The organism is Methylotenera sp. (genome assembly GCF_029946165.1).
Lineage (GTDB): Bacteria > Pseudomonadota > Gammaproteobacteria > Burkholderiales > Methylophilaceae > Methylotenera.
In genome coordinates this window covers 115,343-173,013 of the sequence record NZ_JAQSDZ010000018.1, presented here as the reverse complement: position 1 = coordinate 173,013, position 57,671 = coordinate 115,343, and the positions used below count along the sequence as shown (strand labels likewise).

General features: G+C 43.6%; 56 protein-coding genes and 1 other RNA gene (2 of these 57 running past the window's edge). 41 read left to right on the top strand and 16 right to left on the bottom strand.

Annotated features, from left to right (window positions below):
• The 5 genes from PSV17_RS10415 to PSV17_RS10395 all read left to right on the top strand — a co-directional run.
• Nucleotides 1-22: the end of a formate dehydrogenase subunit gamma gene (locus tag PSV17_RS10415; protein ID WP_300482305.1), read on the top strand. The gene continues 458 nt to the left of window position 1, outside the view; 22 of the gene's 480 nt are visible here — the last part of the coding sequence; its start codon lies off the left edge, out of view; the stop codon is at nt 20-22.
• Nucleotide 23: 1 nt separating this feature from the next.
• A complete protein-coding gene (locus tag PSV17_RS10410; RefSeq protein ID WP_300482303.1) occupies nt 24-1,601 on the top strand; it encodes an NADH-quinone oxidoreductase subunit NuoF in 1,578 nt (525 codons plus the stop codon).
• A 21-nt stretch (nt 1,602-1,622) separates the two neighbouring features.
• Entirely contained in the window at nt 1,623-4,526 is a 2,904-nt protein-coding gene (gene fdhF / locus PSV17_RS10405; RefSeq protein ID WP_300482301.1) for a formate dehydrogenase subunit alpha, read from the top strand.
• Between the two features lie 104 nt (nt 4,527-4,630).
• Nucleotides 4,631-5,443 carry a formate dehydrogenase accessory sulfurtransferase FdhD gene (gene fdhD, locus PSV17_RS10400; RefSeq protein WP_300482299.1) on the top strand — a complete coding sequence of 271 codons (813 nt, stop codon included), beginning with the start codon at nt 4,631-4,633 and terminating at the stop codon, nt 5,441-5,443.
• A 20-nt stretch (nt 5,444-5,463) separates the two neighbouring features.
• Nucleotides 5,464-5,682, top strand: coding sequence for a formate dehydrogenase subunit delta (locus PSV17_RS10395; protein ID WP_300482296.1), 219 nt, complete (start codon nt 5,464-5,466; stop codon nt 5,680-5,682).
• 27 nt (nt 5,683-5,709) lie between these two features.
• Here the strand turns inward: PSV17_RS10395 and PSV17_RS10390 are convergent, their stop codons facing one another.
• From PSV17_RS10390 to trxA, 4 genes are all read right to left on the bottom strand, one after another.
• Nucleotides 5,710-7,326, bottom strand: a complete 1,617-nt coding sequence (locus tag PSV17_RS10390; RefSeq protein WP_366910581.1) for a glycosyl transferase — start codon at nt 7,324-7,326, stop codon at nt 5,710-5,712.
• Between the two features lie 219 nt (nt 7,327-7,545).
• Nucleotides 7,546-7,788 (bottom strand): type B 50S ribosomal protein L31, encoded by a 243-nt coding sequence (locus PSV17_RS10385; RefSeq protein WP_300482291.1) that lies wholly within the window; start codon nt 7,786-7,788, stop codon nt 7,546-7,548.
• A gap of 164 nt (nt 7,789-7,952) precedes the next feature.
• Nucleotides 7,953-9,212, bottom strand: coding sequence for a transcription termination factor Rho (rho, locus tag PSV17_RS10380; RefSeq protein ID WP_013149112.1), 1,260 nt, complete (start codon nt 9,210-9,212; stop codon nt 7,953-7,955).
• A gap of 138 nt (nt 9,213-9,350) precedes the next feature.
• On the bottom strand, nt 9,351-9,677 hold the full coding sequence (gene trxA / locus PSV17_RS10375) for a thioredoxin TrxA (RefSeq protein ID WP_013149111.1): 327 nt from the start codon (nt 9,675-9,677) through the stop codon (nt 9,351-9,353).
• Nucleotides 9,678-9,994: 317 nt separating this feature from the next.
• On the opposite strand from trxA, the gene PSV17_RS10370 reads away from it, so the two are divergent.
• Nucleotides 9,995-10,474, top strand: coding sequence for a TlpA disulfide reductase family protein (locus PSV17_RS10370; RefSeq protein WP_300482289.1), 480 nt, complete (start codon nt 9,995-9,997; stop codon nt 10,472-10,474).
• Between the two features lie 30 nt (nt 10,475-10,504).
• On the opposite strand, the gene PSV17_RS10365 is transcribed toward PSV17_RS10370, so the two are convergent.
• The 3 genes from PSV17_RS10365 to PSV17_RS10355 form a co-directional block, all read right to left on the bottom strand.
• Nucleotides 10,505-10,822 carry a DUF3579 domain-containing protein gene (locus tag PSV17_RS10365; protein WP_300387094.1) on the bottom strand — a complete coding sequence of 106 codons (318 nt, stop codon included), beginning with the start codon at nt 10,820-10,822 and terminating at the stop codon, nt 10,505-10,507.
• A 129-nt stretch (nt 10,823-10,951) separates the two neighbouring features.
• On the bottom strand, nt 10,952-11,539 hold the full coding sequence (locus tag PSV17_RS10360; protein ID WP_300482287.1) for a BON domain-containing protein: 588 nt from the start codon (nt 11,537-11,539) through the stop codon (nt 10,952-10,954).
• A gap of 146 nt (nt 11,540-11,685) precedes the next feature.
• The gene (locus PSV17_RS10355) at nt 11,686-12,039 is read right to left on the bottom strand and encodes a YraN family protein (RefSeq protein WP_300482284.1); all 354 of its coding nucleotides are present in this window, start codon (nt 12,037-12,039) and stop codon (nt 11,686-11,688) included.
• A 67-nt stretch (nt 12,040-12,106) separates the two neighbouring features.
• Here PSV17_RS10355 and rsmI point away from each other — a divergent pair, with 67 nt between their 5' ends.
• The 3 genes from rsmI (at nt 12,107) to PSV17_RS10340 (ending at nt 14,914) form a co-directional block, all read left to right on the top strand.
• The gene (rsmI, locus tag PSV17_RS10350) at nt 12,107-12,964 is read left to right on the top strand and encodes a 16S rRNA (cytidine(1402)-2'-O)-methyltransferase (protein WP_300482281.1); all 858 of its coding nucleotides are present in this window, start codon (nt 12,107-12,109) and stop codon (nt 12,962-12,964) included.
• Nucleotides 12,965-12,991: 27 nt separating this feature from the next.
• The gene (pyrC, locus tag PSV17_RS10345; RefSeq protein WP_300482279.1) at nt 12,992-14,050 is read left to right on the top strand and encodes a dihydroorotase; all 1,059 of its coding nucleotides are present in this window, start codon (nt 12,992-12,994) and stop codon (nt 14,048-14,050) included.
• Between the two features lie 717 nt (nt 14,051-14,767).
• Nucleotides 14,768-14,914 (top strand): hypothetical protein, encoded by a 147-nt coding sequence (locus tag PSV17_RS10340; RefSeq protein WP_300482278.1) that lies wholly within the window; start codon nt 14,768-14,770, stop codon nt 14,912-14,914.
• A 104-nt stretch (nt 14,915-15,018) separates the two neighbouring features.
• Here PSV17_RS10340 and ung read toward each other — a convergent pair whose 3' ends face one another.
• Nucleotides 15,019-15,714, bottom strand: a complete 696-nt coding sequence (gene ung, locus PSV17_RS10335) for a uracil-DNA glycosylase (RefSeq protein WP_300482277.1) — start codon at nt 15,712-15,714, stop codon at nt 15,019-15,021.
• Between the two features lie 89 nt (nt 15,715-15,803).
• On the opposite strand from ung, the gene rnpB reads away from it, so the two are divergent.
• The 21 genes from rnpB to PSV17_RS10230 all read left to right on the top strand — a co-directional run bounded on the left by rnpB (nt 15,804) and on the right by PSV17_RS10230 (nt 39,926).
• Nucleotides 15,804-16,159, top strand: an RNA gene (gene rnpB / locus PSV17_RS10330) — RNase P RNA component class A.
• 511 nt (nt 16,160-16,670) lie between these two features.
• The gene (gene mraZ, locus PSV17_RS10325; RefSeq protein WP_300387077.1) at nt 16,671-17,117 is read left to right on the top strand and encodes a division/cell wall cluster transcriptional repressor MraZ; all 447 of its coding nucleotides are present in this window, start codon (nt 16,671-16,673) and stop codon (nt 17,115-17,117) included.
• A 110-nt stretch (nt 17,118-17,227) separates the two neighbouring features.
• Nucleotides 17,228-18,175: a 16S rRNA (cytosine(1402)-N(4))-methyltransferase RsmH gene (gene rsmH, locus PSV17_RS10320; protein WP_300482330.1), complete on the top strand. Its 948-nt coding sequence runs from the start codon at nt 17,228-17,230 to the stop codon at nt 18,173-18,175.
• On the top strand, nt 18,172-18,528 hold the full coding sequence (gene ftsL, locus PSV17_RS10315; protein WP_300482274.1) for a cell division protein FtsL: 357 nt from the start codon (nt 18,172-18,174) through the stop codon (nt 18,526-18,528). Before rsmH ends, ftsL begins: the two co-directional genes overlap by 4 nt.
• Nucleotides 18,528-20,288 carry a penicillin-binding protein 2 gene (locus tag PSV17_RS10310; RefSeq protein ID WP_300482271.1) on the top strand — a complete coding sequence of 587 codons (1,761 nt, stop codon included), beginning with the start codon at nt 18,528-18,530 and terminating at the stop codon, nt 20,286-20,288. The genes ftsL and PSV17_RS10310 overlap by 1 nt, the downstream gene beginning before the upstream one ends.
• A complete protein-coding gene (locus PSV17_RS10305; RefSeq protein WP_300482269.1) occupies nt 20,285-21,757 on the top strand; it encodes a UDP-N-acetylmuramoyl-L-alanyl-D-glutamate--2,6-diaminopimelate ligase in 1,473 nt (490 codons plus the stop codon). The genes PSV17_RS10310 and PSV17_RS10305 overlap by 4 nt, the downstream gene beginning before the upstream one ends.
• Complete coding sequence (gene murF, locus PSV17_RS10300; RefSeq protein ID WP_300482267.1) at nt 21,754-23,160, top strand: UDP-N-acetylmuramoyl-tripeptide--D-alanyl-D-alanine ligase; 1,407 nt, start codon at nt 21,754-21,756, stop codon at nt 23,158-23,160. The genes PSV17_RS10305 and murF overlap by 4 nt, the downstream gene beginning before the upstream one ends.
• Entirely contained in the window at nt 23,161-24,264 is a 1,104-nt protein-coding gene (mraY, locus tag PSV17_RS10295) for a phospho-N-acetylmuramoyl-pentapeptide-transferase (RefSeq protein ID WP_300482265.1), read from the top strand.
• 26 nt (nt 24,265-24,290) lie between these two features.
• Entirely contained in the window at nt 24,291-25,673 is a 1,383-nt protein-coding gene (murD, locus tag PSV17_RS10290; protein ID WP_300482263.1) for a UDP-N-acetylmuramoyl-L-alanine--D-glutamate ligase, read from the top strand.
• Nucleotides 25,670-26,833: a putative lipid II flippase FtsW gene (gene ftsW, locus PSV17_RS10285; protein ID WP_300482260.1), complete on the top strand. Its 1,164-nt coding sequence runs from the start codon at nt 25,670-25,672 to the stop codon at nt 26,831-26,833. The genes murD and ftsW overlap by 4 nt, the downstream gene beginning before the upstream one ends.
• Nucleotides 26,830-27,897, top strand: a complete 1,068-nt coding sequence (murG, locus tag PSV17_RS10280) for an undecaprenyldiphospho-muramoylpentapeptide beta-N-acetylglucosaminyltransferase (RefSeq protein ID WP_300482258.1) — start codon at nt 26,830-26,832, stop codon at nt 27,895-27,897. Before ftsW ends, murG begins: the two co-directional genes overlap by 4 nt.
• Nucleotides 27,898-27,906: 9 nt before the next feature.
• On the top strand, nt 27,907-29,325 hold the full coding sequence (gene murC / locus PSV17_RS10275; RefSeq protein ID WP_300482256.1) for a UDP-N-acetylmuramate--L-alanine ligase: 1,419 nt from the start codon (nt 27,907-27,909) through the stop codon (nt 29,323-29,325).
• 4 nt (nt 29,326-29,329) lie between these two features.
• Nucleotides 29,330-30,220 carry a UDP-N-acetylmuramate dehydrogenase gene (gene murB, locus PSV17_RS10270; protein WP_300482254.1) on the top strand — a complete coding sequence of 297 codons (891 nt, stop codon included), beginning with the start codon at nt 29,330-29,332 and terminating at the stop codon, nt 30,218-30,220.
• 3 nt (nt 30,221-30,223) lie between these two features.
• Nucleotides 30,224-31,162: a D-alanine--D-alanine ligase gene (locus PSV17_RS10265; RefSeq protein WP_300482252.1), complete on the top strand. Its 939-nt coding sequence runs from the start codon at nt 30,224-30,226 to the stop codon at nt 31,160-31,162.
• Complete coding sequence (locus PSV17_RS10260) at nt 31,152-32,003, top strand: cell division protein FtsQ/DivIB (RefSeq protein ID WP_300482250.1); 852 nt, start codon at nt 31,152-31,154, stop codon at nt 32,001-32,003. Before PSV17_RS10265 ends, PSV17_RS10260 begins: the two co-directional genes overlap by 11 nt.
• 28 nt (nt 32,004-32,031) lie before the next feature.
• The gene (gene ftsA / locus PSV17_RS10255; protein WP_300482248.1) at nt 32,032-33,270 is read left to right on the top strand and encodes a cell division protein FtsA; all 1,239 of its coding nucleotides are present in this window, start codon (nt 32,032-32,034) and stop codon (nt 33,268-33,270) included.
• Between the two features lie 89 nt (nt 33,271-33,359).
• Nucleotides 33,360-34,532, top strand: a complete 1,173-nt coding sequence (gene ftsZ / locus PSV17_RS10250; RefSeq protein WP_300482246.1) for a cell division protein FtsZ — start codon at nt 33,360-33,362, stop codon at nt 34,530-34,532.
• Nucleotides 34,533-34,741: 209 nt separating this feature from the next.
• Entirely contained in the window at nt 34,742-35,671 is a 930-nt protein-coding gene (gene lpxC / locus PSV17_RS10245; RefSeq protein WP_300482243.1) for a UDP-3-O-acyl-N-acetylglucosamine deacetylase, read from the top strand.
• A gap of 68 nt (nt 35,672-35,739) precedes the next feature.
• Nucleotides 35,740-37,695 (top strand): transglycosylase SLT domain-containing protein, encoded by a 1,956-nt coding sequence (locus PSV17_RS10240; RefSeq protein ID WP_300482241.1) that lies wholly within the window; start codon nt 35,740-35,742, stop codon nt 37,693-37,695.
• A 47-nt stretch (nt 37,696-37,742) separates the two neighbouring features.
• Entirely contained in the window at nt 37,743-38,705 is a 963-nt protein-coding gene (locus tag PSV17_RS10235; RefSeq protein ID WP_300482239.1) for a complex I NDUFA9 subunit family protein, read from the top strand.
• Nucleotides 38,706-38,717: 12 nt separating this feature from the next.
• Nucleotides 38,718-39,926 (top strand): multifunctional CCA addition/repair protein, encoded by a 1,209-nt coding sequence (locus PSV17_RS10230; protein ID WP_300482236.1) that lies wholly within the window; start codon nt 38,718-38,720, stop codon nt 39,924-39,926.
• Nucleotides 39,927-39,938: 12 nt separating this feature from the next.
• Here the strand turns inward: PSV17_RS10230 and PSV17_RS10225 are convergent, their stop codons facing one another.
• The 6 genes from PSV17_RS10225 to PSV17_RS10200 form a co-directional block, all read right to left on the bottom strand.
• Nucleotides 39,939-40,160: a DUF2788 domain-containing protein gene (locus PSV17_RS10225; RefSeq protein WP_300482235.1), complete on the bottom strand. Its 222-nt coding sequence runs from the start codon at nt 40,158-40,160 to the stop codon at nt 39,939-39,941.
• 42 nt (nt 40,161-40,202) lie between these two features.
• On the bottom strand, nt 40,203-40,766 hold the full coding sequence (gene slmA, locus PSV17_RS10220) for a nucleoid occlusion factor SlmA (protein ID WP_300482234.1): 564 nt from the start codon (nt 40,764-40,766) through the stop codon (nt 40,203-40,205).
• A 99-nt stretch (nt 40,767-40,865) separates the two neighbouring features.
• Nucleotides 40,866-41,510, bottom strand: coding sequence for a pyrimidine 5'-nucleotidase (locus PSV17_RS10215; RefSeq protein WP_300482231.1), 645 nt, complete (start codon nt 41,508-41,510; stop codon nt 40,866-40,868).
• 1 nt (nt 41,511) lies between these two features.
• Nucleotides 41,512-42,396, bottom strand: a complete 885-nt coding sequence (gene argB / locus PSV17_RS10210; protein WP_300482230.1) for an acetylglutamate kinase — start codon at nt 42,394-42,396, stop codon at nt 41,512-41,514.
• A 60-nt stretch (nt 42,397-42,456) separates the two neighbouring features.
• Nucleotides 42,457-44,067 carry an amino-acid N-acetyltransferase gene (gene argA, locus PSV17_RS10205; RefSeq protein WP_300482229.1) on the bottom strand — a complete coding sequence of 537 codons (1,611 nt, stop codon included), beginning with the start codon at nt 44,065-44,067 and terminating at the stop codon, nt 42,457-42,459.
• A gap of 130 nt (nt 44,068-44,197) precedes the next feature.
• Nucleotides 44,198-44,944, bottom strand: coding sequence for a 16S rRNA (uracil(1498)-N(3))-methyltransferase (locus tag PSV17_RS10200; RefSeq protein WP_300482226.1), 747 nt, complete (start codon nt 44,942-44,944; stop codon nt 44,198-44,200).
• Nucleotides 44,945-45,038: 94 nt separating this feature from the next.
• Here PSV17_RS10200 and PSV17_RS10195 point away from each other — a divergent pair, with 94 nt between their 5' ends.
• Nucleotides 45,039-45,593 (top strand): thioredoxin family protein, encoded by a 555-nt coding sequence (locus PSV17_RS10195; protein ID WP_300482224.1) that lies wholly within the window; start codon nt 45,039-45,041, stop codon nt 45,591-45,593.
• A complete protein-coding gene (locus PSV17_RS10190; protein WP_300482221.1) occupies nt 45,590-46,609 on the top strand; it encodes a Gfo/Idh/MocA family oxidoreductase in 1,020 nt (339 codons plus the stop codon). The genes PSV17_RS10195 and PSV17_RS10190 overlap by 4 nt, the downstream gene beginning before the upstream one ends.
• A 40-nt stretch (nt 46,610-46,649) precedes the next feature.
• On the opposite strand, the gene PSV17_RS10185 is transcribed toward PSV17_RS10190, so the two are convergent.
• Nucleotides 46,650-47,510, bottom strand: a complete 861-nt coding sequence (locus PSV17_RS10185; protein ID WP_300482219.1) for a DNA ligase — start codon at nt 47,508-47,510, stop codon at nt 46,650-46,652.
• 242 nt (nt 47,511-47,752) lie between these two features.
• Between PSV17_RS10185 and PSV17_RS10180 the strand changes: the two genes are divergently transcribed.
• The 9 genes from PSV17_RS10180 to ppa all read left to right on the top strand — a co-directional run bounded on the left by PSV17_RS10180 (nt 47,753) and on the right by ppa (nt 56,903).
• Nucleotides 47,753-48,229 carry an EF-hand domain-containing protein gene (locus tag PSV17_RS10180; protein WP_300482217.1) on the top strand — a complete coding sequence of 159 codons (477 nt, stop codon included), beginning with the start codon at nt 47,753-47,755 and terminating at the stop codon, nt 48,227-48,229.
• Nucleotides 48,230-48,603: 374 nt separating this feature from the next.
• Nucleotides 48,604-50,586, top strand: a complete 1,983-nt coding sequence (gene tkt, locus PSV17_RS10175; RefSeq protein ID WP_300482215.1) for a transketolase — start codon at nt 48,604-48,606, stop codon at nt 50,584-50,586.
• 171 nt (nt 50,587-50,757) lie between these two features.
• On the top strand, nt 50,758-51,756 hold the full coding sequence (gap, locus tag PSV17_RS10170) for a type I glyceraldehyde-3-phosphate dehydrogenase (RefSeq protein ID WP_300482214.1): 999 nt from the start codon (nt 50,758-50,760) through the stop codon (nt 51,754-51,756).
• An 80-nt stretch (nt 51,757-51,836) separates the two neighbouring features.
• Nucleotides 51,837-52,073: a hypothetical protein gene (locus tag PSV17_RS10165; RefSeq protein WP_300482212.1), complete on the top strand. Its 237-nt coding sequence runs from the start codon at nt 51,837-51,839 to the stop codon at nt 52,071-52,073.
• Between the two features lie 68 nt (nt 52,074-52,141).
• Complete coding sequence (locus PSV17_RS10160; RefSeq protein ID WP_300482210.1) at nt 52,142-53,323, top strand: phosphoglycerate kinase; 1,182 nt, start codon at nt 52,142-52,144, stop codon at nt 53,321-53,323.
• A 99-nt stretch (nt 53,324-53,422) separates the two neighbouring features.
• A complete protein-coding gene (gene pyk / locus PSV17_RS10155; protein ID WP_300482208.1) occupies nt 53,423-54,862 on the top strand; it encodes a pyruvate kinase in 1,440 nt (479 codons plus the stop codon).
• 189 nt (nt 54,863-55,051) lie between these two features.
• On the top strand, nt 55,052-55,954 hold the full coding sequence (locus PSV17_RS10150) for a phosphoribosylaminoimidazolesuccinocarboxamide synthase (RefSeq protein ID WP_300482206.1): 903 nt from the start codon (nt 55,052-55,054) through the stop codon (nt 55,952-55,954).
• 18 nt (nt 55,955-55,972) lie between these two features.
• Nucleotides 55,973-56,254, top strand: coding sequence for a DUF1232 domain-containing protein (locus tag PSV17_RS10145; protein ID WP_300482205.1), 282 nt, complete (start codon nt 55,973-55,975; stop codon nt 56,252-56,254).
• 100 nt (nt 56,255-56,354) lie between these two features.
• Nucleotides 56,355-56,903 (top strand): inorganic diphosphatase, encoded by a 549-nt coding sequence (ppa, locus tag PSV17_RS10140; protein WP_300482202.1) that lies wholly within the window; start codon nt 56,355-56,357, stop codon nt 56,901-56,903.
• A gap of 110 nt (nt 56,904-57,013) precedes the next feature.
• Here the strand turns inward: ppa and PSV17_RS10135 are convergent, their stop codons facing one another.
• Nucleotides 57,014-57,671 carry the 3' portion of a VIT family protein gene (locus PSV17_RS10135; RefSeq protein WP_300482201.1) on the bottom strand. Its footprint extends 35 nt past the window's final position, so the window shows 658 of its 693 coding nt (coding positions 36-693); the start codon falls outside the window, past its right edge — the gene reads right to left on this strand; its stop codon occupies nt 57,014-57,016.

Below are 57,671 nucleotides of genomic sequence, written 5' to 3'. Positions count from 1 at the left end.
GATTGCAGAGGCAAAGGCTTAAAATGACAACAAAAGTATATATTCCCCGCGACTCAAGCGCACTTTCAATGGGCGCTGAAAAGGTTGCTGCTGCAATAGCGCTGGAAGCAAACAAACGCGGTTTAGAAATAACAATTATCCGTAATGGCTCTCGTGGACTTTATTGGCTAGAAACAATGGTAGAAGTAGCCACAGACCAAGGTCGAGTTGCTTATGGCCCCGTTAAGGTCAATGACGTCTCTTCATTATTTGATGCGGATTTTTTAAACGCTCTATCGTTAAATGCAAAGACTCACCCTTTAAGCTTAGGTTTAACCGAAGAGATTGATTGGTTAAAAAAACAACAGCGCTTAACATTTGCGCGCGTGGGCATTACCGACCCAGTTTCTTTAGATGATTACATTGCGCACGATGGCTATAAAGGTCTTAAGAAAGCGCTTACGCTATCAGGCGCTGAAATTGTTAAAGCAGTCACAGATTCAGGCCTGCGTGGTCGCGGTGGTGCGGCTTTCCCAACGGGCATTAAATGGAATACCGTTTTAGGCTGCAAATCAGATCAAAAATACATTGTTTGCAATGCTGATGAGGGCGACTCAGGTACTTTCTCAGACCGTATGATTATGGAAGATGACCCGTTTGTGCTGATTGAAGGCATGACGATTGCGGGTATTGCCGTAGGTGCAACACAAGGTTACATTTATCTGCGTAGTGAGTACCCACATGCGCTTAAAGCTTTGAATGAAGCGATTGCTAAGGCAGAGGCTGCTGGTTATCTAGGCGAAAATATTTGTGGTTCAACACATACTTTTAACTTAGAAGTTCGTCGCGCAGCTGGTGCGTATGTGTGTGGTGAAGAAACTTCATTACTTGAAAGCTTAGAAGGTAAACGTGGTCTAGTACGATTTAAACCACCACTACCAGCGATTGAAGGTTTGTTTGGCAAACCAACTGTTGTGAATAATGTCATATCATTGGCGACTGTGCCGATTATTTTAGATATGGGTGCGCAATTTTACGCAGATTACGGCATGGGTCGCTCACGTGGTACTTTGCCAATTCAGTTGGCGGGTAATTTAAAACATGGCGGGCTTGTAGAACTTGCCTTTGGCATTACTCTGCGGGAACTGCTTTACGATTATGGTGGTGGTTCAGCGACTGGTAAGCCGATTCGCGCCGTGCAAGTCGGCGGGCCATTAGGTGCATTTCTACCAGAAAGCCAATTCGACACCCCCTTAGATTACGAAGCGTTTAGCAGTATTTGGGCGGTGGTCGGTCATGGCGGTATTGTCGCATTTGATGATACGGTTGATATGGCTAAAATGGCACGTTACGCATTTGAATTCTGCGCGATTGAGTCATGCGGAAAATGTACGCCTTGTCGCATAGGTGCAGTCCGTGGTGCCGAAGTAATGGATAAAATCATTGCAGGCACAGACACGGTTAAAAACATAAAATTAGTGCGCGATCTGAGCGATACGATGTTGAATGGTTCGCTATGCGCACTGGGCGGCATGACGCCATATCCAGTGTTGAGCGCAATGAACCACTTTGCAGAAGATTTTGAATCAAGACAAGCTATTAAGGCTAACGCCACAACTTAAGTTGTGTGCAGGAGACAAACCATGGACGACATTAAATATAGCAGTACACATCATCAACATGAGCATAGCCGCACTAATTACGATGATCAATTAGATTATGGTACGCCTGCGAGTAATTCAGACGTTCAAGTAACGTTGATGATTGATGACAGAGAAATCACAGTGCCAGAAGGCACGTCAATTATGCGTGCGTCGATTATGGCGGGCATTAACGTGCCGAAACTCTGTGCTACAGATTCCTTAGAGCCTTTTGGTTCATGCCGTTTGTGTGTGGTAGAGATTGAAGGCCGTCGTGGTTATCCCGCTTCATGTACCACGCCTGTGGCAGAGGGTTTAAAAGTACACACGCAAACGCCAAAACTGGCAGATATTCGTCGCGGTACGATGGAATTGTATATTTCAGACCATCCGCTAGATTGCTTAACATGCGCGACTAACGGTGATTGCGAATTGCAAGATATGGCTGGCGCAGTTGGGCTGCGTGAAGTGCGTTATGGTTACGAAGGTGAAAACCATCTGAAAGCCGCAAAAGATGAAAGTAATCCATATTTCACCTTTGATCCAAGTAAATGTATCGTTTGCTCACGTTGCGTACGCGCTTGCGAAGAAACGCAAGGTACGTTTGCGTTAACAATCTCAGGTCGTGGCTTTGAATCAAAAGTAGCCGCTGGCGTGACTGATTTTATGAACTCAGAATGTGTGTCTTGTGGTGCTTGTGTACAAGCTTGCCCCACGGCAACATTGATTGAAAAAACGGTGATTGATCACGGTGTGCCTGAACACAGCGTAACAACAACCTGTGCTTATTGCGGCGTTGGTTGTTCATTTGATGCTGAAATGAAAGGCGAAGAAGTTATTCGCATGGTGCCGAATAAAAATGGTGGTGCAAACCACGGACATTCATGCGTAAAAGGTCGTTTTGCATGGGGTTATGCAACACATAAAGACCGCATCACTACGCCAATGATACGTAAAAGTATTCACGATGAATGGCAACAAGTGAGCTGGGATGAAGCATTTAGTTATGCCGCAAGTGAAATTACCCGTATTCAAGCGAAGTATGGCAAAGCCTCTGTGGGCGGAATCACATCGTCACGCTGTACCAATGAAGAAGTTTATGTCGTGCAGAAATTAGTACGTGCCGTATTCGGTGTCAACAACGTTGATACTTGCGCTCGTGTTTGTCATAGCCCAACAGGCTATGGTTTAAAACAAACAATAGGTGAATCAGCTGGTACGCAAACCTTTGACTCTGTTATGCAGTCAGATGTAATTTTTGTGATTGGTGCTAATCCTACCGATGGTCACCCAGTGTTTGCTTCACAAATGAAACGTCGTTTACGCGAAGGTGCAAAACTGATTATTGCCGACCCGCGTGCGATTGATTTGGTGAATTCTCCTCACGTTAAAGCAGACCATCACCTTAAATTACAACCTGGTACTAACGTGGCATTAATTTCTGCTATTGCCCACGTGATTGTAACTGAAGGCTTGGTCAATGAGGCATTTGTAAAAGAGCGTTGCGAGTGGGATTCATTTGTAGAATGGCGCGATTTTGTTGCACTTCCACAAAACTCACCTGAAGTATTAGGTTTAGCAATGGGCGTGCCAGCTGAGGAATTACGTGCAGCGGCAAGGTTATATGCCACTGGTGGCAATGCAGCTATATATTATGGCTTGGGCGTTACCGAGCATAGCCAAGGTTCTACCATGGTGATGGGTATTGCCAACTTGGCAATGGCAACCGCTAACATTGGCCGCGAAGGCGTGGGCGTTAATCCATTACGAGGTCAAAATAACGTGCAAGGTTCATGCGACATGGGTTCTATGCCGCACGAATATCCAGGTTATCGTCATGTGTCAGATGAAGCTACTCGTACGCTATTTGAAGGTGCTTGGGGTCGACCACTAAGTAATGATCCTGGTTTACGTATCCCCAATATGCTAGATAATGCGATAGAAGGCAGCTTTAAAGCGATTTACTGCGTTGGTGAAGATATTGTGCAGTCTGACCCTAATACACAACATGTAACGCATGCGCTAGAGAATATGGAATGCGTCATCGTGCAAGATTTATTCTTGAATGAGACTGCAATGTTTGCGCACGTATTCTTCCCAGGTGCATCGTTCTTAGAAAAGAGCGGTACGTTTACCAATGCAGAGCGCCGTATTTCGCCCGTGCGCCGCGTGATGACACCAAAGAATGGTATGGAAGATTGGGAAGTGACGGCTAAGTTCTCAAATGCGCTGGGCTATCCTATGGAGTACAAGCATGCCTCTGAAATTATGGATGAAGTGGCAAGCTTAACCCCAACATTTAAAGGCGTGAGCTTCCAAAAACTAGACGAGTTGGGCAGCATTCAATGGCCATGTAACGACGAGATGCCAACTGGTACGCCAACCATGCATATCGACGAGTTTGTGCGTGGTAAAGGTAAATTCTTCGTGACGCAATATGTGGCGACCACTGAAAAAGTAACGCCTAAATTCCCACTGATTTTAACAACTGGTCGTATCCTTTCCCAATACAACGTAGGCGCACAAACACGCCGTACTAAAAACGTGGCTTGGCACAGCGAAGATATTGTGGAAATTCATCCGCATGATGCAGCAGAACGCGGCATTAGCGAAGGTGATTGGGTAGGTATCGCTAGCCGTGCAGGTGAAACTGTATTACGTGTAAAAATTACCGAGCGTGTGCAACCTGGCGTGATTTACACCACGTTCCACCATCCAGAGTCTGGTGCAAACGTAATTACGACTGATAACTCAGATTGGGCAACGAACTGTCCTGAGTTCAAGGTCACAGCGGTACAAGTGACGCGCGTGAATCAACTTTCTGACTGGCAGCAACATTACCAAACCTTTAGTGAAGCACAGTTGGCGTTTGCTGGTCAGGATTTAGAAGCTGCAAAAATTGACTAATTTCAATCTGCATTCAAACCGATACGTTGTTGCACCTCCTTGCCGTGCCTATTGCACTGTGCAGCAATACGCCGTCTCGATTTGATTGCAACTTGAAATAAACCATGCAAAGTAAGGTTTTAGATGTGCCTTTAAGCACATTTAATGTAACTCGATGGCGTGAAGGTGCTATCCAAAGTGCACAAGATTGTTTAGCAGAAGAGACGCCAGTAGCATTGATTTACAATGGCGTTTCGCATGCGGTGATGTTAGCTACCGCACAGGATTTAGAAGATTTTGCACTTGGTTTTTCGCTTAGCGAAGGTATCGTGCAAAGTGCTAGTGAGCTATATGGTATAGAAGTACAGGTGCAAGATAACGGCATAGAGTTACACTGTGAAATTGCTAGTGAACGTTTTATGCAACTTAAAGAGCGGCGCCGCACATTAGCGGGTAAAACTGGCTGTGGATTATGTGGAGCTGAAAATTTAGCGCAAGCGATGCGTTATCCAGCGTCATTAAATACACAGCGCAGGTTTAATGCAACAGCTATAGTGACTGGTTTACAAGCAATTCAGGCGCAGCAAAAGTTGCAACAGCAAACAGGCGCAACCCATGCAAGTGCTTATGTACAAGCAGATGGCAAGTTAAGTTTGGTTCGTGAAGATGTCGGCAGACATAATGCGTTAGATAAATTGGTGGGTGCGCTAGCAAAACAACAGTTTGATAGAACTGGCTTCATTATCACCACCAGTCGTGCAAGTTTTGAAATGGTGCAAAAAACCGCCAGTGCTGGTGTGAGTATGCTAGTCGCGGTTTCAGCACCAACAGGTTTAGCTGTGCGAGTGGCTGAACAATGCGGTTTAACCTTAGTAGGTTTTGCAAGAGAAAGTCGGTATGTTGTTTACAGTCATGCTGACAATATTATGAATGAGTAAGATTAGAGAAAAGTAAAAAAATGGATATTCAACGCTTAATTTCAATGGCTAATCAAATCGGTGATTTTTACGAATCATATCCAAACCAAAGCCACGCTCAAAAAGACATTGCAGAGCATATCAATAAATTTTGGGCATTGTCTATGCGTAAGCAAATTTCAGAGTATGTTAATCAACAAAGCGGTACTGGCATACACGCTCAAGTGCAGAATGCAATTAAAACACACATATTACTTTGAAAAATTTTATTAACAGCTATTGTTAAACTACTTTACGCGCTGAAATAATCTAAAACCTTCTTTTCTATCAGCGGCCCGTTTGCCCGACCAAACCTGATTCCACTCTTGGCCAGGCTGCATTTTTCCTATGCCTTTTACATCTTGTATAAAGTAAAAGTCACAACTCAATTGTTGTGTTGTTTCAAATGGCTGAAGCTGGATATTGGTGTAGTAGTTAAGCAATAAGCTTTGTTGCTGTCCAACATTCAGACTGTTCATGCAATTGTAGGTTTTTGGTAGTACTTTATTCATGCTTAAAAATACACCCTGATAACTTTTAGCAGAGTCAATTAATGGTAGCCATAGCGTCATTAATAACCCCCATGCAAAGGTCATGCCTACTGCCCAATTAGTCACTGTGGACTTATTGGTTTGCTTAGCGCGCATACAAGTTAATACCCATATGACAGTAATTACTAGCGCGATAAGGAATGCTAACCAGTTAAAATTGGTTTCATATGCACCTGATAAGAACTGCATACGCTCTTTAATTTTGGAAGGATAATCTGTCAGCATAGACAGCCAGCCCAGCCAAATTAGCACGCCAATTAAACCAAATAGCATCACACCAAACCAATTTAAGGCCGCCGCCGCACCTCGTTTTAGATGCTCTACGCTACCTGCACCCAACGCTACGAGTGGTAACAGTAAGGGTAGTGCATTGATGTCTTTAGAGTTAGCGCCAAAACCTAAGAAAAACAAAGCGCAAATAAAAAAGCTAATCATTAGCTGAAATTTAGGTTTGTTAAGTAATTGTTGGCGATAGTGCCATAAGCCTAATAGTGCCAATGGCAAGGCAGGCCAAGCGTACCAAATCAGAATACGCAAAAAATACAGGTGATTGAGTTGATTAAAATTATTGAGATTATATTGCCACCAGCTTAATAGCATTGCTGGGTAGTAATACTGCAGTAACAAAACCCAAGTTAAGATAATGGGCGTAGCAATTAGGTTGGCTACGCCCAGGAATTTTACAAAGCCTTGTGTTCGCCAAATTTTGAATATTAAAGGGAGTATTAGTGCGGTACTTAGTAAAATAAGTACTGGCATAACGCCAAAACTTAAGAAACCAATGCCAAGCGCTGCTCCAAAAAGGCCACTTGCACGCCAAGGGCGGCGTTTAGACAGTGCTAATGCATAAAAACCAGTCGCTAAGCATGTTAGGTTGGAAATCTCTGCGCTTAAGCTATGTGCGCTGATAATCAAACCTATCGTACCTATCATAATAAATGTGGCGTGACGCCCAACTCCATGCGTCCAGAGTTCACGACCAGTCATCCCCACCATGAGCAATAATATGGCTAGCCAAATGGTATTAAATAGCCTAGCGCCATCATGAATGCTCAATAGTGGAGATAATAACTTTGCGCTAGCGGCAGCACTTAAGTAGTAAAGAGGTGGGATTGAAGGGAATGATTCGCCACTGACCATAGGTGCCAGTAGGCTACCACCATCCAAAATATTTTTGACAATATTAATGCTGGTGGACTCCAGCGGTTTCCATGGCGCATGGCCAATTAAACCTAACACAATCCAGATTGCACATAATAAAAGTAATAACTGTGTTTTTGCCCCATCACCTATACGTGCTCGGGGGGTAGACATATTACCTTGCCAGTCGTGATCCAGTTGAAAGCGCATAATGATGAGTCGTAAAGTTTGCTTTTATTAGTCTTAAGTAGTTATTTTAACCGATTGTGCTACTCTGCAAAAAATTCTGTTGAATTAAGTAAAGATATGTTATCGGTACCATGCTTTGATCTGAGAAAACAAAAAAGGCAGCCTGAGCTGCCTTGATATTTGCAATCTAGATTGCAAAATTGATTACATACCGTATTTTTTACGGAATTTATCAACACGACCAGCGGTATCTAAAATCATTTGTTTACCTGTGTAGAACGGGTGTGATTTTGAAGATACTTCGATTTTAACCATTGGATATTCTTTACCATCTGTCCATTTGATTGTGTCGCGCGCTACGATTGTAGAGCGTGTGATAAAACTAAAGTCTGCACCGATGTCTTGAAAAACAACGTCGCGGTATTCTGGATGGATTCCATCTTTCATAATATAGCCTCAATATGTGTTGCCGAAAGATACGGCACTATTTAGTAATTCGTTAGTAAGTGCAAATTGCTGTAAAAATACAGTTTTGCTGTAACCGCGCATTATATTTGCATTCTGGTTCGTGCGCAAGGTTATGCGATAATTAAGCTGATAATCTAGCTTAATTAGCCACGGCGCATGCTGTCAAAAAAGTCAGCGTTGTTTTTCGTGGCTTTGATTTTGTCTAGCAAGAACTCCATCGCCTCTAAATCATCCATAGGATATAGAAGTTTGCGAAGCACCCATATTTTCTGTAACACATCTTTTTCGATAAGAAGCTCTTCACGACGCGTACCAGATTTATTCACATTGATTGCAGGATATTGACGTTTTTCAGCCATCTTACGATCAAGATGGATTTCCATATTTCCCGTACCCTTGAACTCTTCATAGATGACATCATCCATGCGAGAGCCAGTATCAACAAGGGCTGTAGCAATGATAGTTAATGAGCCACCTTCTTCAACGTTACGCGCCGCACCAAAGAAACGTTTTGGACGTTGCAATGCGTTGGCATCCACACCACCAGTTAACACTTTGCCTGATGATGGAATGACAGTATTGTAAGCTCGTGCTAAACGCGTAATAGAATCTAGCAGAATAACCACGTCTTTTTTATGCTCAACCAAACGTTTAGCTTTTTCAAGCACCATTTCAGCCACTTGCACGTGACGTGTTGCTGGCTCATCAAAAGTTGAGGCAACGACTTCGCCACGTACTGAGCGTGTCATTTCTGTCACTTCCTCAGGACGCTCATCAATTAACAGTACGATTAAAATCACATCTGGGTGATTAGCGGTAATGGCGTGTGCGATATTTTGCATCATGACAGTTTTACCGCTTTTCGGGCTGGCAACTAGCAAACCACGCTGACCGCGACCAATCGGTGCAATCATGTCGATGACACGACTGGTAATGTTCTCAACGCCTTTAATATCACGCTCTAATGTGAGCGGAATCGTTGGGAATAGGGGTGTTAAATTTTCGAATAGAATTTTATGTTTTGTATTCTCAGGCGCTTCACCATTCACTACATCCACTTTAACTAGTGCAAAGTAACGTTCACCATCTTTAGGAATGCGAATTTCACCTTGTATGCTGTCACCTGTGTGCAGATTAAATCTGCGGATTTGTGAAGGCGATACATAAATGTCATCTGGACCAGCCAAATAGGATGTATCTGGTGAGCGTAAAAATCCAAATCCATCTTGCAAAACTTCAAGTGTACCGTCACCAAAAATGCTTTCACCTTTTTTCGCTTTATGTTTCAAAATGGCGAAAATCAAATCTTGCTTGCGCATTCGGCTAGCATTATCAATTTCATCGGCGATAGCCATTTCTACTAGCTCTGTAACGGGTAAGTGCTTAAGATCGGATAAGTGCATGGAGGCTCACTAAAACAAGAATTGTGTGGGGCAGGATTGAGTACTACAGATTTAAATTAAAGGATAATTCAAAAAATGCTTGATTTGTAAGGAGTTTAGAAATCAAGCATTTGTGATGACAGGTACAGCGTAAATGGTTTAGATGTTGCTGTCAATGAATGCAGTTAATTGAGATTTTGACAATGCGCCGACTTTTGTCGCTTCTACATTACCATTTTTAAATAACATTAATGTTGGAATGCCGCGAATACCGTATTTTGGAGGTGTTAATTGATTGTCATCAATATTAAGTTTACCGACTTTAAGGCGACCAGCATACTCTTTAGAAATTTCATCTAAGATTGGTGCAATCATTTTGCAAGGACCACACCATTCTGCCCAGTAATCAACTAAAACAGGTAGTTGTGACTGCAGAACGTCTTGTTCAAAACTTGCGTCGTTAAGGTGTGTGATATGTTCGCTCATGGAAAACCTCTAATTGGTTAATGCTTTTAAAATATTAATTACGTATCGTAACGAAAAAAACTGGTTTAGTGAAGTGCAAAATGCGAAAGATCGTTAAAAGTAACTTTATCATGTTAAATGATGTCAGATAATGACTGTATTCATTAATTAAAGTTTTACTAATTTATGAAGCTATATTATTTGCGTTCAAAATTACGCGATTGCATTACAAATTAGTAATAATAATCACAGCTGTACTATTATTGTATGTATTAATAAATTATCCGCTGAATGGTAGTTTATTTGATTTCAATCCTAGCTTTTTAGAAAACTCTTCAATGCGCCAACTTTTACTTAGCCTTTCATTTTTACTGTTGATTACAACTAATTCGCAGGTGGTAGCCGCGGAGAACACACTTGCTTCTATGGAGCTAAAAGACACCGCTGGCGTTAACCACAAACTGGCTGCTTACAAAGGTAAATGGGTGCTTATAAACTACTGGGCGACTTGGTGTCCGCCCTGTTTAGAAGAGGTGCCAGATTTGGTCAATCTTTATGATCATCGCAAAAATAAAGATTTAATGATAATAGGTATTGCTTTTGACTATAAAAGCACTAAAGAAGTAGTGGATTATGTGGATGATATGTTGATGTCGTATCCGATTGTTCTAGGTGATGATGGGATTGCTGCACAAATTGGAACGGCAGATGTATTGCCCACCACGTTTATTTATAATCCAAAAGGTGAATTGGTTAAAATTAAACGTGGCTTAATTACCAAACAATATATTGAAAAAATCATTGGCGTAGCTAAATAAGCGGTATTTTGTAAATACCATCGTATTTAGCTAGTGTGGCACCGCGATGCTATTGCCTTCAGCGTCTAAAACATTAAGCTGATTTTCATCAGCAAAGTGCATCAATTGTGCATAACCTGCAGGATTTACTGTTTTAAGCTTCAAGTCCACCGCTAGGCAACGTACACCATTTACCACTTTTGGTTTCAAATAAGGCGAGTATTTTAGTTTGCGGTCTTCACCGAACGTAGCATAAGTACTACACATACGATCCACCCAATCGCTAGGGCGAAAAGGTTTGCCTGCACGCGTGTTACCTTCGATGATAATTTCGCCGCTTACTTGTGTCATTGTGGGTTGTGTTGTCATTTGTATTCTACCAATTAGTTAGCTGTATTCCAGAGCTGTCCTGTACTATTTTTGCCGCATATTATAGCATTTTCAACTAAGATCCACGCTTTAAGCTTGTGAGAAGCTTTAAGCGTGGACACTCTAAATTTATGGCATGTATTCGAATACTTTAACCACTTTAGTGACTCCCTCAGTGTTGCGGGCGACCTCTACTGCGTCTGCGGCTTCTTGATTTGTGACGATACCTAATAAGTAAACCACGCTATTTTCGGTGACTACTTTTACATAGTTAGCGGGGAATTTATTTTCTGTCACAAACTGTGCTTTGACTTTTGAGGTGATATAGCTATCGTTGCTACGTGAACCAATAGTTGATTTTGGCCCAACAGTAATTTCATTGGTGATGGAGCTTACGTTAGCGATTTCTTTTACCAAGCTTTCAGCTTTAGACTTAGACTCCGCTACTGGTACTTCCCCAGTAAGTAGCACATTGCGGTTGTAGCTGGTGACGTTCACATGCGCGTACTCGCCCAAGTTCGTTTCCATTTTCTTAATGGCTTTAAGTTCTATATTTTGATCTTCCACATAAAAGCCAGAAGTGCGTCTATCGGCGGCTATTGCGCCAGTCGCTGCGGCTCCACCCACGATAACAGGTACGCATGCGGTGATTTGGGAAATGAGTGCTGCAGAAAGGACAAATTTTAGGATATATTGTTTGTTCATGTTTGACTTCATAGATTGCTCCTTAACGATATTTTAGAAACCGCTTTAGATAATTGCTTTAGTTAACCCCTAGGTTAATTTTTAACTTATATTTTTAAGCTTTGATATTTTTTTACTTAAGCCCTTTTAAGCAGCATTTTTCGCGAATGATACGCTTATTATGCGTCGAATGCATTACGAACCCATTCAATATGGCTAGCATCGGCTTTATTCATTAAAATGGCGTCAAATCGGCATTGGCACTCGCCATATTGCTGTAAATAATGCTGTGCAGTCAAAATGAGCTTTTGCTGCTTCTGAGATGTAATGCTAGCACCAGCGCTGCCAAACTGGCTGTTTGATCTTAACCTAACCTCAATAAATACCAAGGTTTTGACGTCTTTCATAATCAAATCAATTTCGCCGTATTTACAATGATAGTTCTGCGTCACCAATTTAAGGCCGTGATTCACCAAAAAAGTTGCAGCTAACTTTTCTGCTTCAAGTCCTGCGTTGTTTTTGCTTAATTTCATAGGCGAGATATTGGCTAAAGCTGTAAACTTCTAGTATGAACGATTTTAAATTAAATGGCTGGTCTGCATGAGCGCGGTTACATTAGTAGGTACATTATATGTGGTTGCAACGCCCATCGGCAATTTGGGCGATATGACCATTCGCGGCTTAGAAACACTTAAAACGGTAGATGCGATTGCGGCTGAGGATACGCGCCATACCTCGGGCTTGCTATCGCATTTTGGCATTAGCAAAAAACTTATCGCTGTGCATGAACATAATGAACATCAGTCGGCAGAGAAGTTACTCACACAACTTAAGGCGGGTGAAAATATTGCCTTAGTCACAGATGCTGGCACGCCTGGCATTAGCGACCCCGGTGCGGTGGTGGTGAATCTAGTGCGTCAGGCAGGCGTTAAAGTGGTGCCGATTCCAGGGGCGAGTGCAGTCATTGCGGCATTGTCAGCTTCTGGCATTACGCAAAATGGCTTTCACTTTCATGGTTTTTTACCCGCCAGCGGTGCAGCGCGCCGTAAAGTATTGGAAAGTTTAAAATCGCAAACGGTGACTTTGGTCTTCTACGAAGCGCCCCACCGCATTGTTGAGTGTGTGGAAGACTTGGCAAATGTGCTTGGCAATGAACGCCGTTTGACCTTCGCCCGTGAGCTCACTAAGACTTTTGAAACGTTTTACACTTGTGCGGCGGGTGATGCCAGCGCTTGGCTGCAGGCCGATACCAATCAACAGCGTGGCGAATTTGTATTGTTGGTAGAAGCCGCTGCGGTCAAAGAATCAGAAGAGATTCCAGAAGAAACGGTCAGAGTATTGAAGTTGTTACTTGCCGATTTACCGCTTAAACAGGCGGTAAAATTAGCCACTGAAATCACGCATGAAAAGAAAAATGTGTTGTACGAATTTGCATTAAAGCTAAAAGAAAATACTTAAATTAATTAATTGGTTAAGCTCTTAAATATGACTATTTCAAACTCACTTACCACGACTTCAATTAAAATCACGCGCCCAGACGACTGGCACTTACATTTACGCGATGGAGCTGCTTTGAAAGCTGTGTTGCCAGATACGGCTCGCCAATTTGCTCGCGCCATTGTTATGCCAAATCTACGCCCGCCTGTGACCAATACTGAGTTAGCCGCGGCTTATCGCCAGCGTATTGTAGATGCGCTACCCGCAGGCGCGGAGTTTGAGCCGCTGATGACTTTGTATTTGACAGACAACACCACGGCGGAAGAAATAGTCAAAGCAAAAACCAGTGGCATTATTCACGGTGTAAAGCTTTACCCAGCAGGTGCCACCACCAATAGTGACTCAGGCGTGACAAGTTTAGATAAATGCGCCAGTGCATTAGAAGCGATGGAAAAGCTAGGCATGCCGCTTCTAACGCATGCGGAAGTCACCGATGCCGATGTGGATGTATTTGATAGGGAGCGCGTATTCATTGAGCGCCATATGATTCCGCTACTAAAAAAATACCCCGCGTTAAAAATAGTATTTGAGCATATCACCACAAAAGACGCGGCAGACTTTGTGATGAGTGCGCTAAGCAATGTCGCCGCGACGATTACCGCACATCATTTATTAATGAACCGAAACGACATGTTTAAAGGCGGCATACAGCCGCATCATTACTGTTTACCAATTTTAAAACGCGAAGAGCATCGTGTGGCATTGGTAAAGGCCGCAACTTCTGGCAGCCCTAAATTCTTTTTAGGTACAGATAGCGCACCGCATGCTAAGCATACAAAAGAAGCAGCTTGCGGATGTGCGGGTATGTATACAGCACATACGGCGATTGAGCTTTATGCGGAGGCGTTTGAGGCGGCGGGGGCTTTAGATAAGCTGGAAGGATTTGCGAGTTTTTATGGCGCGGATTTTTATGGTTTGCCGCGGAATAAAGCGCAGATTGCTTTGGTGAAAGAACGTTGGAAAGTGCCAGAAAGTTTGCCGTTTGATGGGGCTGATGTGTTGGTACCATTGAGGGCGGGGCAAGACCTTAATTGGAAGTTGAGCTAATCAATAAGTGGCGAGTAAAGGCGAGTTAGCTATATGAGCATCTCACGCAATCAGCTAGTTTTGGCTTTGAGTCTAGCTCCGCTGATCATAGTAATGTTTTTGTGGTCTGAGATTTTTCTTTGGTCTAAAGTTGTTTATCTTCCGAGATGGACTGAAATCTTGCCCACCCCAATTTTTGCTGGTGCTTACATTTTTTACTGTGCCTAACCCCAGCTGCGTTTCTTACATCCTCACATGCTGTAGCCATGCGTACGCTGCTTTCGGTCGTTGCTATTGCACCCTTGGCTGCTGTTTCAACCTTTGCGCTAAACTCTGTACATCAAAATAAATACCTTCTGTTTAACGTTGTGTTCGATTACGTTTGGTCAGTCCTATTTTGCTTGCTACTTCCAGGCATGGCGTTGATAATTCTCAGAAGACTTGTGTGTTTTCTGAGGTGATATGGCTAACCTAGCGCTCACTCCCTTGGGTGGCTGCGCGACAAAGCCGTATAGTACCTGTTAGCTCTATGTTGGCGGTCATCGTTATTGTCGTTATCTTGACGAGTATTGTAATAGGTTGCTTTCGCGCAACACACGAGTTACTTTCTTTTGCTTAGCCAAAAGAAAGTAACCAAAGAAAAGGCTACCCCCTACCGCTTGATTCCTATTCTACTTAGCTTCATGGGCGGCAATCGGAAACTCGCTACGCTCAAACAGCCGCTTGCCGAAAGCTCCCATGAAACTAAGTAGAACAGGCGCGGTAGCAGGGGACTTAAAGTCAAAAACAGCGTTGAGTTTTCATGGTTGGTGGTTTAATGCAAAAATCTCTCGTTCGTCATTCTCGCGAAGGCGGGAATCCAGTTTTGATGGCGGTGATGATTGATTATTGATTGATAGATTGTGACTACTCGCGCTACCTAGACCCCGCCTCGCGCGGTAATGACGGATAGGGTGCTTAATAATTAAGTGGCAAGTTTTATCTGTGGTTTAAAGCTGCCACTCAATCGGGCTTTGCCCATGTTTGCTTAAGTAATCGTTAATCTTTGAGAATTGATGGTTGCCAAAGAATCCGCGGTGCGCGGATAAAGGCGAGGGGTGGGGTGATTTAAGTACCAAATGTTTTTTGGCATCTATTATTTCCCCTTTTTTCTGCGCATAGCTGCCCCATAACACAAACACTAAACCCTCTCTTTGTGCATTTAAAGCGGCAATTGTGGCATCAGTAAAGGTTTCCCAGCCACGTTTTTGGTGTGAGCCTGCATTGGCCATTTCAACGGTTAGTGTTGCGTTGAGTAGCAATACACCTTGATTCGCCCAAGGTGTCAGGTCTCCTTTGTTACTCATTTTTACGCCTATGTCTGCTTCAATTTCTTTAAAAATATTCTTCAGTGAAGGTGGTAAAGCCACACCTTCAGGCACTGAAAAGCTTAAGCCGTGGGCTTGAGGTTGTTCTTTATCTAGGCCGTGGTATGGGTCTTGTCCAATAATGACCACTCGCACTTTATCAAAAGGAGTGTGATTAAATGCATTAAAAATCAATGGACTAGGTGGAAATGTGATTTTTCCGTTTGCTTTTTCTTGTTTTAAAAAAGCCCGCAAAGCTTGCATATAAGGTTTATCGAATTCCTCACCAATCACTGCTTGCCATGAAGCATGAAGTTGTCCGACTTTTTCTAGAGGCATGATTAACTATAGTAGTTATTTGATTGGTGCATTATAACTGCTCTAGATTGTTTAAGGATTGCATCTTGTGACGTGTTAAAATGCATATTGAAGCTGGCTAGACAGTCGCCGCTCACGTAAGTGAGGGGAGGAAAGTCCGGGCTGCACAGAGCGGGATGACGGCTAACGGCCGTACGTTGAAAGCTTGGGTAACCAAGTATAAGGCGCGGAATAGGGCCACAGAGACGAGCGTATTTAGTTACGGTGAAACGCGGTAACCTCCATTCGCAGCAAGACCAAATAGGCTAGCACTTTACTCTGAGGTTGATCCTTGGGGTAATAAGGCGTGGCTCGCGCTGCTAGCGGGTAGGTTGCTTGAGCGAGCAAGTAATTGTCCGCCTAGATGAATGACTGTCAGCCTTAGCAATAAGGCCTACAGAACCCGGCTTATCGGCCAGCTTCTTTTCACTCTTTACTTGCCACTTTAGTGGCTTATCGCACCAATCTTGCTGCTTCAGTAGCTTTAGATTGGTGGTGATGCCAAGCACTGGTAGTAAATAGGGGAAGACCTTTACGGTCTTTGTTTCAAATTCAGCTTACCTTTTTAAGGTGATAATTAAACAGCCTCTGTATTTTTTATCTTTTAAACCCTGCCAATTACAATTCAATCGCTTTCATCATTGTTCTGATAATCTACATTCACTTAATTTCGTATGTGCTTAATTTATAACGATATTATATTTAGCATGAAAATGCGCTAAGTCATTGAGATATAAAGAAAAAATAGTAAAAAAGGGCTTGCATTGCCCTATTTTTTTATCTATAGTTCATCTTAGTGGGGAAAAGTGGGTTTTTGTGGAGATTTCTACTTAAACCTAATTTTTAACTGAGGCTAAGGGCGGTTAGAAATTCCTCACTTTTTTTATCATATTTTTTGCCATATTTTGTGGCGACCAATTTAGGTTAATTATTTAAACATGTTTCGCGGCGCGACATCATTAAGTTTGGATGCTAAAGGCAGATTAGCAGTGCCAACTAAGCACAGAGAGGCTTTGCAGCTTCAATGTGCTGGTGATTTGGTGTTGACCGCGCATCCACATCGTTGCTTGTTGTTGTATCCGCAGCCTGCTTGGGAACCGATTCAGGCCAAGATGATGGCGTTGTCATCCTTCGACAAGCAATCAAGTGCTTTGCAGCGTTTGTTGGTTGGGTATGCTGAAGATGTGGCTATGGATAGCGCTGGTCGTATGTTGGTGTCACCTGTATTGCGTGACTTTGCAGGGTTGGATAAAGAAGTGATGTTGGTAGGCCAAGGCAGTCACTTTGAATTGTGGAATATGGAAGCTTGGCGCGCGCAACTGGCGCAAGTAATGCAAGACGACAACTTCTCTATGCCATCAGAACTCGAGGGCTTCTCTCTGTGATTAAGGGCGTGAACAGCGCGCCCAACAAAGCCTCCCTGACTTTAAAAGAAACGTCACCAAAAAAAGCGTCTGCAAAAGGCGCTTTAAATTTAGAAAAGCAGCAAACAGAAGTGTCTGACTTAACAAATCAAAATTCCCACATTACGGTACTGCTTGAAGAAGCTGTGCAAGCGCTTGCTATTAAAGCGGATGGCGTTTATGTGGACGGCACATTTGGTCGCGGCGGACATTCTAGAAAAATATTAGAACAACTTGGCGAAAAAGGTCGTTTGATTGCGTTTGATCGTGATTTGAAGGCGATTGAATCAAGTAAAGAAATTACAGATTCACGTTTTAGCATGGTGCATAGCCATTTTGCGGGTATACAGGCCGAGTTGAGCGAAATGGGTATTTCAAAAGTAGACGGTATTTTGCTGGATCTAGGTATTTCATCACCGCAAATCGATGATGCAAGCCGAGGTTTTAGTTTTAGGTACGATGCGCCGCTGGATATGCGCATGGATCAAAGTAGTGGGCAAACAGCGGCAGATTTTCTAGCCAATACAACGGAGCAGCATTTAGGGGAGGTTATAAAGAATTATGGTGAAGAACGGTTTGCTAAGCAGATTGCAAGGGCGATTATTGCGGAGCGCAATGACGGGCGCGCCATCACCACTACAGGGCAACTTGCCAAGATCGTGGCAGGGGCAGTCACGCGGTTTGAGCCTGGGCAGAACCCCGCCACGCGTACATTTCAAGCTTTACGGATTTTCGTCAATCAAGAGCTTGAGGAGTTATCGCTAACGATGCCGCAATGTTTGGCATTGTTGGCGCCACAAGGTCGATTAGCTGTGATTAGTTTTCACTCGCTAGAAGATCGTATTGTGAAGCAGTTTATTCGCGACCAAGCGAATCGCGATGATTTACCTGCTAACTTTCCAGTGCGTGCGGCAGATTTACCGCAACCAAAATTACAGAGTGTGGGCAAAACAATTAAGCCAAGTGCTAAAGAAGTGAAAGCGAATCCGCGCTCAAGAAGCGCGGTATTGCGTGTGGCTGAAAGAACGCACGTAGCATGACGCGTCTAAATCTCATTTTGTTTTTTGCGTTGATGTTTTCAGCTTTAGGGCTAGTAAATTCACAGCACAAAGCGCGTAATCTTTATATTGAATTAGAGCGGGTAAACCAAACCGCAAAACAAACTGAGCAAGAATATGGTCAGTTGCAGCTCGAACAAAGTACTTGGGCTATGCATTCGCGCATTGAGCAAATTGCCTCGCAAAAAATGCAAATGCAGGTGCCAGATGCTAAACGGGTGCAAGTGATTTCAGCAGCAGACCGGCAAGCGGCTGCTGTACCGCCAACTCCAGTACAGCCAACTTTAGTTGAGCCAGCCCCCCAATCAAGCCAGCCAAGTAAGGGTACGCCATAATGGCTTTTCGCCCATTCACTCGGTCATCAATTCCTGCGCCTTTTGTGGTGAAATTGCCAGCGTGGCGTCGTCGCCTGTTGCTCATCGCAGTGTTGTTAGGTTTTTTGGCCCTGTTAGGACGTGGCGTTTACTTACAAAGTATTCATAAAAAATTCTTGCAAGACAAAGGCGATGCGCGCTACAGCCGCAACCTTATTTTAACTTCTCAGCGCGGGAAAATAACGGATAGACATGGTGAGCTGCTGGCTATCAGCACGCCAGTAGAATCCGTTTGGGCTAGCCCACCCGATGTTGTGATTAATGCCGCTCAAACAAAACAAATCGCAGCATTGTTAAATTTAAAGGTTGATGATGTTAAGAAAAAGTTAGCCAATGATGAGCGTGAGTTCGTGTATCTAAAACGCCGCATTTCTCCCGAATTGGCGGCAAAGGTAATGAAACTTGGTATTCCTGGTGTTGAGTTGCAACGTGAATACAAGCGTTATTATCCAGCTGGGGATGTCACTGCACATATGGTCGGTTTTACTGGCCCAGGCGATAAGGGTACGGGTGATAGAGGGTTGGAGGGCTATGAGTTAGCGATGAATGGCCCGCTGTCTGGCGTGGATGGTAGTCGTCGCGTCATTAAAGATAGATCTGGACATATCATCGAAGATTTGCAGGCTGTCAAAGTACCGCAAGATGGTCGTGACATTTCCTTGGCGTTAGATCTTAGAATTCAATATATTGCCTATCGTGAATTGGTCAAAGCTGTAGAGGCTCATAAGGCAGCGGCTGGCGCGGCAATAGTGTTGGACGCTAAAACAGGAGAAGTGTTGGCAATGGCGAATGTGCCAACTTATAACCCGAACAATCCTGTCAATATTAAGGGTAAAACTCGTAATCGCGCGATAGTTGATATTTTTGAGCCAGGTTCAACATTAAAACCAGTGACTGCGGCTGCGGCGCTTGAGTCAGGTCAATATACGTCAGAAACCAAAATTCAAACTTCACCAGGTAGCTTATCTATTGGACCTGCCACTATTCATGATTCTCATCCACAAGGAATATTAACGGTTGCGCAAGTAATACAGAAGTCCTCTAACGTAGGTGCTTCTAAAATCGCACTCACGCTAGATAAGCAATATATGTGGAATGTCTACAACGAGTTAGGCTTAGGACATGTCGAAGGTGTTGGCTTTCCAGGTGAGGCTACTGGCAGATTGCGCGCATATAAAAGTTGGCGCCCTATTGAAATGGCAACCATGTCTTTTGGTCATGGTATTAGCTTAACTTTGTTGCAACTGGCTAGGCTTTACACCGTATTTGCTAATGAGGGCGAGTTGCGCCCAGTGTCACTACTTAAAATTACTGAAACGCCAATCGGCCAACAAGTATTTTCTGCGGCTACAGCAAATAGTGTAAAAGATATGCTGGAATTGGTTGTGCAACCAGGTGGTACCGCGGTAAAGGCGCAAGTGCTGGGTTATCGGGTCGGTGGCAAAACAGGTACTGCGCACAAGCCGGGCGTGCGTGGTTATGAAGAGAGTAAATACGTTGCTTCATTTGTAGGATTGGCTCCGGCCTCTAATCCGCGCTTTATTATTGCGGTAATGATAGACGAGCCAAATAATGGTGCTTATTACGGCGGTACAGTGGCTGCACCTGTGTTCAGTACGATTATGGCAGATACTTTGCGATTGTTTTCGGTGCCGCAAGACGCGCCTGATAATAATGTGGTGCTTGAAAGTAATGCTGAAGATGTGAAGGAGGGTATATGAGTATTCTCTCTTCATTCAATCAATCATTCACTTCTATCACTGCAGATAGCAGAAAAGTGCAAGCTGGTTCGCTATTTTTGGCGTATCCGGGCTTACATAATGATGGTCGCCAATATATTGCTCAAGCCATACAAGCTGGCGCTTCGGCCGTGATTTGGGAACAAGTTGGTTATGCTTGGAATGACGCATGGAGTAGTCAAGTAAGCAACCTAGCTGTGCAAGATTTAAAGCAGCATGTAGGCCGGATTGCTGCAGAGTTTTATCAAAATCCATCAAGCAAATTAACCATGGTAGGTGTAACTGGCACGAATGGTAAAACTTCGGTGAGCCAATGGCTTGCTCAATGTTTGACCTTGTTAGGCAAGAAAACAGCGGTGCTTGGTACGATAGGGAATGGTTTTTTAGGTGCTCAAACTGAGGCAGCTAATACCACGCCAGATGCGATATTGCTGCAAGCGATGTTGGCCGATTATGTTGAGCAACAAGCTGATGCGGTTGCGATGGAAGTTTCATCGCACGGCTTAGATCAAGGGCGCGTGAATGGCGTGTCGTTTGATGTTGCAGTACTTACAAATTTGAGCCGGGACCATTTGGATTATCACGAAACCATAGAGGCTTATGCCGCTGCCAAGCAGAAACTATTTGCTTGGGAAGGTTTAAGTACGGCAATCATCAATATCGATGATGCGTTTGGCCAGTCATTAACAAACACGCTAAAGGCGCAAGCTAAACCCTATTTAACATACGGTTTAACAAGTGCAGATGTGCAAGGCAGTGAGTTGAAATTGCATGATGCAGGTTTGACTATGCAAGTAAGTACGCCGCAAGGTTCTGCTTTGTTTAGCGCGCCAGTACTTGGTAGGTTTAACGCATATAACGTGTTGGCGGTGCTGACAACATTATTGGCACTTGAGGTGAGTTTGCCTGATGCGTTAGACGCTATTGCAAACATTAAACCTGTACTCGGACGCATGCAACAATTTGGTGGTGGAGCATTGCCTTTGGTCGTGATTGATTATGCACACACACCAGATGCCTTAGAAAAAGTATTAAGCACATTAAAAGAGCAAATCGATTTAGCCGAAAATTCTGCCAAATTAATCTGCGTATTTGGCTGTGGAGGCGACCGTGATGCAGGTAAGCGCCCGCTAATGGGTAACATTGCCAGCAAGCTTGCAGATCAAGTGTATGTAACTTCAGATAATCCACGTAGTGAAAATCCAGCGACCATTATTGCTGCCGTTGTCAGCGAGATGAAGGCTGGCTATGTGATCGATAGTGACCGTGCTAATGCAATAAACGCGGCGATTTTGGGTGCAAATGCAGAGGATATTGTTTTGGTGGCTGGTAAGGGTCATGAAAACTATCAGGAAATTTCAGGAGTTAAGCTGCCGTTTGATGATGCGTTGATTGCTCAAGCTGCACTAAAGCAGTATCAAGCTAAATCCAGAAACGGAGTTGCAAGATGATGTTGCTATCCGAAGCTGCAAAAGCCATGCAATCTACAATATTAGGCACAGACTTGGTGTTCACAAGTGTGGGTACAGATAGTCGTAATGTGACCAAAGGTCAGCTATTTGTTGCCTTGAAGGGTGATAACTTTGATGGACATAGCTTTGCTGCGCAAGCCATTGCTCAGGGCGCGGCTGCTGTATTAATTTCAGATAAAAACTTGAATGTGCAGCCTGCCATATTAGTCGAAGATACATGCAAATCGTTGGGCGAATTAGCTGCATATTGGCGCAGTAAATTTAGCATACCACTCGCGGCGGTAACGGGTAGTAACGGTAAAACAACTGTAAAGGAAATGCTGGCTTCAATCTTAAGAGCTGACTGCAAACAGTCCGATGAAGTATTAGCCACCGTGGGTAACTTAAATAACCACATTGGTTTGCCACTTACTTTGCTTAAGTTGAATGCTCAGCATCGTTATGCTGTGGCTGAAATGGGTATGAACCATACTGGCGAAATCAGCTATTTATCTAAAATTGGCAAGCCAACAGTCGCGTTAATTAATAACGCTGGCAATGCGCATATTGGTGAGCTTGGTTCATTTGAAGCGATTGCGCGAGCAAAAGGTGAAATACTTGAAGGTTTGGCAGCGGATGGCACGGCGGTGATTAATGCCGATGATGTGTTTGCTCCGCTATGGCTGAGCTTGGCTGGACAGCGCAAAACCATGACTTTTGGGCTAAAAAATAATGCGGATGTGACTGCTCAATACCAGCTGCATGCGAGTGCAAGTGATATTGAAATCACAACGCCACTAGGTGATGTAAAAGTAATTTTACCAACCCCAGGTTTGCACAACGTAATGAATACGCTCGCGGCAAGCTCTGCGGCGCTGGCGATGGGTGCGACACTTAAAGCGATTGCAACAGGGCTTGAGAATTACGCAGGTGTAAAAGGCCGCTTACAGCAAAAATCAGGATTAAACGGTGCTTTGGTCATCGACGATACCTATAACGCAAACCCGATGTCGATGAAGGTGGCGATTGATGTATTGGTCGCGATGCCTGGTGAAAAAATATTGGTACTTGGCGATATGGGTGAGCTGGGAGATAACGCGGCAGAAATGCACGCAGAAATAGGCGCTTACGCAAAAGCAAGTGGTCTGAATGCCTTGTATCTTTTGGGCGAAATGAGTGTGGAAACCGCAAAAGATTTTGGGGAAGGTGCAAGACACTACTCAACGCCTCAAGCTTTAAGCGCTGATTTAGTTAAGCAGATGAAACAGGGCGTGAATGTGTTGGTGAAAGGCTCGCGCTTTATGGCGATGGAGCGTGTGGTCGATGAAATCGTCATCAAAGCAAAAGACTTAAAAAGTTTAAGTAGAGAAAACATAAGCACAAAAAATGGAGAGGAGCACTAAATGTTACTGACATTAGCGCAGTGGTTGTCACATGATATTCGCGGGTTTCATGTATTTAATTACATCACTTTGCGTGCTGTATTAGCCACGCTGACTGCTTTAGCGATTTCATTCATTGTTGGTCCAAGCATGATACGCAAATTGACTGAGTACAAGGTCGGTCAGGCGGTGCGTGATGATGGCCCGCAAACACACCTTATTAAAACTGGAACCCCAACCATGGGCGGTGCCTTGATACTGGTTGCAATTGCAATCTCTACCATTCTCTGGGCAGATTTAAGCAATCGTTTTATATGGGTTGTTTTAGCGACAACACTAGGCTTTGGCGCAGTGGGTTGGGTGGATGATTACCGCAAAGTGGTTTACAAAAACCCAAAAGGTTTATCTGCAAAAGCGAAGTTCTTTTGGCAAAGTTTGATTGGCATCGCTGTCGCAGTATTTTTATACAAAACCTCTACAACACCTGTGGAAACTACACTTATCGTTCCATTCTTTAAGCACTTAGTGCTGCCTTTAAGCGCAGTAGGCTTTATCGTGCTGACCTATTTAGTCGTTGTGGGTAGCAGCAATGCCGTGAATTTAACCGATGGTTTAGATGGCTTGGCTATTCTGCCAACCGTTATGGTAGCGGCGGCATTGGGCATTTTTGCATACGTTGCAGGGCATTTGTACTTTTCAAAATACTTAGGTGTTCCTTATGTTGCTGGTGCAGGTGAGTTAATGGTGTTTTGTGCCGCCATGGCTGGTGCTGGTCTTGGTTTCTTATGGTTTAACGCCTACCCAGCTGAGGTATTTATGGGTGACGTAGGTGCGCTGGCACTTGGTGCGGCGTTAGGTATTGTTGCAGTGATTGTGCGTCAAGAAGTCATCTTATTCATTATGGGTGGCGTGTTTGTGGTGGAAACGTTCTCGGTAGCCGCGCAAGTGATGTATTTCAAATACACCAAAAGGAGATTTGGCGTCGGACGACGCATTTTCTTAATGGCGCCATTGCACCACCACTACGAAGAAAAAGGCTGGAAAGAAACACAAGTCGTCGTGCGCTTTTGGATTATCAGCATGATGTTGGTGTTGATTGGTTTAGCTAGTTTGAAATTGAGATAAATAGGTAGCTTATTAAATACATCAATATGAAAATCGCCTTAAAAGACAAAAAAGTATTAGTGCTAGGCCTTGGTGAAACGGGTCTATCTTCCTTGCGCTGGCTCGCCGCGCAGGGTGCACTGTTGTCTGTGGCCGATACGCGTGAAAATCCTCCAGGTTTGGATGTTTTAAAGACTGAGCTGCCACAAGTAACTATTCACACTGGCGCGTTTAAAGCGGCTAGTTTTGCTAATGTTGACTTAATTGTTGCCAGCCCAGGTGTGCCTTTAAGCGAGCCTGAAATTCAAGCGGCTATTCAACGCGGCGTGAGTGTTGTGGGCGATGTTGAATTGTTTGCGCAATATCGGCCAGCTAGCGCCAAGGTGATTGCCATTACTGGCGCGAATGGCAAAACAACAGTCACGACTTTGGTCGGTGAAATGTGTAAAGCAGCTGGTTTGAAAACCATCGTAGCTGGCAACATTGGCTTGCCAGTGCTAGAGGCGCTAATGATGGAAACGCCTGATGTATATGTGCTTGAGCTTTCTAGCTTTCAGTTGGAAACAACCAGTAACTTACAAATTGATGCCGCTACCATGCTCAATCTATCTGAAGACCACATGGATAGATACGCAAGCTTTCAAGATTACGCAATTGCGAAAGCGCGAATTTTCTACAATGCCAAGCTGCAAGTGCTTAATCGCGATGACGCGTGGAGCATGATGATGGCGCGTCCAAAATTAGCTCAGGTGACATTTGGTTTGGACGATGGCAATGGAAATAACAGTGAAGAAAACTCATACGGATTAAAACAAGTTGATGGCGAAACATGGCTTTGCGAAGGCGATAAAGAGCTTATCAACTTGCAAGATTTGAAAATTGTTGGTCTGCATAACGCGGCTAACGCTTTGGCGGCGGTTGCGCTGTGCCGCGGCATTGGTGTTGATTACGCCCACATCATTCAAACACTTTACAACTTTAAAGGTTTGCCACATCGCGTTGAATGGGTTGCCAATATTGATGACGTAGATTATTACGATGATTCAAAAGGTACTAACGTCGGTGCCACTTGCGCGGCACTTAATGGTTTAGCGCAAAAAGTAGTGTTAATCGTTGGCGGTGATGGTAAAGGTCAAGACTTTACGCCGCTTGCTGCTGCGGTAGCAGAGAACGCAAGTGCAGTGGTGTTGATTGGTCGCGATGCCCCGTTGATTGAGGCGGTGTTAATACCAACCAATATTCCGCTTTATCAAGCGATTGATTTGCCTGAAGCGGTAAATATTGCAAAAAAATTAGCTAAAGCAGATGAGGCAGTATTGCTGTCACCTGCTTGCGCAAGTTTTGATATGTTTAAAAACTACGTGCATCGCGCAGAAGTGTTTGTGGCGGCGGTGACTGCATTAAAAACCAGCTTTAAGGAGCAAGCATGATTGCTGCCATGCTCAATCGCGAACGTATTAACTCCCCAAGCTACGATCAAGGTTTACTGTGGGTTGTACTTTGCTTGCTAGGCATTGGGTTAGTGATGGTGTACTCAGCCTCCATTGCCATTGCCGAAGCCGACAAAGGCGTTGGTTATAACAGTAGTTACTATTTAGTGCATCAGGCGATATTTATGGTAGTGGCACTCAGTGCGGCATTTGTGGCATTTAACGTGCCCATTACTTGGTGGCAAAAAATGGCGCCCTATCTATTTTTGATTGGTTTGGCATTGCTGGTCTTGGTGCTAATCCCTGGCATAGGCTTAAAGGCAGGCGGTAGTCGTCGTTGGTTGCGTTTGTTTGTGATTAACCCTCAACCATCTGAGTTTATGAAACTGTTTGCAGCCATGTATGTTGCTGACTACACCGTGCGCAAAGCAGCTGTGATGGATAGTTTTAGACACGGTTTCTTCCCAATGTTAATGGTGATGTTAGTGGTAGGAGGCTTGCTGTTACGTGAGCCAGACTTCGGTGCATTTGCGGTCATCGCTGCCATCTCAATTTCTATTTTATGGTTGGGTGGTATTAACGGACGTATTTTTGCAGGCTTGCTGGTATTGCTGGTCGTCGGGTTTGTCTTTTTGATTTGGAGTTCGCCGTACCGTTTGGAACGAGTGATTGGCTTTATGGATCCATGGGCTGACCCATATGGAAAAGGCTACCAACTTTCACACGCGCTGATTGCATTTGGCCGCGGTGAGTGGTTTGGAGTAGGTTTAGGCGCCAGCGTAGAAAAATTGCTTTATTTACCAGAAGCACATACCGACTTTTTATTAGCGGTGATTGCAGAAGAATTGGGTTTTGTTGGTGTGTTAGGTGTAATTGGATTGTTCTCATGGATAGTCATTCGCTCATTTGGTATCGCCAAAGAATCAATCGCCAATGAACGTTATTTCGCCGCGTTGTTGTCGCAAGGTATAGGCGTTTGGATAGGCGTGCAAGGCATCATTAATATGGGTGTAAATATGGGGCTGTTGCCAACTAAGGGTTTAACTTTACCACTCTTGTCATTTGGCGGTAGCGGCATATTGGCTAACAGTATCGCTATGGCGATTATGCTCAGAATTGATTTCGAGAACCGTCGCTTGCAAAAAGGCCTGCCAGCATGAATGCACCGGTGAAAACGTTAATGGTGATGGCAGGCGGCACGGGTGGTCATGTTTACCCTGCAATGGCTGTGGCTGACCATTTGAAAAATCTAGGTTGGAAAATCGTGTGGCTTTGCACAGAAGGCGGCATGGAAAATCGTTTGATTGAAAATAAAGGCTACGAAAAAGCCATGATTACCATGCGTGGCGTGCGCGGCAACGGTTTAATGGGTTGGGTGCTGCTTCCAGTCAAACTAGCCAAAGCTTTTACGCAAAGCGTTACTGCTATACGTCAACATCAGCCAAACGTGGTGTTGGGTATGGGTGGCTTTGCTGCATTTCCAGGTGGGCTAATGGCGAAATTGTTAGGCAAACCGCTAGTGATACATGAACAAAACTCTGTTGCTGGCTTAACCAATAAAGTATTAGCAAAATTTGCAACGCGTGTTTTGGCTGCATTCCCGAGTGCATTTGCTAACAAGGCACAATTAGTGGGTAACCCTGTACGCGCAGATATTACTCAAATAGCCGCACCTGAAAATAGAACAAATACTGGTGCTTTACGCATGCTAGTTGTAGGTGGCAGTTTGGGTGCGCAAGCTTTGAATGAAGTCATACCAAAAGCACTTGCTGAAATTAACATTGAAAATCGTCCGCAAGTCGTGCATCAAGCCGGTGAAAAGCATATTGCAACGCTACAAGCCAATTATCTGGCCGCTGGCGTAAGCGCCGGTGCGAAAGCTTTTATTAATAATATGGCTGATATGTATGCGTGGGCTGATGTGGTGATTTGTCGTGCGGGAGCGCTGACAGTTGCAGAGCTTTCTGCCGCGGGCGTGGCGAGTGTGCTTGTGCCATTTCCACATGCTGTGGATGACCACCAAACTTCTAACGCAAAATATTTATCTGATGCGGGTGCTGCGATTTTGCTGCCGCAACCAGAGTTTACAGTACCAAAAGTAGTGGCGTTGTTAAAAGATTTAAGCCGCGAAAAATGCCTAGATATGGCGATTAAAGCACGTGCATTAGGCAAACCAGAAGCGACCGCAAGTGTAGCGAAAATTTGTATGGAGGTAGCGCTTTAGCGCAAAAACATGAAACATAAAGTTAAAAACATACATTTTGTTGGTATCGGCGGCTCTGGTATGAGCGGCATTGCAGAAGTGCTGATTAACCTAGATTTCAAAGTTTCAGGCTCTGATTTAGCCAGTAACGTTACGACTAGGCGTTTACAAAGTTTCGGCGCAATCGTGCATCAAGGTCATGTGGCAGAAAATCTAGGTGATGCGGATGTGGTCGTGGTTTCAAGCGCAGTGAATGAAGAAAACCCAGAAGTAAAAGCTGCGCGAGCGAAAAATATTCCTGTAGTGCCACGTGCGTTGATGCTAGCTGAGTTAATGCGCTTTAGGCAAGGTATCGCCGTAGCAGGTACACATGGCAAAACCACTACGACGAGCTTAATCGCAAGTATTTTGGCTGAAGCGGGTATGGACCCAACTTTTGTGATTGGCGGCAAATTAGAAGCAGCCAATGCTAACGCTAAATTGGGTACAGGTGAATACATCGTGGCAGAGGCGGACGAATCAGATGCTTCGTTCTTGCATCTCACACCCGTCATGGCGGTAGTGACCAATATCGACCAAGATCACATGGATACTTACGAACACAGCTTTGATAAGTTAAAAAGCGCGTTTGTAGAATTTTTACAACAATTACCATTTTGGGGTATGGCAGTGGTTTGTATCGACGATGCCAATATTCGCGAGATTCTGCCACGCGTGACTAAGCCCGTGATGACTTATGGCTTTAGTGAGGATGCGCGGGTTAGGGCTATTAATGTGCGTGCTGATGACGGAAAAATGCATTTTACCGCGCAACGCATCAATGGCGTGGTAACTGAGTTTGATGTGACCCTGAATCTGCCAGGCAATCATTATGTACTTAACGCACTCGCGGCGATTGCGATTGCCAGCGAGTTGAATGTGCCTGATACAGCGATTATCAAAGCATTAAAGGACTTTAAAGGTGTGGGCAGACGTTTTGAGCGCTACGGAGAAATTGCAGTAAAAGGTGGCGGTGCGTTTACCTTGATTGATGATTATGGGCATCATCCAGTTGAGATGCAGGCAGTGATAGCCGCTGCACGCGCCGCTTTCCCAAACCGCCGATTAGTGATGGCATTTCAGCCGCATCGTTATACGCGAACACGTGATTGCTTTGAAGATTTCGTACGCGTACTTTCAAGTACTGACGTGGCATTACTCACCGAAGTGTATTCGGCAGGTGAAGCGCCTATTGTGGCGGCGGATACACGTGCTTTGATTCGCTCAATTCGTATTGCAGGCAAAGTTGAGCCGCTATTTGTAGAAACGACGGACGAGTTGCCAGAAGCGATTTTAAACATGGCGCAAGCCAACGATGTGGTGATTGTGATGGGCGCTGGTTCGATAGGGCATGTTGCAGAAAAAACCAGAACCTTGGCGGCAAGTGTTTTAGAAGTGGGAATGTATTAACGTGATGATGGCTACCACTCAACAACACATTGGAAAGTTGCTATTAAACGAGCCTATGGCTCGCTATACCAGCTGGCGCGTGGGTGGTAAGGCAGATCAAATTTACATACCAACAAATTTGGAAGATTTACAGGCGTTCTTAAGAAATATTGAGACTAATCAAGCCATCCACTTTGTTGGCTTAGGTTCTAACTTATTAGTGCGAGATGGCGGCATACGCGGCACGGTCATCATCATGCATAACGTGTTAACTAGCTTGAGGATGGATGGCGATTTGGTGTATGCCGAGGCTGGTGTGACCTGTGGCAAGTTAGCTAAGTTTTGCGCGAAAGAAGCTAAACAAGGTGCTGAGTTCTTTGCTGGTATTCCAGGGACATTGGGAGGTGCACTAGCAATGAACGCAGGTTGCTATGGTACTGAAACTTGGGATGTTGTGCATAGCGTGACTACGATTAACCGCCAAGGCGAGTTAAATAATCGGTCTGCGGCAGAGTTTATTGCAAGTTATCGCCATGTCGATATGCCAGTGACGGGCGAGTGGTTTATTGCAGCATGGTTGGCATTAAAAGCAGGTGATGCTCATGAGTCAGCAAAAAAGATTAAAGATTTATTGGCAACAAGATTAGCTTCACAGCCGCTTAACTTACCTAGTGCAGGGTCAACATTTAGAAACCCGCCAGGTGATTATGCCGCAAGGTTGGTAGAGGACAGTGGTTTGAAGGGTTACATCATTGGTGGTGCGCAGGTTTCAGAAAAGCATGCAAACTTTATAGTGAATATTGGCGATGCAAATGCACTAGATATTGAGTTGTTGATTAAACATATGCGCGAAACCGTGTTAGAGAAACAAGGCGTGGCATTGCAGCAAGAAGTAAAAGTCATTGGGGAATATTAAGGTATGAATGACAACAGTTTAAATAAGAAATTTGGAAAAGTAGCCGTATTGCTTGGTGGAAAATCAGGTGAGCGTGAAGTGTCGCTAAAAAGCGGTGGTGCGGTGTTGGCTGCTCTTCAAGCACAAGGGATTGATGCACAAGGCTTTGATCCACGTGACAAGCCATTGCATGACTTGGAAATATTTGACCGCGTATTTATTAATTTGCATGGTCGTTTTGGCGAGGATGGTTGCATACAAGGCGCACTTGAGATGTTGCACATTCCATATACAGGCAGTGGTGTCATGGCCTCCGCCATTGGTATGGATAAATGGCGCACCAAATTATTATGGCGCGCGATGAATGTGATTACTCCAGACTTTGAGTTGGTGACAGCGACGAGTAATTTTGATGCGATAGAGAAAACCTTAGGTTTGCCACTATTTGTGAAGCCAGCTAACGAAGGCTCTAGCATCGGCATCAGCAAAGTGAAACAAGCGGGTGGTTTAGTAGCGGCTTATAAAATCGCCGCAGAAGCTGACCCATTGGTGATTGCAGAAAAATTCATTAATGGCGGTGAATATACCGTGGGCATTATTGGTGATGGTAAAGGTGGTTATCAAGCGTTACCAATTATTCGCATTGTGCCAAAAAACGAGTTTTATGATTTTGAAGCGAAATATCTTCGTAACGACACTGAATATTTATGCCCTTGCGGATTAAGCGCAGAGAAAGAAGCGCAAATTCAGCAAGAGGCTTTGCAGGCATTTAGAACTATCGGCTGCCGTGGTTGGGGTCGTGTGGATTTCTTAATGGACGACACTGGCAATCATTACTTCTTGGAAGTGAATACCAGTCCTGGCATGACAGATCACAGCTTAGTGCCTATGGCGGCAAAAGCGGCGGGTATTAGTTTTGAACAGTTAGTCGTACGTATTTTGGAGCTTGCGGATGTGGGATAAACCTACATTGCTAAATTGGATTGCTAACCTGCTCTTTGCTGTGAGCGTGGTGGTGATGCTATACGCGGCATTATTTGCGGTGGTGCATTTGCCTATTTTTCCATTACGCGAAGTGAAGGTCGATGGTGAACTTAGCCACGTGAATCGTGAGCAAGTAAAGCTGATTGTCGCTAAGCACCTAAAAGGTAATTTCTTTACCTTGGATTTAGTGAAAGCACGTAATGCTTTTGAAAAGTTACCTTGGGCACGCAATGTAAGTTTACGTCGTCGCTGGCCAGATACTTTAGAAGTGGTGATTGAGGAGCACCAAGCGTTGGCACGTTGGGGAACCATTGCATTGGTCAATACGCATGGAGAGTTGTTTCATGCGGCTTCTGGTGGTGATTTACCCATGTTTTATGGCCCAGCTGACGGTGTGATTGAAGTGGCATCTCAATATGGTGAGTTTAGCAAAATATTGAAAACAGCTAATTTGAACATCGCTAATTTGGCACTCACGCCACGACGTGCTTGGGAAATTACAACAACTGATGGCATGGTAGTTGAACTGGGCCGTGTGGAGATGCAGCCTAGATTAGAGAAATTTGTCAGTGTCTATAGCCGCACAATTGCTGGCCTCAATATGAAAGTGACTTACGCAGATTTACGCTACCCAAATGGGTTTGCGGTACGTAAGCCAGTGCAAATTAAAGCAGGTGAGCAAGTGCAACCGGCTGTAGAAGATAAAAGTTTGGATACAACAACTTTAAAAGATGGGGTTTTTAAACCTAGTATTTCTAAACCCAGTATTTTGAAACCTGGCAAAACTAAGCCAACTGACATTATTAAGCAACAGACATAACCGTGCGCTAAGTACGAGGGAGCAAGCCATGAGTAGAATAAAAGAAGATAAGAATTTGATTGTAGGCCTTGATATTGGCACATCAAAGATTGTTGCTATCGTTGCTGAAATGCAACCAGAAGGCACGGTGAAAGTCATCGGGCTGGGTCAGCATATTTCACGCGGCTTGAAAAAAGGCGTAGTGGTGAATATCGAATCAACCATGCAGTCCATCCAGCGCGCGCTGGAAGAAGCTGAGCTGATGGCGGATTGCAAAATTAACAATGTCTATACAGGTATTGCAGGTAGCCATATCAAAAGTTTGAACTCACATGGCATGGTGAAAATTAAGGATGCTGAAGTCACGCAAATGGATGTAGATCGGGTGATTGAAACCGCACGCGCGATTGCTTTACCTGCAGATCAGCAAATTCTGCATATTCTCACGCAAGAATTCATTATCGATGGTCAAGAGGATGTACGCGAGCCTTTAGGTATGAGCGGTATGAAGCTTGAAGTGAAAGTGCATATCGTAACTGGTGCCGTAGCAGCCGCACAAAATATTGTGAAATGCATTAAACGTTGCGGTATTGAAGTGAGCGATTTGATATTGCAACCACTCGCTTCTAGCCTTGCAGTGTTAACTGAAGATGAAAAAGAGTTAGGTGTTTGTCTGGTTGATATTGGCGGCGGCACCACGGATATTGCAGTGTTTAAACAAGGCGCGATTCGTCACACCGCTGTAGTGCCTATCGCTGGCGATCAAATGACCAATGACGTGGCGGTTGCTTTCCGTACGCCAACGCAGTCAGCAGAAGACATTAAAGTGAAGCATGGCTGTGCGCTTCGTCAATTAGCAGACCCGCGTGAAATTGTTGAAGTGCCAGGTGTCGATGGTCGAGAGCCGCGTCAATTATCAGTACAAACATTGGCGGAAGTGCTAGAGCCACGCATTGTTGAGTTATATGAGTTGGTGCTCAATGAGTTACGTCGCAGCGGCATGGAAGAAATGATTGCTTCAGGCATCGTGATTACTGGCGGTTCCGCAATGATGAAAGGCATGGTCGAACTTGGCGAGGAAATATTCCATATGCCAGTACGCATGGGGCTTCCACGTTATGTAGGCGGGTTATCAGAAGTAGTGAGCAACCCGCGATATGCGACAGGCGTTGGCTTGGTGTTAATGGGCAAGCAGCAGTTAGAAAGACAGATTAGTGGGCAAATGGAATCAAGTTCATTTGGAAGAATGTTAGAAAAAATGAAAAGTTGGTTTCAAGGTAATTTTTAAGTAGTAAGAAGTTGTATGAGTAGTTCAGGCAGAAGTAAGTAGTTATTGGTAACAACAGGCAGATGTAAATTAAAAAGAGGAGAAATTAAATGTTTGAAATTATGGAAAAAAATGCTCAAGAAGCCGTTATTAAGGTAATTGGCGTGGGTGGTTGTGGTGGTAATGCAGTTGCGCACATGATTGAAAAAAGTGTGGGCGGCGTTGAGTTCATTTGCGCAAATACTGATATGCAAGCTCTGAAAAAGAGCCAAGCAAAAACAGTGTTGCAAATGGGCGTGGCGATGACTAAGGGCTTAGGCGCAGGTGCTAAACCAGAAATCGGTCGCGAAGCAGCTTTTGAAGATCGTGATGCTATTGCGGAATTAATCGACGGTGCAGATATGCTGTTCATTACAGCAGGTATGGGCGGGGGTACTGGAACTGGCGCTGCTCCAGTGATTGCGCAAATCGCAAAAGAAATGGGCATCTTGACTGTAGCTGTAGTGACTAAACCTTTCTCATTTGAAGGCAAGCGCACTAAAGTTGCAACTGATGGTCTAGAAGAGTTGTCAAAATACGTGGATTCACTGATTGTGATTCCTAACGAAAAATTGATGGAAGTATTGGGCGAGGATGTGCCATTTTTAGAGGCTTTTAAAGCGGCTAATGATGTGTTGCATAATGCTGTTTCTGGTATTGCCGAAATCATCAATTGCCCAGGTTTAGTGAATGTTGACTTTGCCGATGTACGCACAGTGATGTCTGAAATGGGTATGGCAATGATGGGTTCAGCCATTGCATCTGGTCCAGACCGTGCACGTATTGCGGCTGAACAAGCAGTAGCAAGCCCATTGCTTGAAGACGTTAACCTTGCAAATGCACGTGGCGTTTTAGTGAACATTACAACATCTGCTTCTTTCAAAATGAAAGAATATTATGATGTAATGAATACCATCAAAGCGTTTACAGCTGATGATGCAACGGTAATCGTAGGTAATGTGTTTGATGAAGCGATGGGTGATGGCTTGCGCGTAACGATGGTAGCCACTGGTTTAACTGGTGCTCAACGTCGTCAGCAAAAACCAGAGCTTCGCGTGATGTCACAAGAAGTAGTGCGTAACGGTACCACCAACCAACCAATGTACATGGGTGGTAGCATGGATGAAGATGATACACCGCAAGTGTTCAGCTCAAACAACCGCCGCGCGCAAGTAGAAGCAATGAAGATGTCAGGCGTGGAAGAGTATGATATTCCTGCATTTTTACGTAAACAAGCGGACTAAGAGTTAAATAGAACTATTTGATAAAACAATAAGTTGCGTCTTAGCTAGCGTTTGATGTGCGCTTTGGTGCTTAATGCGCCTTAGAAAACCGCATAAAATATGCTACTATTTGCTTGATTACTAAGGTAAATATTACTTTGTAAGTAATATGGACCTAAGGCTTGAAGCTGTGTGCTTGGAACTTGTGGTTTTAGAAATTAGGAATATTGATGTTAAAGCAACGTACATTAAAAAAAGCGATTAGCGCCACTGGCGTCGGTCTGCATAACGGCGAAAAGGTTACTCTTACCCTGCGCCCAGCTGCAGTTGATACTGGTATTGTTTTCAAACGGGTTGATCTGCCTCAACCCAATGAAATCTTAGCGACTCCTAACGCAGTGCATGACACACGTTTGTGTTCTGCGTTAGAAGCCAATGGCGCACGCGTTGCCACCGTTGAACATATCATGTCCGCACTTGCAGGTTTAGGTGTGGACAATGTATATATTGAAGTAGATGCCTCTGAAATACCGATTATGGATGGTAGCTCTGGCCCATTTGTATATTTATTACAAGAAGCTGGCATTGTTGAACAAGCCGCCGCCAAAAAATTTATTCGTGTTAAAAAAACAGTTGAAGTGATTGAAGGTGATAAATGGGTGCGTTTTGAGCCTTATCATGGTTTTAAAGTTGATTTCACCATCAATTTTAATCACCCAGTATTTGAGAACTCAGGCAGTCAGGTAAAAATTGACTTTGCTGAAGACTCCTACATTAATGAAATTAGTCGTGCACGTACATTTGGTTTTATGCACGAAGTGGAATATTTGCGTTCCAATGGTTTGGCGCGTGGCGGTAGTCTAGATAACGCCATTGTCTTAGATGAATATCGCGTGATTAATGCAGATGGCTTGCGCTATGACGACGAGTTTGCAAAACATAAAGTATTGGATGCCATAGGCGATTTATACATGTTAGGGCATCCAATTTTGGGTGCTTTCTATGCCTATAAGTCCGGCCATGCGCTTAATAATCAGTTATTACGCGCACTCATGCTAGATGAAACCGCTTGGGAATATGCGACATTTGAAAAACAAGAAGATGCGCCAGAAACTTTTTCGACGCAAGAAACGCAGTTATTTGCCAAACCAGTTTATTAATACGGTTAATACCGAATTGGTTTGCAAGTAGGTTCACAATTAAAATTTACATCAAACTAGGGCGTTCCATGACATTTAATCGCCTTTTACTAGCGTTAGTATCCCTCATATTTTCAACTCAGGCATTGGCTTTATCAGATGAAGCCTTGTTTCAGCAAGCGCGAAAATCTTACGCCGCTAAAAATTCAATCGCATTAGCGGAAGATGTCGCACAACTTAATACTCAGCAATACTTATTGGCACCATATGCTGATTACTGGTTGATGTTGCTTAACATGGACCAAGCTCGAGATGAGGAAGTGCAGAACTTTCTAGCTAAATATGTGGACATGCCATTCAACGACCGCGTTCGAGGTGAATGGCTCAAAAAGCTGGCAAAAAATGAGAATTGGGCGCCATTTTTCGAAGAATTAAATAATTTCCAGCGTGAAGATGTTGCCGTGCAATGTTATGCAATGCTTGGTCATACATTATTGGCCGATGAAGATGTGATAAGTCAGGCAAAAGCTTTATGGATGACTAGCGCTGACTTGCCAAGTAATTGCAATCAGTTATTTGATGTACTTCAACAATCGGGTACCTTAAGCCAAGAGGATATTTGGGCAAAGTTCAGGCTTGCATTGCAAGATGGTAAGCTGAGTTTGGCTAAAAGCGTGATTACACGTTTGCCAAATGTGGAACCAACAACGCTTAAATTGCTCGATAAAGCTAATCTAACGCCACAGCTTATACTAGATAAAAAGACCGCCTCATTCAAAACGCGGTTTGGCGCAGAAGTTAATCTTTACGCACTTGATCGTTTAGCAAGGACTAAATTAGATGCAGCGATTAGCACTCATAATAAAGTGCAAAATCTTTTTGATTTAGATAATCGGGCTTTTGGATGGGGACGAATCGCCTATCATGCTGCACGTGCACACAAACCACAAGCACTCGAATATTACACTTTGGCGGGTAATAGCGTGTTAGACAAAGAACAGCTTGCTTGGAAGGTTCGATCCGCTTTGCGCGCACAAGATTGGTCAACCGTGCTTAAAGCTATTTCAGCAATGAATGTGAAGCAGCAAGAAGAAGGCGCTTGGCGTTATTGGAAAGCCAGAGCGTTAAGGGAAAAAGGTGATTTGATTGAATCGAACACTATATTTAGCAAGCTCTCAATTGAGCGTCATTACTATGGCTGGTTAGCTGCGGAAGAGTTAGAAAGTGTAATGAGTAGCCAAGGGATAGAGTATAAAGTGACAGATAATGAGGTCACTGCTATCGCGAGCCAACCAGAAATCAAACGTGCGCTGGAGTTGCAACGTTTAAATATGCGCTGGGAAGCAAAAGCCGAATGGCTTTGGGCAACACGACAGTATGATGATAAGCAGTTGCTAGCCGCGGCTGAGTATGCGATGCGTCAGAAATGGTATGACATTGCGATTAGCACTGCCGATAACACCAAGCAAACGCATAACTTTAACTTGCGCTACCCAACACCCTATCGAGATTTATTTCGTCAATCTGCCAATGAGGTGAGTTTAGATGAAGCTTGGGTATATGGCATAACACGCCAAGAAAGCCGCTTCATGCACTATGCGAAATCAGGCGTGGGCGCTTCAGGCTTAATGCAGTTAATGCCAGCAACGGCTAAATGGGTAGCTAAACGCATGGGCATGAATAGCTACAACAATAATATGATTCACGAATTAAGTACGAACATTGAGTTTGGCACATACTATATGCGCTATACCTTAGATTTAATGGGTGGACAAGCGGTAATGGCGACAGCTGGCTATAATGCTGGGCCAAGCCGCGCAAAACGATGGATGGCACCTGATCCGATGGAGTCGGCTATTTACATAGAGAGCATTCCATTTGCAGAAACTAGGAACTATGTGCAGAAAGTAATGGCTAATGCGCAGATTTATGCCCCACGCTTAGTGAGTGAGAATAAAAGTGTGAAGATTCAAACATTAAAAGCACGTTTGGGCGTTATTCCTGGGACGGGTAAACCAGTTGAAGTTAGCGCGGAAGATGAATAATAATAAATGATAAAGAATTTTTTCGAATTAGTTTAGGAATTGCACCCATGTTTAAAACAACAGATCAATTTAAAGAAGTTTGCGTATTAGGCGGTTCAGGTTTTGTCGGTAGCGCCATCGTAGCTAAGCTGGATGCAGCTGGATATTCTGTAAAAGTGCTAACGCGCCGCAGGGAATCAGCCAAGCACTTAATTTTGTTGCCGAATGTACAGGTAGAAGAGTGTAATGTTGCCGATTACCATTCATTGAACTCCGCTTTAAGAGGTGCAGATGTGGTGATTAATTTGCTGGGCATTTTGCAGCAAAATCGCCGTTCAACTTTTAAGGCCATTCACCATCAGCTACCTGCGCAATTAGCAAAAATCTGTGTAGATTTAAACATTACCCGCTTGATACACATGAGTAGTTTGCAAGCGGGTGAAAATGCACCAAGTCAATATTTGCGCTCTAAAGGCGCGGGTGAGGCGGCCTTGCATGCATTCCAAAATCAATTAAATATCACGATATTTAAGCCTTCTGTTATTTTTGGTCGAGGTGATAGTTTTATTAATTTGTTCGCAACGCTTATCAAAACTTTACCCGTTGTCTTGTTGGCGAAACCAGATGCCAAATTTCAACCAGTTTGGGTGGAAGATGTGGCGAGCTGTTTTGTTGCGTGTATCCCAAATACCGCAACTTATGATAAAACTTATGAGTTGGCTGGCCCAAAGGTTTATTCGTTCCGCGAGTTGATTAAATCCGTGATGAACGCATTGCAAGTTCAGCGACCCATAATCGGCCTTAACGATAAACTTTCATATGCGCAAGCATTTATGATGGAACTGATACCAGTTAAACTGATGTCACGTGACAATGTGCGCTCTATGGAAATTGATAGCGTGAGTGAGCAATCTTTCCCTACGGTATTTAAAATCACGCCTACAGCGCTGGAAACAGTTATTCCACAATACCTAGTCGATCAAACGCCGCGCGGTGCTTATGATCGGTTTCGTCGCACAGCCGCTAGGTAAACAGGTAGCGTCATGCAGGTATATTTGGTCGGTGGCGCAGTACGTGATGAGTTGCTGGGCTTGCCTGTCAAAGATAAAGATTATGTGGTGGTTGGCAGCACGCCACAAGAGATGGAAGCTGCTGGCTATAAACCTGTAGGCAAAGACTTTCCTGTTTTTCTACACCCAAAAACGCATGATGAATATGCATTAGCGCGCACTGAACGCAAAACCGCAAAAGGCTATAAAGGCTTTGCAGTGCATGCTTCGATAGACGTGACTTTAGAAGAAGATTTAGCAAGACGCGATTTAACCATAAACGCGATTGCAAAAGCTGAAGACGGTCAGTTAATTGATCCATATAAAGGTTTAGTGGATATTCAGTCTAAAACCTTGCGCCATGTGAGTGCGGCATTTGCGGAAGACCCTGTACGCATACTTCGCGCGGCTAGACTCTCAGCCAGATTTGCAGAGTTTACCGTAGCGCCAGAAACCAATCAGTTGATGCAAGACATGGTCAATGCGGGCGAAGTAGATGCTTTGGTTGCAGAACGGGTATGGCAAGAGCTTGCTAAAGGTTTGATGGAAGCTAAACCAAGCCGTATGTTCGAGGTGTTACGCGCTTGTGGAGCTCTCAAAAAGATAATGCCAGAGTTAGATAAGCTTTGGGGCGTGCCACAACCGCCCCAACACCACCCAGAAATAGATACAGGCGTGCATGTGATGATGGTGATAGATTATGCCGCCAAGAACAATTTCAGCCTGCCAGTGCGCTTTGCAGCTTTGATGCATGATTTAGGTAAAGGCACTACGCCAGCAGAAATATTACCTAGACATATTGGACATGAAGAGCGTAGTGTCAGCTTACTTAAGGCCTTATGTAAGCGTTTACGCGTGCCTAACGATTGCAAAGAACTTGGGCATATTGTGGCTAAGTTCCATGGTAAGTTGCACCAAGCGCCTCAAATGAGGCCAAGTACCTTGTTAGAGTTCCTAGTCGAGTTGGATGCAATTCGCCAACCCGCTAGGTTTAAAGATTTTTTAAAAGCCTGTGAGGCAGACTCGCGAGGTAGAACTGGTTTTGAAAATTGTCCAACGCCAGCCGCAGATTTAATGCTTAAAGTGCTAGAGGCTGCATCTAGTGTAGATGCGGGTGCTATTGCAAGCGCTTACTCTGATTCGGAAAAAATTAAAGCTGCCGTATTTGAAGCAAGACTCAAAGCTGTAAGGCAGGCGTTGTAATAGCTAGTAGGCTTATATTTCCAAAAAGTGTTCTATCAAAAGCTTGATAACAAACCCTGCGACACCAAGCGTTAAACCGACAAATAGTGCAAAACCACCAAATTTACCTGCTTTTGAATCCCAAGCGAGCTTTGCAACTATGATCATCATTAATATCATTAACCCTGTCACGGCGTAAGTCATGCCAAATTGGCTAATTTGTGCTTCTGTAAATCCAAATATCGTGCCTTGCAATTTAAGTCCCCAGTATTATCTAAATTTGTTGATTCAAAACTATTAAAAATTAATAAGTGTACTAATTTGTTGTTGGACATACTCTGTCGGTTTGCGTTTAAAGCCACTTTTTGCAAACTGCTGCCAGCGACCTAATATGTAACAAACGATTAAGTTGGCCTGTGCTTCTGCATCGCCTTTATTACCAGTTTGCGTTTCAGCAATGCGTAAACTTTGCTTAAGTGTGACTTCAATTCTGTCATAAAGTTGGTTAATTCTTACTTGAAGTTTTTCATCCTCATTGACTAAAGCATCGCCAATTAATACGCGGGTCATGCCCGGATTTTTATCTGCGAACGCGAGTAGCATAGTAATCGTGCGCTGAATTTGTCTCAAGCCATCAGTTTCTTCGGTACCAATTTTATTAATTAAGCCAAAAATCGTTTCTTCTATAAATGTAATTAAGCCCTCAAACATTTGGGCTTTATTGGCAAAGTGGCGGTAAAGCGCAGCTTCACTAACTTCAAGTTTTGCCGCAAGTGATGCAGTTGTGATTTTTTCGCGCTTTGGCGCCTCCAGCATCTTGGCTAGCATTTCCAAAATTTGCTGTTTACGTTCCCCTGCCATCTTTTTCCCCTATATTTTTATTGAATTTATTATTTAAGATTTTTTATTAAATTAAGTCTCAGTGAACTTTTAGTTACTTCTTAAATTAATTTTTCGGAATTATAACTTAAGGTGAGTAAGTGCTAACACTTCACTTAATCGATAATCCACAAAATTTGGTTTTTTTAGTTTTTTAGTAACCCAAATCGTTCTCATGCCCAAACGTTTTGCGGTCATCAATGCAGCTAGGCTATCTTCTAACATCACGCAGTCACTGGCTTTTACCTTGATAGTTTTGAGCAGCATTTGAAAGCCGCGTACAGATGGCTTTGCATGAAACTTAGTTGATTCGACACTAAATACAAGTTCAAAACAATCAGTGATACCTAGTATATCGAGCACCCGTAAAGCATAACTTTTAGGAGCGTTAGTGAATACTAACTTACGTCCTGAAAGACTTTGCAGCATGTGGCGCAAGCGCTTTATTTCAAGCACGATCTCAGGCAAATCTAGAAACTTGTGTGTTTCTTCTAGAAAATGATGCGGACAGGTGCCATGATGTCGCATCAAGCCTTTAAGCGTAGCCCCATAAGCACGCCAATAACGCTGGCGCAGCTCATGTGCGGCTGCTTCGTCCATAGTGAGATGCTCCATGATATATGCCGTCATGGTACGGTTCATCACTGGGAAAATATGCGCAGTAGCGTTGTGCAAGGTGTCGTCTAGGTCAAAAATCCAGACTTTTGACCTATGAATTAAATCCAATTTACTTGGCCTTAATCAGCGTACCAACACCTTCATCTGTTAATACTTCTAGTAATAACGCATGCTCAACACGGCCATCAATAATATGAACAGCTTTAACGCCGCTTCGTGCTGCATCTAATGCCGAGCTAATTTTAGGCAGCATACCGCCAGAAAGTGTGCCATCTGCCACAAGGTCATCAATTTGCTTAGGCGTTAAACCAGTTAATAACTCGCCGCTTTTATCCAAAACGCCTGGAGTATTCGTTAATAGAATTAACTTTTCCGCACCTAAAATCTCAGCCAATTTTCCAGCTACAACATCGGCATTAATATTGTAGGTTTCGCCATCAACACCAACGCCAATTGGCGCAACAACAGGGATAAAATCGCCCTGATCTAAGAAGTTAATGATGCTAGGATCAATCGCGCTGATTTCACCGACTTGTCCAACGTCTATCATTTTAGTTGGGTCGTTCATATCTTCCATTAACAGCTTATGGGCATGAATGAAGTTACCATCTTGACCTGTTAAACCAACGGCCTTGCCGCCATGACGGTTAATCAAGTTCACGATTTCTTTGTTGACTTGACCGCCAAGCACCATCTCAACCACGTCCATGGTTTCTGCATCAGTCACGCGCATACCTTGAATAAACTCACCTTTTTTACCGAGTTTATCCAGCATTTCATTAATTTGTGGGCCGCCGCCATGTACCACAACGGGGTTCATACCGACAAGTTTAAGTAGCACCACATCTTGCGCAAAACAATTTTTAAGATGTTCGTCCGTCATGGCGTTTCCACCGTACTTAATGACAATGGTTTTATCAAAAAAACGTTTGATATAAGGCAGCGCTTCTGCAAGTGTGCGTGCTTTTTTTGCGGCAGTTGTTTGGCTTAACATAAGTTTTCCATGTGCTTAAATTTAGTAAATGCAATTGGTGTCATTGTAACTAAAAATTGCTTATAAAGTTTTGCTAAACACCTTAGATTTACGCTGAAAGTTGTAAAGTTTCTGTTTTTCAGCAGGTAGCTTTTCAACGTTTTGTTCGGTGAATCCGCGTTCTAAAAACCAATGTTCAGTGCGCGTAGTGAGGCAGAATAAGCTTTTAAAGCCTAATTCTTTGGCTTGGCTGGCGCAGTAATAAAATAATTTATCGCCACGGCCGCCGCCTCGGTATGCAGGGTCAATCGCCAAACAGGCAAATTCAGCAGTACGCTCAGCGTCAAATGGATACAAAGCTGCGCAACCAATAATGCGATTGTCGTGCTCCATCACATAGAAATGTTCAATTTCCATTTCAATATGTTCACGCCCACGCCGCACTAAAAAGCCCTCAGCTTCTAGTGGTTCAATCAGTTTTAATATGCCGCCTACATCGTCAATATTGGCTTGCCGCATACTTTCTAAGCTAAGTTCGGTCACCATGGTGCCGATACCGTCCAGCGTGAAAAGCTCTTGAATAATCGCGCCATCGATATGCCGCGAAATCAAATGAGTGCGCGCCACGCCATGTTCGCAAGCTCTTACTGCTGCGGGTAAATAGTAGTTAATGTCTTCTGAAATGTTGATTGCTTGCTCATTACCTGTCACATTGCGAAGAAGATTTTTAGCTTTTACTGCGGTCATTTCTCGCAACAATTCACCCCGTAGATTATGTACTCCTTCGGAATCCATCAAAAAAATCAGTTTGTCAGCATCAAGCGCAATTGCCGCGCTCACCGCTACATCTTCTAAACTTAAGTTGAATGCCTCGCCGGTTGGGGAATATCCCAGAGGTGATAACAGCACGAGTTCATTGTCATCAAGACGTTTTTGTATGCCAACTGCATCAACACGACGTACTTCGCCCGTATGTTGTAAATCGACACCGTCGCGCACACCAAGGGGTTTTGCGGTGACAAAGTTGCCACTCGCCACGCGAATATCAGAACCTGCCATGGGCGAATTCACCAAGCCCATAGATAGCAACGCTTCAATTTCAACGCGAATAACACCATTGGCTTCTTTTACGGCTTCCATAGCTGCATCATCGGTCACGCGCAGGCCATTCACAAATTTGGTTGAAAGTTTATCGCGGCGGAGACGCTTTTCAATTTGCGGGCGGGTGCCGTGTACTAAGACTAATCTAACTTCTAAACTGGCAAGTAAGTTTAAGTCATGTGAAAGCGCAACAAATTGTTTTTCATCGACCACTTCGCCACCAAATGCAATCACAAAAGTTCGACCGCCAAAGGCGTGAATGTAAGGCGTAGCAGACCTAAACCACTGTACGAAGTCTTTGATGTTTGGCGTATTATTTTTACTAGGCACTTGCGATAAAGTTGTGAGGTAAGGCTGGCGATGTTCTTGCACGGTGAATGCGGTTTTTGGCATGTCACTTTGGGCGTACAAATAAGCTGGCGTGCAATTGAGCGCCTCGGCTATCTTGCGAAGCGTATTTTCGTTAACTCCTAATTCACCACGCTCAATACGCGACAAATTACCTGCGTCCGCTTCAACTTGTTTGGCGAGGGTTTGTAATGTGATGTTCAACGACTTGCGACGAACGCGTATGGAATGACCAATAGACATAGCAGTGATTTTAGTGGAAACCTGTAATATAAAATGTAATTATTACAATAATATAAAATATTTATGTAAATAATGCAAATTATTTACGAGTAGGTAAGTTTTACGTTTAAGTCTTTAACAATTAAGCCCACTAAAAATCGCCCCAAAGTGACTGTAAAGTCGCAATTGCAGTTGGTCCCGCGGTTTCTGTGCGTAAGATTCTTGGGCCAAGAATCACCGATTGAAAACCCTGCGAGATAGCTAAATTGATTTCCGCTTGGCTTAAGCCGCCCTCTGCGCCGATGAGTAATTGAATCTCGCCATTAGGTTCATCCAGCGCAGCTAAGCGTTTTGCGCCAATTGGGTTAAGCAAAATACGAGTGACGTTGCTACTTGAGGTCGAGACAGGGTTAGCTGTTAGCCAATTAGCTAAGGTTTTTGGCGCTAAAACTTGAGGAATCGTCGCTCGACCGCATTGCTCGCAGGCAGAAATGACGATATTTTGCCAATGCTCTAAACGCTTTTCGGCGCGCTCAGCCGAAAGTTTAACTACGCTACGTTCGGTAGCAATGGGTTGAATCACTTTCACGCCTAGTTCTACAGCCTTTTGAATGGTGTAGTCCATACGGTCGCCGCTAGAAATCCCCTGTAATAGCGTGATGTTAAGTGGTGACTCGGTATTGCAAATCTGGCTTGCGTTAACCTTAGCGATTACCTCATTTTTTTTTACCGAAATTAGTTCGCAAATGTAATCAACACCATCGCCATTGAATAGCTGAATGCTATCGCCTACCTCTAAACGTAAAGCGCGAGTGGCATGGGTGGCAGCATTGTCATTTAATTTAACGGTAGCGCCAATGTGCAGATGATCAGCACTGTGAAAACGAAAGTTAGACATTGAGCAAAGCTTAAATTTTGAGTAAAGGTGATAATATCTTAAAAACGACATTCCGCGCTACGGCACGGAAAGAGAAATAAATGAAGGGAAAAATATGGCAAGTTTAAACCCACCTGTGTGTGATTTTGGCTGGCAAGCGCCAGATTTTAATCTACGAAATATTGATGGCAGCATGATTTCACGCGACCTCATCATGGGTAAAAATGGCTTGTTAGTCATGTTTATTTGCAATCACTGCCCCTATGTAAAAGCCATTTTTCCAAGGCTGGTTAATGACGTTCGCGAGCTGAACATGCTCGGTATTAACACGGTGGCGATTATGTCTAACGACCCAACAGATTATCAAGAAGATAGCTTCGAGAATATGCAGTTAGTCGCGCATAAAATGGAGTTCTCATTTCCATATTTGTTAGATAAAACGCAAGCAATCGCAAAAGCTTATGACGCGGTTTGTACGCCAGATTTCTTTGGATTCAATAATAAAGGCGAGTTGCAATATCGCGGTCGTTTCGATGAAAGCCGCAAAGAAACCGCGCCGAATAGCACTCGTGATTTATTTTATGCCATGAAGCAGATTGCTGAAACAGGAATGGGTCCTAAAGAGCAAGTTGCCAGTATTGGATGCAGTATTAAATGGAGTAATGTATGACTAAGCTTAAATGGGGTATTCTGGGTGCAGCGCGTGTCAATGAGCGCTTACTTCCCGCAATTATTGAAGCATCAAATTCTGAATTGGTCGCGATTGCGAGTCGCCGTGCTGGTGCTGCGAAAGCTGCCTTAGACAAATATGCACCTTGCCATCAAAACGTCACGTGTTATGACGATATGGATGCCTTAATTACAGATAAAAACGTCGATGCAATATACTGCCCCATGGCAAATAACGAGCATGCAGAATGGGCGCTTAAAGCAATTAATGCAGGTAAGCATGTGTTGATAGAAAAGCCGATGGCATTAACTATTGCGGATATTAATGCGATTGAAGCCGCTGCGCTTAAAAACAAGGTGAAAGTGATGGAAGGCTTTATGTATCGCTTTCATCCGCAACATGCGCGCGTGAAGGAGATTGTTGAATCTGGCTTGATAGGCGATGTTTTGTCATGCCGTGCTTCTTACTCGTTTCTAATGCGTCCAGCACGTATGTACCGCATTGCTAGCGGTGTTAAAGACGGTGGGGGTGCGATGTGGGATATTGGGCCTTACGCGATCCATTCGCTACGATGGGCTTTCGGTTTAGAGCCTGTCAGTGTTATTGCGCATGCTAAGCTGAATGATGTTGGCGCGGATATTGTCACCAGTGGCGTGCTGGATTTTGGTTGTGATGCCGAAGGTCGTGCCAAATTTGGTCATTTTGATATTAGCTTTGAGCGTAGTCGTAAATCGGAATATGAAATCATCGGCACTAAAGGTTGGGTGAAATGCAACGCGGCTTGGGTGTTTCAAAATGACGTACCTGTAATTTCATGGGCGTTGGAAGATGGTAAATACGCAGAAGAGCGCTTTGCGCCAAGCAATCACTTTACTTTAGAAATTGAGCATTTCAGTGATTGTGTGTTGAATAATAAAACGCCGCATTTAACCTTTGCTGACGCGAAAGCTAATTGCAAAACCATAGAGGCTGTTTTGCAATCTGTAAGCCGCGGCAGTCGAGTGAGTTTGATTTAGGCTTAGCTTGATTAAGGCTTGATAGGTTGTTAATCAAGCTTTATTGCTCATTTCGTACACGTAAAAAGCTTGCGAATCTTGGCTTGCCAGTTTTGGTGATATCGCGATAAGTATAGGTGACGGTGCTACCAATCTTTGGTGGGTCTGCGCGTTGTACGTCGCTAAAGCCAGTGCCAAGTTTAAAGCGTATGCCTTCAGGTGTTTCGACTTCCAGCGCGCCAAGTTTGCCAGCATATTTGCCTCGACCTGGCGTGTGAGCGATAACCGTAGCTTCTGCATCTAATAACAGTTTAACTTTGAGTAAAACGTCGCTGCGGCCTGTGATATATGCTGCATCAGCACGATGCAGCATAAGACCTTCGCCGCCTTGTGCAACTATTTGTTTCAATAGCTTGTTAAGCGTTGCCTCATCATTTATTCGATATTGCTTAACTGCTTTTAACTGTGGAATATTGGCTTGTTTGACGATTTTCACAATGCGTTTAGCGCGCTCGTTAAACGTGCCTGTTGCGTTTGGTAGTTCGAATACCATATAGCTAACTCCGTGCCATTCTTCGTCAATCGGCACGTCTTTTCTCACCGCGCCAGAAAGTGCATCAAATTTGCCATGACCAAGCCACAACTCGCCATCCAGTTGAGTTGTGGGTAAGCCTTTGGTGAACCACGTTGGCGCGGCAATTACGCGACCTGTGCGCGTATGAAGTTTGTTGCCATCCCACACCGCCCTTACGCCATCGTACTTTTCACTTACTAAATACTGTCTTACATCTATGCCACGCTGATAAACCTGCGCAAGTAAAACATTGCTGTCATTTTGCTTGGCGATGCATTGTGTGACGAACAATGCTGATAACAACATTGTTGCTATGGTAAATGTAAGTAAACGGTGAATATATTTCATGGATATAGTTTAAAACAATATGCAGAATTTAAGCGTAATTGTTACGTTACTGGAAATATTAAATAAAAATCTACTTGTAATTAAAAAAAATATATTCAATCTAACACTCTGTATTTGTTGAATATATTAAATATTTTGATATTTTTAAAATAATGATTTGTAAGGAATTTGATATGCATGAAGACTAAGCTTTGCCGGCAAAAATTACTTTATTAAATATGCACTATTAAGGAGATATCAAGATGAACATTCAAATTAAAAACGTGGTATTAGTGGCAGTGACATTACTTTCAGCAGGCGTTCTATCAGCACCAGCTTTTGCTGCAGATGCAATGTTGGGTACAGGCGGTTATGCACGTGAGTTTAGCAAAATGGGCATGATGAAAATGTTGGATGCTGATGGCAATCACATGGTAACAGCTACTGAATCGGATACTTATTACAACAGCATTTTCGACGAGCTTGATAAAGACAAAGATGGTTCAGTTGATGCTAAAGAATGGGCTGGACCAGCTAAACAGTCTAAACTTGATCTTGCAACAGGCGGTTATAGCCGAGAGTTACGGTCCATGAAAATGATGGGAGCGATGGATACTGATGGCGACCATAAGGTCACAAGAGAGGAGTTTTTAGCTTTCCATCAAACCATTTTTACACATAAAGATACATCAGGTGATAAAGAGATTAGTGCGCAAGAATGGGCGGCTAAACTTTTGTAGTTAAGTTTTGTATATCAAAGATGAGTCATCAAATTGATGGTTTAATTTTCTAAAACGACTTTCAATTTATAAAGCCAGCTTACCCGCTGGCTTTATTTTTTTGGCTGTAATTTATGCAATCAATAAATATTCAATTTAGTGAAATGCTAAATAAATATTATTATCTACGCGTCAAATACAACCTAAGCCCTTGCCGAAAAAGGGTAATTAAGCAATAATTTCACTTTTACCAAAAAGCAGTGTATTGCGCTGATTTTTTAAAGAATTCAATCAGGGTTTTATTCGAGTTTGTATAAGACTTGCAGTGTAGTTCAAGTAGTTAGTTAGTCAGATTCGAATCGTAAAACTACAAGTTAATCATTAGGGAGAAATCTATGGCAACACGTAAAGACCTAGCCAACGCCATCCGTGCGTTATCTATGGATGCGGTACAAAAGGCAAACTCTGGTCACCCAGGTGCGCCTATGGGCATGGCAGAAATTGCAGAAGAACTATGGAATAACCATCTAAGCCATAATCCAAAGAATCCAAGCTGGACAAATCGTGATCGCTTCGTGCTTTCTAACGGCCACGGTTCAATGCTGATTTACTCATTGCTACACCTAACAGGTTATGCATTGCCAATCGACGAACTAAAAACATTCCGTCAATTGCATTCAAAATGTGCTGGTCACCCAGAATACGGCTATGCTCCTGGCGTTGAAACAACAACAGGTCCATTAGGCCAGGGTATTGCAAACGGGGTTGGTTTCGCAATGGCTGAAAAGTTATTAGCTAACCAATTCAACAAACCCGGCCACGACATTGTTGACCATAGCACATACGTGTTCTTAGGCGACGGTTGTATGATGGAAGGCGTTTCTCACGAAGCTTGTGCTTTAGCTGGTACATGGGGCTTAGGTAAATTAACAGCATTCTGGGATGACAACGGTATTTCTATCGATGGTCACATTGAAGGTTGGTACACAGACGATACAGCTAAACGTTTTGAATCATATGGCTGGCACGTTCAGTCAGTAGATGGTCATGATGTTGCTGCAATCGGCGCTGCAATTGAAGCTGCTAAAAAAGTAACAGACAAACCATCATTGATCTGCTGTAAAACTGTTATTGGTATGGGTTCACCAAACAAATGTGGTTCACACGACTGCCACGGTTCTGCATTAGGTTTAGAAGAAGTTGCTGCTACACGTGCAAACATTGGTTGGAACCACGAGCCATTCGTAATCCCAGCTGATGTATACGCTGGTTGGGATGCAACTGCTAAAGGCGCTGCTGCTGAATCTTCATGGAATGATAAATTTGCTGCATACGCAAAAGCATTCCCAACTGAAGCTGCTGAATACACACGCCGCATGTCAGGTGACTTACCAGCTAACTGGAAAGAAGCAACTGATGCAATTATCGCTTCTACAAACGAAAAAGCAGAAGGCGTTGCAACACGTAAAGCTTCACAAAACGTTATCGGTGCATTAGCGCCATTGTTACCAGAATTCTTAGGTGGTTCTGCTGACTTAACTGGTTCAAACTTAACTTCAACTGCTAGCTTTGTTCACGTTGATGCTAAAAAACCAGGTAACTACATCTCATACGGCGTACGTGAATTCGGTATGTTTGCAATCATGAACGGTATGGCATTACACGGTGGTTTAGTACCATTCGGCGGTACATTCCATATGTTCTCTGACTACGCGAAGAGCGCATTGCGTATGGCTGCATTGATGAAACAACGCACCATTGCTGTGTTAACACATGACTCTATCGGTCAAGGTGAAGATGGTCCTACACATCAACCAATCGAAAATACTGCTGGTTTACGCTTGATTCCAAACATGGATGTATGGCGTCCAGGTAACTCAACAGAGACTGCTGTGTCTTGGGTTGCTGCGGTTGAGCGTAAAGATGGTCCATCTAGCTTAGTATTAAGCCGTCAAAACGTTGCAGGCATGAAACATGATGCTGCACAATTTGATTTAATGCGCAAAGGTGGTTATGTATTGTCTGATGTTGCTGGCGCACAAGTTATCATTATCGCTAACGGTTCTGAACTTGAATTAGCGGTTAAAGCAGCTGCTGAATTGAACGCTGCTGGTACTAAAGTACGCGTAGTTTCAATGCCATCAACTAACGTATTTGACCGTCAAGATAAAGCTTACAAAGACAGCGTATTAACTCCAGGTGTTAAACGCGTGGCTGTTGAAGCTGGTGTAACTGACTTCTGGCGTAAATATGTAGGTTTAGAAGGTGCTGTTGTTGGTATCGATACATTCGGTGAATCAGCTCCTGGTGGCGTGTTAATGAAACATTTCGGCTTCACAGTTGAAAATGTTGTTGCAACGGTAAAATCAGTACTGTAATTTAAGGTGCTTTAATTTTAAGCGCTGTAGTTAACTAGCTGCTTAGTTTAATAGGGCACCTCACTTGTGAGGTGCCCTATTTGTTTATGAGATTAGTATTTCTTTACGTCATTTAATCATTTTGCTTTTCGTTTACATGGCGATTATTGACATCAAAAATTAGGGATTATCATGGCAATTCGTGTAGCAATTAATGGTTTTGGTCGTATCGGTCGTATGGTGTTTCGTGCGGCAATCAAAGATTTTACTGATATTGAAGTGGTCGCAATTAACGATTTGTTAGAGCCAGATTATTTGGCTTATATGCTCAAATATGATTCTGTGCATGGTCGATTCAAAGGCGATGTGTCTGTCAGTGGTAATCATTTAGTGGTGAATGGCAAAACGATACGCTTAACTGCTGAAAAAGATCCAGCAAACCTGAAATGGGATGAAGTTCAGGCTGATATCGTAATTGAATGTACAGGCTTCTTCTTAACCCAAGAAACTTGTCAAAAACATATAGATGCAGGCGCTAAAAAAGTAGTGCAATCTGCACCAGGTAAAGATGACACACCAATGTTTGTCTATGGAGTGAATCATAAAGAATATAAAGGTGAGGCGATTGTTTCAGCCGCATCATGTACAACTAACGGCCTCGCGCCAGTAGTTAAAGTATTAAACGATGCCTTTGGCATTAAACGTGGCTTAATGACCACAATTCATGCGGCTACAGCAACGCAAAAAACCGTAGATGGTCCATCAAATAAAGACTGGCGTGGCGGTCGTGGTATTTTGGAAAATATCATCCCATCAAGCACTGGTGCGGCTAAAGCTGTTGGTAAAGTGATTCCAGCCTTGAACAAAAAACTCACAGGCATGGCTTTCCGTGTGCCAACATCAGATGTTTCAGTAGTTGATTTAACTTGCGAGTTAAACAGTGATGCAACTTACGAAGCTATTTGCCAAGCCATGAAAACAGCCTCTGAAGGCGAGTTAAAAGGCGTGCTTGGCTACACTACTGACAAAGTTGTTTCTACCGATTTCCGTGGTGAAACCTGCCCATCAGTATTTGATGCAGATGCAGGTATTTTGTTAGATCCAACCTTCGTAAAAATAGTCGCTTGGTATGACAATGAGTATGGTTATACCTGTAACTTGATGCGTTTAGTGCAGCATATCGCCAAGTAACTGGTGTAAGTTGTGTCATTTGAATGGGCTGATTTCAGCCTATTTCGATTTGATTCCAAATTTTAAAAGTAAGGAAATAGATGATTACGCTGAAAGATAAAAGCACTAATCGTTGGTTAGGTCAGATTAGCTACGCCCAATTAAAGTTTTTGAATGATGAATTAACCGAAGAGCATAAAGATGACCAAGAGTATTGGGTAAATCGGGATGCCTTGGAAACATTGAAGGCACGTGGTGCTGATTTGGATTTAGCCGCGATTATAGAAAAAGCCATGGGCGATAAAGATAAAATCGAGTTTTACTGGATAAAGTCGTAAGAGCAGTAAAAATAGTGTGCGTGGATATATTGCCAGTGTTATAGATGGATATTGAGGAGTTTCAGAGAATGAATGTAATTAAAATGACGGATTTAGATTTAAATGGTAAGCGCGTTTTAATACGTGCGGATTTAAATGTACCAGTCGCCGATGGCAAAGTTAGCTCTGACGCTCGCATTTCAGCATCGATGGCAACGATTGAATATGCACTTAAAGCGGGTGCAAAAGTGATGGTGACATCGCATTTAGGTCGTCCTGAAGAAGGTGTTTTTTCAGAAGAAAATTCATTAAAACCAGTGGTTGATGTAATTTCTGCCAAACTAGGAAAACCTATACGTTTAGTTAAAGATTGGGTAGAGGGTGGCTTTGAAGTCGCTGCCGGTGAATTAGTAGTATTAGAAAACTGCCGATTCAATAAAGGTGAGAAAAAAAGCAACGACGAATTGTCACAAAAATATGCCAAACTTTGTGACATCTTTGTAATGGATGCATTCGGTACAGCGCATCGTGCAGAAGCTTCAACGCATGGCGTGGCAAAGTTCGCACCTGTCGCTGCCGCAGGTATTTTATTAGTGAATGAGTTAGATGCCCTAACAAAAGCCCTGCTTAGTCCAGCGCGCCCTATGGTCGCGATTGTCGGCGGAAGTAAAGTTTCAACTAAGTTGACTGTGCTTGAGAGTTTGTCAGAAAAAGTCGATCAAATGGTGGTGGGTGGTGGTATCGCCAATACCTTTTTGAAAGCCGCAGGGAATGAAGTAGGTAAATCACTTTGTGAAGATGATTTAGTACCAGTCGCCCGCACCTTAATGGACAAAATGAACCAAAGGGGAGCGGCGGTGCCTATAGCAGTAGATGTTGTTTGCGGTAAGAAATTTGATGCAAATGAGCCTGCCATTAAGAAAGACGTGGCTGATGTCGCTGTCGACGATATGATTTTTGATATTGGCGCAAAATCTGCTAATGAAATAGCAGAGATTATTAAAAATGCTGGTACTGTGGTTTGGAATGGCCCAGTTGGTGTATTTGAGTTTGACCAATTTGGTGAAGGTACAAAGACAATTGCCCATGCGATTGCCAATACTAAAGCCTTTACCTTGGCTGGTGGCGGTGACACGATTGCTGCCATACAGAAATATGGCATCGAAGATAAAGTCGATTATATTTCAACCGCGGGTGGTGCATTTTTAGAGTTTTTAGAAGGTAAAAAATTACCAGCCGTTGAGATACTTGAGCAGAGAGCCTCAGCTTAACTTCTCATAGTAGTTATACAAAAATGGGGCGATAAGCCCCATTTTTATTTGAAATTTAAGCTTATACTTGTAGTTATAAAGAGTTAAAAAGGCATTACTTTGACATTACGTAAAACAAAAATTGTTGCAACACTAGGCCCATCCTCCAATAGTGAGGAAATGTTGGCGCGCATGATTATGGCTGGTGTTAACGTAGTGAGATTAAACTTCTCGCATGGAAGCGCGGAAGAACATATTAATCGGGCAGAAATGGTGCGTTCCATTGCCTTAAAGTTGAACCGCCCTATTGGCGTTCTGTGTGATTTGCAAGGCCCCAAAATACGTATTGGCAAGTTTGAGCTGGGCAAAATCACTTTAAAAACTGGTGACATTTTTATTCTTGATTCTGATTGCCAATTAGGTAATCAAGATCATGTTGGTTTGGATTACAAAACATTACCGCAAGAAGTTGTGGAAGGCGTTATTTTGCTGCTAGACGATGGCCGTATCACCATGCAAGTAGATAGAGTAAAAGGTAATCAGATTCATTGCTTAGTGATGAATGGCGGTGTATTAAGCAATAATAAAGGCATCAATCGCCTTGGCGGTGGTTTGTCGGCTGAAGCGCTTACAGAAAAAGATCGTGAAGATATTCTAACCGCCGTTGCATTAGAGGCGGATTATGTTGCCTTGTCCTTTCCTAGAACAGCGTTAGATGTGGAGCTTGCTCGCGTATTAGTGCAACAAGCTGGCGGTAAGGCTAACATTATTGCCAAAATTGAGCGTGCTGAAGCGATTGATAATTTAGAGTCTATCATTGACGCCTCAGATGCGATTATGGTCGCGCGTGGTGACTTGGGCGTGGAAGTCGGCGATGCGGCTATTCCAGGCTTGCAGAAACGCATGATACGCATGGCGCGTGAGCAAAATAAATTGGTGATTACCGCCACGCAAATGATGGAGTCTATGATTAACAGCCCAATTCCAACGCGCGCTGAAGTTTCTGATGTGGCTAATGCCGTTTTAGATGGCACTGATGCGATCATGCTGTCGGCTGAAACGGCGGCAGGACAGTATCCTTTAGAAAGTGTGCAAGCGGTGCATCGCGTGGTGATGGAAGCTGAAAAAGAGTATTACATACAACCTCATGCGCGAAGAGTTGAACAAGTCTTTCTTAAGACTGATGAAGCGATAGCTGCGGCTGCGATTTATACCGCGCAGCACTTAAAAGTGAAAGCCATTGCTGCACTTACGCAGTCAGGGAATGCTGCACAATGGCTATCTCGCGCAGATTCGGAGATGCCGATTTATGCGCTTTCACCAGATAAATACGCGCGTAGAAAGCTGACTTTGCATCGCGGAGTGTATCCATTTCCTATAGAGCAAGGCACTAAAAATAGGGACGAAATTCTTCAGGAAATGGAGCAAGTCTTACTGCAGCAAAAAGCGGTTGAGTTGGGCGATACAGTTCTGCTTACATTTGGTGAACCGATTGGTAGCCCGGGTGGGACAAATACACTCAAAATAGTGAAAATTGGTGAGAATAAGCAAGGCCAATAATTGCGTTGACGAGATGAATGGCTTGTTAAATATCAGGCACTTTCAGCAAAACGAATCGGTTGAATTAATCAATTCATCACTCAGGTCTACATAGATAAAGTTTATAATAGGATAATTGTATTTTTATCAGCATGACTTAGCTCGACTTTAACAATAAGCCGTATCAATAAACCATATAAACAAATCCATATGAACAAACCTTTATTAGAAACCTCCATCCAAAGCCTTAAACGTATCCACCAAGGCAAAGTGCGTGATATTTATGATATAGATGCTAATACCATGTTGTTAGTCAGCACAGACCGCCTCTCAGCTTTTGATGTGATATTGCCGACAGGCATTGCCAATAAAGGTGCAATGCTGACGCAGATGGCTAATTTTTGGTTTGAGAAACTTAAAAATGTTGTGCCAAATCATTTAACAGGCATTGACCCAAAGTCTGTGGTGAGAAGTCCTGCAGAGCAAGCGCAGCTTGGCTCTCGTGCGGTTGTTGTGAAAAAGTTAAAAGCTTTGCCTATCGAAGCGATTGTGCGAGGTTATTTAGTAGGAAGCGGCTGGAAAGAATACAAAGCTAAAGGTACCGTTTGTGGTATTGAATTGCCTGCTGGCTTGCAAGAAGCTTCTAAATTGCCTAAGCCAATTTTTACGCCATCCAGCAAAGCGGCGGTGGGTGAGCATGATGAAAACATTAGCTTGCAACAATGTGCAGATTTGATTGGTCAAGATATGGCGGAGCAAGTTGCAAAAGTTGCCATTGCGCTCTATCAACAAGCAGCGGAATATGCACTTACTCGCGGCATTATTATTGCCGATACTAAGTTCGAGTTTGGTTTGGATGCAAATGGTGTATTGCATGTGATGGATGAAGTGTTAACGCCAGATTCCTCACGTTTTTGGCCTGCTGATAGTTACGCTGTTGGAAGCAATCCACCAAGCTATGATAAGCAATTTGTGCGTGATTGGTTGGAAAGTACTGGTTGGAATAAAGTTGCACCAGCCCCAGCATTGCCAGCAGATGTTGCACAAAAAACCAGTGAAAAATATATGGAAGCCTTTGAGCGCTTAACGGGTCATCCACTAGTTGCTGACTAAGAAGTTAAACAATAATAAATGTTTGAAAAACTAAAGTCCTTAACTAAACACCTCAAACAGGAGTTTGAGGTTTATCGCTTAGTGCTTAAACACCCCCAAACGCCATTGCCTGCCAAAGTGTGCTTGTGGCTAGCCATTGGGTATTTGTTATTGCCATTTGATTTGATTCCTGATTTTATCCCGATATTAGGCCAGCTAGATGATGTCGTTATCATCCCACTTTTGTTGTATATCGCGTTATTCTTCATTCCTAAAGAAATCATTCAAAGCTGTCGAGAGCAGGCTAAAGTCATAATTTAGTTACAAGCCTTTGATACGATGGGCATTCTGCTTGCTATAATTGCGGCTCAAAATTAGATCTCAGAATTAACCAATACATTTAATTATCTAGGAAAAAGCAATGTCGCTAAATGATGTGCCAACCGGCAAAGATGTACCAAATGATTTCAATGTTATCATTGAAATTCCAATGCAAGGTGATCCAGTTAAGTATGAAGTTGATAAAGACAGCGGCGCGATTTTTGTAGACCGTTTTATGGGTACAGCCATGCAATACCCCACCAATTACGGCTATGTGCCGCATACGCTTGCTGATGATGGTGACCCTGTAGATGTATTAGTGATGACGCCTGTACCATTAATTCCTGGTGTGGTTGTGCGTTGCCGTCCATTAGGTGTGTTATTGATGGAAGATGAAGCTGGTTTAGACGCTAAAGTCCTAGCCGTGCCAGTTGAAAAAGTTTGCGGTTTGTATGGCCACTTGAAAGCACATACCGATGTGTCAGATTGGCGTTTGAATATGATTTCACACTTCTTTGAACACTACAAAGATTTAGATAAAGGCAAATGGGTGAAAATCAACGGTTGGGGCGATATTGACCAAGCGAAAAAAGAGATTCTTGAAGGCGTAGCTAATTACAATAGCGCGATGGTTAAACCAGCATTTTAAGGTCTGAGCTAGGTTTTAAGTTTGACTTGGGTTTTATGTAAGATTTACGTTTTTAAGTAAATTAAAAGGCAGCGAGAGCTGCCTTTTTTATTAGCTAAATTTATTACAAATTAAGCTACCGCAACGCCAAACAAGCTGCCAACGCCAGCCGTCGCGGCCATTGCCAACGCACCCCAAAAGGCGACGCGTCCGGTGCCTATCCAAACATTCGCGCCCCCAACTTTTGCCGCCAAGCCACCAAGTAAAGCCAGAAATACCAGTGATGTCAACGCAACAAAAGGCACGATATTAGCTGTAGAAACAATAAATGCGATGAATAGAGGTAATGCAGCGCCAACTGCAAATGTAGCTGCAGAAGCTAGGGCGGCTTGTATTGGGCGTGCATTCATCGTATCTATAATCCCCAGCTCATCTCTAGCGTGCGCAGCCAGTGCATCATGTGCTGTGAGTTGCTTCGACACCTGCTTGGCAAGCTCAGGTGTTAAACCGCGGTGAATGTAGATGCTAGTGAGTTCTTCTAACTCATGTTCAGGTTGAGTCGCTAGCTCATCTCGCTCGCGCCCTAAATCGGCTGTCTCAGTATCCGATTGAGAACTCACAGAAACATATTCGCCAGCAGCCATCGACATAGCACCAGAAACCAAACCAGCCATCCCTGTGAGTAAAATATTTTGGTGCGTGGCATGCGCTGTCGCAATGCCAATGATCAAGCTAGAGGTTGAAATTATGCCGTCATTGGCGCCCAATACTGCGGCTCGTAGCCAGCCA

Coding starts and splice junctions, on each gene's coding strand:
- PSV17_RS10410 (WP_300482303.1), top strand. CDS start 24: ATGACAACAAAAGTATATATTCCCCGCGACTCAAGCGCACTTTCAATG.
- fdhF (WP_300482301.1), top strand. CDS start 1,623: ATGGACGACATTAAATATAGCAGTACACATCATCAACATGAGCATAGC.
- fdhD (WP_300482299.1), top strand. CDS start 4,631: ATGCAAAGTAAGGTTTTAGATGTGCCTTTAAGCACATTTAATGTAACT.
- PSV17_RS10395 (WP_300482296.1), top strand. CDS start 5,464: ATGGATATTCAACGCTTAATTTCAATGGCTAATCAAATCGGTGATTTT.
- PSV17_RS10390 (WP_366910581.1), bottom strand. CDS start 7,326: ATGTCTACCCCCCGAGCACGTATAGGTGATGGGGCAAAAACACAGTTA.
- PSV17_RS10385 (WP_300482291.1), bottom strand. CDS start 7,788: ATGAAAGATGGAATCCATCCAGAATACCGCGACGTTGTTTTTCAAGAC.
- rho (WP_013149112.1), bottom strand. CDS start 9,212: ATGCACTTATCCGATCTTAAGCACTTACCCGTTACAGAGCTAGTAGAA.
- trxA (WP_013149111.1), bottom strand. CDS start 9,677: ATGAGCGAACATATCACACACCTTAACGACGCAAGTTTTGAACAAGAC.
- PSV17_RS10370 (WP_300482289.1), top strand. CDS start 9,995: ATGCGCCAACTTTTACTTAGCCTTTCATTTTTACTGTTGATTACAACT.
- PSV17_RS10365 (WP_300387094.1), bottom strand. CDS start 10,822: ATGACAACACAACCCACAATGACACAAGTAAGCGGCGAAATTATCATC.
- PSV17_RS10360 (WP_300482287.1), bottom strand. CDS start 11,539: ATGAAGTCAAACATGAACAAACAATATATCCTAAAATTTGTCCTTTCT.
- PSV17_RS10355 (WP_300482284.1), bottom strand. CDS start 12,039: ATGAAATTAAGCAAAAACAACGCAGGACTTGAAGCAGAAAAGTTAGCT.
- rsmI (WP_300482281.1), top strand. CDS start 12,107: ATGAGCGCGGTTACATTAGTAGGTACATTATATGTGGTTGCAACGCCC.
- pyrC (WP_300482279.1), top strand. CDS start 12,992: ATGACTATTTCAAACTCACTTACCACGACTTCAATTAAAATCACGCGC.
- PSV17_RS10340 (WP_300482278.1), top strand. CDS start 14,768: ATGAAACTAAGTAGAACAGGCGCGGTAGCAGGGGACTTAAAGTCAAAA.
- ung (WP_300482277.1), bottom strand. CDS start 15,714: ATGCCTCTAGAAAAAGTCGGACAACTTCATGCTTCATGGCAAGCAGTG.
- mraZ (WP_300387077.1), top strand. CDS start 16,671: ATGTTTCGCGGCGCGACATCATTAAGTTTGGATGCTAAAGGCAGATTA.
- ftsL (WP_300482274.1), top strand. CDS start 18,172: ATGACGCGTCTAAATCTCATTTTGTTTTTTGCGTTGATGTTTTCAGCT.
- PSV17_RS10310 (WP_300482271.1), top strand. CDS start 18,528: ATGGCTTTTCGCCCATTCACTCGGTCATCAATTCCTGCGCCTTTTGTG.
- PSV17_RS10305 (WP_300482269.1), top strand. CDS start 20,285: ATGAGTATTCTCTCTTCATTCAATCAATCATTCACTTCTATCACTGCA.
- murF (WP_300482267.1), top strand. CDS start 21,754: ATGATGTTGCTATCCGAAGCTGCAAAAGCCATGCAATCTACAATATTA.
- mraY (WP_300482265.1), top strand. CDS start 23,161: ATGTTACTGACATTAGCGCAGTGGTTGTCACATGATATTCGCGGGTTT.
- murD (WP_300482263.1), top strand. CDS start 24,291: ATGAAAATCGCCTTAAAAGACAAAAAAGTATTAGTGCTAGGCCTTGGT.
- ftsW (WP_300482260.1), top strand. CDS start 25,670: ATGATTGCTGCCATGCTCAATCGCGAACGTATTAACTCCCCAAGCTAC.
- murG (WP_300482258.1), top strand. CDS start 26,830: ATGAATGCACCGGTGAAAACGTTAATGGTGATGGCAGGCGGCACGGGT.
- murC (WP_300482256.1), top strand. CDS start 27,907: ATGAAACATAAAGTTAAAAACATACATTTTGTTGGTATCGGCGGCTCT.
- murB (WP_300482254.1), top strand. CDS start 29,330: ATGATGGCTACCACTCAACAACACATTGGAAAGTTGCTATTAAACGAG.
- PSV17_RS10265 (WP_300482252.1), top strand. CDS start 30,224: ATGAATGACAACAGTTTAAATAAGAAATTTGGAAAAGTAGCCGTATTG.
- PSV17_RS10260 (WP_300482250.1), top strand. CDS start 31,152: ATGTGGGATAAACCTACATTGCTAAATTGGATTGCTAACCTGCTCTTT.
- ftsA (WP_300482248.1), top strand. CDS start 32,032: ATGAGTAGAATAAAAGAAGATAAGAATTTGATTGTAGGCCTTGATATT.
- ftsZ (WP_300482246.1), top strand. CDS start 33,360: ATGTTTGAAATTATGGAAAAAAATGCTCAAGAAGCCGTTATTAAGGTA.
- lpxC (WP_300482243.1), top strand. CDS start 34,742: ATGTTAAAGCAACGTACATTAAAAAAAGCGATTAGCGCCACTGGCGTC.
- PSV17_RS10240 (WP_300482241.1), top strand. CDS start 35,740: ATGACATTTAATCGCCTTTTACTAGCGTTAGTATCCCTCATATTTTCA.
- PSV17_RS10235 (WP_300482239.1), top strand. CDS start 37,743: ATGTTTAAAACAACAGATCAATTTAAAGAAGTTTGCGTATTAGGCGGT.
- PSV17_RS10230 (WP_300482236.1), top strand. CDS start 38,718: ATGCAGGTATATTTGGTCGGTGGCGCAGTACGTGATGAGTTGCTGGGC.
- slmA (WP_300482234.1), bottom strand. CDS start 40,766: ATGGCAGGGGAACGTAAACAGCAAATTTTGGAAATGCTAGCCAAGATG.
- argB (WP_300482230.1), bottom strand. CDS start 42,396: ATGTTAAGCCAAACAACTGCCGCAAAAAAAGCACGCACACTTGCAGAA.
- argA (WP_300482229.1), bottom strand. CDS start 44,067: ATGTCTATTGGTCATTCCATACGCGTTCGTCGCAAGTCGTTGAACATC.
- PSV17_RS10200 (WP_300482226.1), bottom strand. CDS start 44,944: ATGTCTAACTTTCGTTTTCACAGTGCTGATCATCTGCACATTGGCGCT.
- PSV17_RS10195 (WP_300482224.1), top strand. CDS start 45,039: ATGGCAAGTTTAAACCCACCTGTGTGTGATTTTGGCTGGCAAGCGCCA.
- PSV17_RS10190 (WP_300482221.1), top strand. CDS start 45,590: ATGACTAAGCTTAAATGGGGTATTCTGGGTGCAGCGCGTGTCAATGAG.
- PSV17_RS10185 (WP_300482219.1), bottom strand. CDS start 47,510: ATGAAATATATTCACCGTTTACTTACATTTACCATAGCAACAATGTTG.
- PSV17_RS10180 (WP_300482217.1), top strand. CDS start 47,753: ATGAACATTCAAATTAAAAACGTGGTATTAGTGGCAGTGACATTACTT.
- tkt (WP_300482215.1), top strand. CDS start 48,604: ATGGCAACACGTAAAGACCTAGCCAACGCCATCCGTGCGTTATCTATG.
- gap (WP_300482214.1), top strand. CDS start 50,758: ATGGCAATTCGTGTAGCAATTAATGGTTTTGGTCGTATCGGTCGTATG.
- PSV17_RS10165 (WP_300482212.1), top strand. CDS start 51,837: ATGATTACGCTGAAAGATAAAAGCACTAATCGTTGGTTAGGTCAGATT.
- PSV17_RS10160 (WP_300482210.1), top strand. CDS start 52,142: ATGAATGTAATTAAAATGACGGATTTAGATTTAAATGGTAAGCGCGTT.
- PSV17_RS10150 (WP_300482206.1), top strand. CDS start 55,052: ATGAACAAACCTTTATTAGAAACCTCCATCCAAAGCCTTAAACGTATC.
- PSV17_RS10145 (WP_300482205.1), top strand. CDS start 55,973: ATGTTTGAAAAACTAAAGTCCTTAACTAAACACCTCAAACAGGAGTTT.
- ppa (WP_300482202.1), top strand. CDS start 56,355: ATGTCGCTAAATGATGTGCCAACCGGCAAAGATGTACCAAATGATTTC.